The following is a 49,845-nucleotide window of genomic DNA, read 5'->3' as shown; positions in this document are numbered from 1 at the left end:
CCGTCCGGTTCTTTATTTTTTAATGTTAGGTATCAAGTTGTAGGTAGAGAAATGTCGTCGAACCAGAACACGCCGACCGTCTCAGCACCAGCATGTGCCAAGATGGAAGGACCGAATTGCGTGATACGAACGTTGATTTCAGGATGTTCCGTTACAATCAAACGTTTTAATTCTTCAGCAGCAGTATGAGCGAGCGTATGACCGATATATAGTGTTCGATCGTAGACTCCTTGTGCTGTCACTTTAGAAGTGATCTCGGTTACCATTTCCTTAAATGCTTTTTTGATCGAGCGTACCTTCTTGAAAGGAACAAGCTGTCCTTCTTCATTAAATTGAACGATCGGCTTGATGTTGAGCATATTCGCTAATAAAAATTGACTTCCTGAAACTCGACCACTACGTCGCATCGTCTCCATATTTCCAATAATCAGATAAAAATGCGATTTGTGTTTAAACGTTTCAAGTGTCGACATGACTTCCTTTGGATCGTTACCAGCAGCTACTAGTCGCTGTGCAATCCGGACAAGTTCTTGTTGATTGGCAGCACCCGTGTATGAATCAATCGCATACAGCGGGAAACCGACAGCCTCAGCTGCAGCGACCGAACTGGAGTAGGTACCACTTAAGCCACTCGTGATGTGAATCGCATATCCGTAATCATAACCGTCTTCGAGTAACTGTTCGTATAGAGTTACGAAGTCACCAAAAGACGGTTGCGAAGTCGTAGGTGAGATTTTCGAATCGTCCTGCATTTTTTGATTCAATTGTTCAATCGAGATATCGACATACTCCCGGTAAGACTCCCCGTTCAAGATGAGTAATGTCGGTATCACATGGACTCCGATTTTTTCAGCCTCTCCTGGCTCGAAAAAAGCCATGCTGTCGGTAATCCAAGCAATCTTATCCATGTATATGACGCCTCCATTAATATAACCATTTTGTTCATCATACCATAGCTATGAAAACGGAATCACTAGCTAGCGCGTTTTTGTATGACGGAAGGGGTGGAAACGTGTCCAAACCATGAACTGAGACCAAAGGCGATAAGTGTCGGAAATAACCATTCTAAACTTTGATCCACTAAAGGAAGTGATTGATAGAAGGTTTTGAGATTTCCCGGGAAAAGAGAAAGTTGGTTTAACGCACTACAAAGTGAGAAGAAAATCGTTACTCCAAGAGTGAACTGATAAACGACCGACTTACGACGGAACAGATGACGCATGAATGTTAATGCGATTAAGACGATGACGATTGGATAAAGGAACATCAACACGGGAACAGCGATTGATAACAATGTCTGTAATCCGACAATAGATACCGTGAGACCAAGAACAGTCGTGAAGATACTTGCTGTTTTTAATGTGACACGTGTTGAAAGAGTCATCATATATTCTGCAAATGCAGTGACGAGACCAACTGAAGTCGTCAAGCAGGCAAGTAGGATCGCAAGACCAAGTACAGCTAAACCAATTGAACCGAATGCTGTATTCGCATAATGCTGAAGAAGGGTCGGACCATCGACTTTTCCGATTGCGGCAAATGTATTACGTCCGATCATTCCGAGTCCGATATAGACGAGAGTCAAAGCAACTGCAGCAATCGTTCCAGCACGAGTGACGACTTTAAATTGTGCTGTTCGTTCATGAACGCCTCGGCTTTTTAATGTATGAAGTACCACGACACCGAAGACTAAGGCGCCGAGTGCATCAAGCGTTAAGTATCCTTGAAGAAAACCTTGGATGAATGCTTGACCTGTCGTCTCATAGGCTTTGCTTGGTGAAGCGACACTTGAAAGTGGTGAGACGATGCTACTGATGCTTAACGCAGCAAGTGCAATCAGCAATAAAGGTGTGATGAAACGTCCGATGATTTCAAGTAATTTACCAGGACGCAATACGAGGTAAAGCGTAGCAATGAAAAAGAGACTTGATGAGAGAACTAATGTCATTTGTGAAGGCGCACCGAGAAATGGTACAACACCGAGCTCATACGTGACAACCGATGTCCGAGGGATTCCGAAGAAAGGTCCAATGGCAACGTAGAGAGCAAACGTCAAGGCAGCACCTACAAAACGAGGGAGAGGAGCAGCAAGCGTTTTGATACCGCCTCCGATGGATGCGACAGCAAGTAAGCCGAGCAACGGAAGGCCCACACCTGTCACGATAAAGCCGAGGATGGCTGGGAGGAATTGTTTACCTGCAAGGGCGCCGAGTTCTGGTGGGAAGATTAGGTTACCCGCACCGAAAAATAATGCGAAGATCATAAATCCTAAAGCGAACGTATCTTTTGTCTTAAACATGTGTTGTCCTCCATTCCTTCTAATTTCAATAAAAAAAGCCTCATCCACTATGTGCGTGGATAGGCGTCGTGTGATCAGACGCCTTGTCGAAATGACGAAAAGGGCCTGGTCTTCATCTTCTCAATCGAGAAATGAATCTTCAGTCCCTGGTCCTAATCACAATCAGTCGTACTGGGATAAGCGATGTATATGTCATGTTTAAAACCTCCTGTTTGAATTTTTCTAAGGATAACATGAAGAATCTAAGAAAACAATATTTTCTGAAAATTTATCACCGAGACTTTTAAACAGAAAAAAACCCTTAACTCATGAATGGAAGTCTTGAGTTAAGGATTTTCATACAAATGTCAGCTTGTCGCAATCGAGCGTATTTTTTTATGGCGTTTCAATTTATGGAGGAGCCAAGCGTGAACGACCTCACAGGATTGACGTGGTAACGTCAGTTCAACAAGCGATTCCTGCTGTTGCCCTTTAATGACGAAAAGTCCATTTTCTTCATCGACAGGGGCGATGGTCATTGAACTCGCTTCATTCAGCGACAGTTTCACTTCACCGAGTGTCGCATCCTTTAATTTGAGGATGTTCCCGTTCGTCGCAAATTTCGTGAATGAGCCAATTCCGTTCACTTTTAACTGATCCATATTGAATTCCTCCTTCTGCTGATTCCAGTACCATCCCTACAAAAAAACAGGTCTAACTTCTATCTTAAAAAGGTTATCCTCATTATAGCGAAGTCCTCACAAGATGCTAGTCTTATTTTGTGTGAAAATTCGAAAAATTTTTTAACGATATTGTCACATTGTCCATAATAACCGTAAAGAAGGAATCATCATTTAAAATTCAAATAGAACAAAAGCATCCTTTTCTAAAAGAAAAAGATGCTAAAGGTCAATCTAACTCAAAACTCCATTTCTTTTTTCGACACACAAGCGTTCCACGTCTAAGAATCGATTCTTTCTCGGCTTCAAAATCTTCATGTAATACGCTCATGTCTTCATAACGGCCAGCCACGTAGACAGGAATCGTAATATTTCTTGAAAAAACAGATCGCTTTGCGCTTTCGAAATCAATCAGGACCCCTTCTCCGAGAAAATGACGGATATGGATCATGATTTCAGCTGTTAAAGCAACAGAGGCAACGGATCGTGCGTGCTGTCGGAATTTTCGTTGCACAAGATCAGCAATCAATTGTTCGACGCGTGCCCAGTCTTTTAAGTAAACGGAAGCATGAAGTCCGTCATGCTCGCTAAAATAGACCAATTCATTTTCAATCGAATCAAGGAAGGGAAGTGGCATTCCACGTTTCATATGCATTAAAAATAACAACTCTGCGATCTCGACATCCGTTAATACGTCGAGTGAATGGGAGGAACGAATATCGATAGCGATCAATGGATGACGCTGCACATCCGTGGATTGTGAAAACTGTTCGATTTCATGCGCTTCGATATAATGTAGCATTGTCCGAAACGATTGTTTCGTCTGCTTGAAATCACTTCCTGAAATAAGCAAAGGACGCTTCAAATCGACGGCTGCGGCGAAATCAGAGAAATGCACCCCTGACATCGTCAAGCGTTGATTTTCCTCGTCCTCATATAAGTAAAGTAACGCACTTGACATACCACTTCGCTTCCTTTCCGTGACTAACTCCTTCATAATTCAATAGTAGCAAAACTTCGAATTGCCTGAAAGGATATTTACTCCTGAAAACGGGCATACTACATAAAGAAGCATAAAGAGAGGTGATGGAGCATGTGGGGCTTGCGAAAGCCATTCCCGGAATTGCGAACCGAGCGCTTCGTATTACGTGAGCTCGAAAACCGTGACGCACGTGAATTGTTTAAAATCTTATCAGATGATGAAGTCATGTACTATTACGGATCAGATCCGCTTGTGACAGTCTATGAAGCAAAAAATGTCATCAGTTACTTCAAGGAACAGTTTACACAAGGTAAAGCGATTCGCTGGGCAATTGCTGATGCAGAAACGAATCAATTGATCGGTACGATTGGTTTTCATAACTGGCTCTCCCAATACCATCGAGCTGAAATTGGCTTTGAAGTCAGTCAAGAGTATTGGCAACGCGGAGTAGCTTCCGAAGCGGCTCGAGCTGTTCTGACTTACGGATTTGAGGAATTCGCTCTCCATCGCATCAGTGCTCTCGTAGCACCTGAGAATCTTGCTTCCAATGCATTGGTGCAAAAATTAGGGTTTCAAGCAGAAGGATTATTAGAAGATTATGCATATAGTCATGGTCGTTTCATGAACTTGACGATGTACCGTATGCTCGCATCTGAGTGGAAGGGATGAGGTAGTCAATGGAAAAACAAACACTTGTACTCCTACATGGATTTACAGGAGGGACAGATTATTTTAATCGGGTAGAGGCAAATTTACGACATTCTTTTGAAGTTTTACCGTTGAGTTTACCAGGACATGAAGGACTGGATGTCGGACCTGATACGATTGAGGGATTCGCAGAATGGGTCATGGATGATCTAGAGCGACGTGGCGTTGAAAAGCCAATCATCGTTGGTCACTCTTTTGGCGGGTACATCACGGCTGCAATCGTGGAAAGGTATGCCGACCGAATCAGTGGATATGGTCTCGTTTACTCAACGGCGAAAGCAGATGATGAACAAGCGAAACAAAAACGAAATCAAAATATCACGCGCGTCGAAGAAGTTGGTGTAAGAGAATTTGTCAATGGTCTTGTTCCGTCCTTATTTGCGGAAGGAGCCGATGAATTCGCTGTTGCTGAAGCACTTGAAATTGGGTATATGATGACCGTCGAAGGAGCCATCCGTGCACTCTCTGCGATGCGAGATCGTCGGGATATGACGAAAGCTTTAACGAAAGCAAACGTAAAAGGTGTCATCATTCATGGTACGAAGGATCCATTGATCTCAGAGGAAAGTGCGTTTGCACCAACAAATGATCATCTCATACATCGGTCAACAGACAGTGGACACATGGGGATGCTTGAGACACCGGATGCTTTCGTTGCAATTATCGAAGAAGCATTCAAGTAAGTTTTTGCCCTACGGTCATGTCTGTAGGGCATTTGCTTTGCATTTCAGATTAGATATCTGAAATGATAGAAGTGGAGGGGATACACATGAAAATCGTAGCGATTGAACCAACACCAAGTCCAAATAACATGAAAGTCATCGTTGATGAGGTCTTTTCGGAAAAGGGGCAGACATTCGAGCATGCCTTTGGCGCACCGGAACACATTCAGAGATTACTTGAAATACCTGGCGTTAAGTTTGTTTATCAGGTCAGTGACTTTTTATCGATCGAGCGTTATCCGAAATATGATTGGCGTTCGCTTGTCATCGATATACGACGTGCGTTCGGTGAAACGTTAAATGACGTTGAACAGCACGAGACAGATGCTGAGTATGAGCCAGTCCATTTATTTGTACAGTTCATTTTAGGCGTACCAATGCAAATCAAAGGTGTGAAAGGATTAGAAGAAAAACGAGAAGGGTTGCCAGAACGATTCCGAGAAGCAGCGCTATTCGTCCAACCATTCGTTCAGAATGTCATTAGCGATCGACGCTGGGTGGAACAAGCACCTCGATACGGTGACCTTGACGAAAGTTTGCGTGAAGTAGCGAATGAGATTGAGATCGCATATCCAGTCGAACGTATCGAACGTCTCAAGTCGCTCGCAGCAGGGGAAGATATCGCCTTTAGTGGTCAAGCTATTCGTTCGTCTGATTGGAAAGAACGATTTGCGGCGCTTGATGAACTGCCTGTTGAAATGGAATGGGTTCCGGCGTATGCACGATTATTACAGGATGAAAAAATGCAAATTCGTCGTCAAGCAATCGTAAAGCTTGGGATGTTCGAAGAACATCGGGAAGAATTATTAGAGTATCTGACAAGTGCACTCCATGATCCATCAGGTATCGTACGACGAACAGCAGGTGATACGATTTCGGATTGGGCGATGCCAGAGGCTGAACCAATGATGATGGAGGCTTTGACGGATAAAAATAAACTAGTACGTTGGCGGGCTGCTCGATTCCTGTTCGATGTTGGAACAGAACAGTCGATTCCAAGACTGCGTGAAGCGAGCCGAGACCGAGAATATGAAGTCGCTTTACAGGCGGAACTCGCCTTGACTCGAATCGAAAGTGGGGAAGAAGCACTAGGGACGGTCTGGCAACAAATGAATCGAATGATAGATGAAAGTTCATGAGAACTCAAAAAAATATTGTGTGAAAGAATCATTCGACAAAATGAGCCATCGATTGTCTAGGTATATTTTCCCTGTTATCTAAAAATGATGGTAAAATAATCAAAATTATGTTGTCATCTTTTTGAAATCGAAATGAAATGTGTTGGAAACGCTCGTAAAAACGCTTGCATGCAACAACTATATAGATTATTCCAAAATATCCCTATTTGAACTGGAATATTGTTTTGAAATGAAATGTCGAATGACTATTCTCTTCTTTTTTCATCTCTTTGATACAGTAAACCTACAATAACGAATTCGAAGCATGTAGGTCATCTTTTGGCTTGGCATATGAATGAGAAAAGGGGAGAATCGGGGATATGTTACTTTTCGCTGAAACTGATTTAGCAGTAGGATACAAGGAACGGACAACAACAGGGGTATATGTCACGATCGAAACAATTGACAGTCGTACGATTACATTGGTTGCACCAGCAAACGCGGCAGAAGATATTTGTGACGAACTGTTTGCGACAGGTTTAGAGCAATTGTTTTCGTTCAAGATGAATCCATCTACTTTACCTGTAGCATAAGAGATGAAATGTGCGAGAGAGGAAATCCTCTCTCGCTTTTTTTTGTGATAAAATTGATTAGATAAAAGGAGGGATGAAATGAAACGTCTCGTTTTCATTCTGTTGCTGCTTACTGTTTGTTTAGCAGGTTGCCAAGAAAAGAAACAACAGGCAACAAAAACCATGAACGAACCGATTCAGATTGCAGTCAAAACGACAAAGCAAGACAGTATGATGCAATTAGACATTTCCTTAACGAATCCAAATGATCACAGTGTAAACGTGACATATCCTTCCTCGCAACGATTTCAGGCTCAATTGATTGATGCGAAACAACACGTAACGTATGATTTTGAGAAAGAGCAAGTATTCACGCAAGCGATTGAGAAGGATACGTTCACAAAACGCGAAACGAAACAGTACACGGTTGAATTACCGATCTCCTCTTTAGGTGATAGCAAGGAAGTTCGCGTATCGACAATCCGCCAGTTCAAAGGAGCAAATGCAAAACAAACGACGGATCACCAAATGATTGATTCAAAATGACGATCAAAACGATGTGAAGGAGTGAATTTATTCATGCAACAAGAAATCATCCAAGTGACAGGCGTTAAACCTATCATTGATCCAGCCCAAGAAGTAAACGAGCGGGTAGCCTTCTTGAAGGCGTATCTCAAGCATACAGGGGCGAAGGGATTCGTATTAGGCATCTCCGGGGGACAAGATTCAACGCTCGCAGGTCGTCTATGCCAACTGGCAGTTGAAGAGTTGCGAAAAGAAGAGGGACAAGATGTCTCATTTTATGCGGTCCGCTTGCCTTATGGTGAACAACAAGATGAAGCAGACGCACAGGCAGCCTTGACTTTTATTCAACCGGATCATTCGCTTCGTGTGAATATCAAACCAGCGGTCGAAGCATCGATGCGGGCATTCGAAGAGGCGACAGGTGCAGAACTTTCAGACTTTAGCAAAGGAAATACGAAAGCGCGAGAACGAATGAAGAGTCAATATGATTTAGCCGCTCATTATGGCTGTTTAGTCGTTGGAACGGATCATGCAGCCGAATTCGTGACGGGATTCTACACGAAACATGGGGATGGTGCATGTGACTTAACACCATTATCGGGACTGAATAAACGGCAAGGGAAACAACTCTTACGTTACTTGAACGCCCCAGAAGTCTTGATTGAAAAAGTTCCGACAGCAGACCTTGAAGAAAATCGTCCGGCACTACCAGACGAAGTGGCACTCGGAATGACATACGAAGAAATTGATGATTATTTGGAAGGTAAGTCGATTTCAGAAGCAAGTCAAGAAAAGTTAGAGACGCAGTATAAACGTGTTGGACATAAGCATCATATGCCCGTCTCACCACTTGATGAATGGTGGAAAGCATAATCAAAAATAAGGAGATATGATTTCATGATTGAAATCATGTCTTTTTTCATGTTCTTCGATTCTTCTCCGGTCGTTATGGGAAAAGAAGAGAAACGATGGTTGAGGAGGCGAGAGTATGACGATTGGGATCATAGGTGGAGGGTTATCCGGATTGACAGCAGCGGCGTTATTTGCAAAACAAGGAACACCGGTCACGCTCTGGGATGCTGGATTACTCGGAGGACGTGCCACCTCTCAAACCGTAAAGGGCTTTACATTTAATTACGGTGCCCATGCGATTTATGGACGCGATCAATCAATTCTTCGCAAATTAACGAAACAACTCGGTATCGAAGTGACGTGGCTTGATTTTTCAGCGAGTCGTGCGAAATATGAGTTTTCAGGTCATTTGACGGCTGTTCCTGCGAATGCCTGGGGACTACTGAAAACAGAAGTCATCGAAGGAACGAACAAAGTACGTTTTACATGGGAGATTATTAAAACGATTTTACGAGTCGAACGAGGGAATCCGCAACAATCCATCGGGCAATGGTTAAAAACAGAACGCGTCGATGAACAAGTGGCACAGTTGATGCTTGATTTGGCATCAACGAATTTTTTTACGGCAGAACCAGAAAAAATTCCATCAGATGTCTATTTCGAGTATTATCAAAAGCTTTTTCGGACGCGAAAGCCTGTCTCATACATCGAAGGGGGCTGGCAAGGGTTAGTACAGGAATTGGAACGGATCATCCTAGAGAATCGCGGAGAGATCTTGAAAAAAACAAAAATAACAGCAGTCGAATTGACTACGACAGGATTCTTGGTACGTGATCGAAAAAAACAAGAATGGAATGTGGAACGGATCATCTTTGCCGTACCACCACGTGAAATCTTAAAAATGGCGACTCCAACGACGATCCAAAAATTCGTGACACCGCATGCGAGTCATGAACCCGTCGAAGTTTTCGTGTATGATCTCGGACTTCAGCCTTATATCCAAACACCGTATTCATACATCTACGACCGTTCGCATCGAGCGTTCATCACGGATTTATCGCATTATGATGCAAGCCTCGCACCAAAGGATGGTCAAGTCCTTCAAGCAATCGCTTATCTTGAACACGATCGACTTGAGGATCCTGATTATATCGGACATGTTCGAACGGGAATCGAACAGATGCTTGACGTTCATTTCACAGACTGGAGAGAACGTATCGTTGCAGAACGAACGATTAAACGAGCAGTCGTACAAGAAATCAAATGGAAAATGGGGCAAGGTCCTCTTGCGACTCAAATTCCGGGACATGCAGGTGTTGCTTTCGTCGGAGACTGGTGTGAAGGGACGGGACAACTCTCAGAGCTTGCGTTCTCAAGCGCCGTAAGTGTTTTCAATCGATGGACGTGATGTAAAACGACAAAAGAAGGAGAAGCCGAATTGACTTCTCCTTCTTTGTATTGACCAAAGATTCATATCTTACGCTTCATTGTTCGAACGTGCTGGATAGAACGCTAGAATCAAGAGTAATGTAAAGGCAATGAGACTCATCATCGGAATCGTCAAGAAACCGAAATAGTTGACCCATTTGATGAGACAGCCACTCGAACATAACGCTTCGCCATCGGGTAAACGCTCAAGGATGACATGGTACAAGGCGACACCAAAGCCGGCAAGCACATATAGGCGTACAAAGAGTGGATCGATCGTTTTCGACCGGAACAAGGATATGAGCAAATAAAAGGCTGTCGTATACATGAATAGTCGTTGCCACCAACAGAGAGGGCAGGGAATGAATCCACGAATTTCACTAAAATAGAGACTGCCAAGCGTTGCAATCGTTGAGATGATGAACATAAAATGATAGCGTGTCATATGTATCGTCCTTTCTAACGTGTTAAACTAATGCCATCTTATATCATGAGGAGTCGAATCTCACATTGCAAGTGTCGGAAATGGAAATGTTGATCACTTTATCGGAAGAATTGAATATGAGGCGAGCTGCTGAACGATTATTCGTTTCACAACCTGCGCTTAGTCAACGTCTTGTTGCGATTGAGAGACGCTGGGGAACCAAACTATTCATTCGTTCATCGCGTGGCTTAAGCATCACACCGCAAGGAGAAAAAGTGATTGGTCTCGCAAAAGAGATGAATCGGAAGGAACTCGAACTAAAAAGTGAATTGACGGCAGAAGAGGGTGCCGTTTACGGAACGCTTCGGATTGCTGTCGCCTCCATCATGGGACAATACTGGCTCCCGCGTGTCTTAAAACGATTCGTCGAGCGTTATCCGCATGTGCGTGTCCAGTTGGTCACCGGATGGTCAAGTGAGATGATGCGTCATATGTTAGAGGAACACTTTCATATCGGGATCATTCGTGGAAACCCGGACTGGAAAGGTGTTAAAGAGCGCCTTTTCTCAGATCCGCTCTATCTAGTTGATAGTGAGTTGACGTCGATTGAACAATTGCGTGTGACGGATCGCCCGTTCATCCAGTTCAAAAGTGATTCGACGTACTATCAAGAAATTTTAGAGTGGTGGCAAGATCGGTTCGCAAGTCCACCCTCTCGGACTTTGGTCGTCGATCAAATCGAGACATGCAAACAGATGGCGTTACATGGCATCGGTTTTGCTATCTTACCTGAGTCGACGATTCAGCAATCGAATGAAGTCATGCAGCTTCCGTTGAAGACATCATCCGGAAAAGTACTGAAGCGAGATACTTGGATCTTGTCCACGGAATCGATGCTTGAATTAAAACAAGTCCAAGCTTTTTGGGACATCGTAAAAGAAGAAGGAGGAAGTCAGTCAGATGGAATACGCCATTGAGATGCGGCGCGCGCTTCATAAAATACCGGAACCAGGGTTCAAGGAATTTAAGACGCAAGCTTTTATATTGGAACAAATTCGTGCATATCCGCCAGATCGTGTCACATATGACACATTTGAAACAGGTGTTTTCGTTCGAGTGAAAGGATTGACTGGAAACCGAACGATCGGGTATCGCGCAGATATTGATGGGTTACCGATTGAAGAAGCGACAGGGCTTCCGTATTGCTCAGAACACCCAGGGTTCATGCATGCGTGTGGTCATGACATGCATGCCTCGATTGCTTTAGGGTTGATGAAACGGATCGTTGAACTACCAGTCATGGATGATGTCGTCTTTTTATTCCAACCGGCAGAAGAAGGACCGGGCGGGGCGGAGCCGATGATTAAAAGTCCATTGTTTGAAAAATATCGTCCGAGTGAGATGTATGGTCTTCACGTTGCACCGGAATATCCAGTCGGTACGATTGCTAGTCGTCCAGGCGTACTGTTCGCGAGTGCTCGAGAAGTTCATATCACGATCTATGGTCAAAGTGGTCATGCGGCTTTTCCTCATTTGACGATTGATACAGTTGTTGCGCAAGCAGCCTTGATCATGCAATTGCAAACGATCGTCAGTCGATCCATTAATCCGATGAATTGTAGTGTCATCACGATTGGGAAAGTGGATGCAGGTATTCGTGAGAATGTCATTGCCGGTAGAGCGGTTCTTGACGGAACGATGCGTGCGCTAAACGGCGAAGACATGGAAAAACTCGAACGTCGTGTCCGTGACATCATTCGAGGAATCGAAGCTTCGTTTGGTGTTAAAATCGATCTGCAATTCGGTAATCGCTATTATGAAGTCGTCAACGACCGGCAAATCGTGGATAAATTCTCATCATTCGTAAAGATGAATGCCAACTATATCGAATGTGACGCGGCGATGACAGGGGAAGATTTTGGTTTCATGCTGAAAGAGATCCCAGGGATGATGTTCTGGCTCGGCGTCGATAATCCGACATCTGGTTTGCATCAACCAACATTAAACCCGGATGAATCAGCCATTTCTTTTGTCATTGATTTACTTGACCATTATTTCCGAGAGTATGTTTAAAAATTTTTATGAAATAATAAAGGATATAAAGCTTTCCCTTTCGAATTCAGGAATGGGAAAGTTTTTAATATATGTAGGAATAAGAGTTTTCGAACATTTTGTGAAAAAAATCACGTGTATATGTGAACAATTTGTTACATCAAACATTATAAACAGACACAAAGGGTTATGTTCTCTATGATACGGTTATAGACCATATAGAGAAGTATGTTTTAGGAAGAGGGGGCTAAATACATGTTCAATGATCCCGTAGTGCTCAGTCGATTGTTGACAGGGCTCACACTAGCGTTTCATATTATTTTCGCGACGATTGGTGTCGGAGTACCGCTCATGGTACTGGCAGCTGAATTCATCGGTCTGAAACGCAAAGATCCAGATTATATCTTATTAGCAAGACGGTGGACGCGTGGATACGTCGTTACCGTAGCAGTCGGTGTCGTAACAGGGACGGCAATCGGCTTGCAACTATCATTACTTTGGCCGTCACTCATGCAAGTAGCGGGTCAAACAATTGCTTTGCCACTATTTATGGAAACGTTCGCGTTCTTCTTTGAAGCGATTTTCCTTGGTATTTACTTGTATACGTGGGACCGGTTCAAAAATCCATGGTTGCACTGGTTGATTGGGATTCCAGTCGTCATTGGTGCGACAGCATCAGCGTTCTTCATCACGACAGTCAATTCCTTCATGAACTCACCAGAAGGATTTAAGATCGTCAATGGTACGTTAACGCAAATCGAACCATTAAAAGCAATGTTTAATACAGCGACACCGACGAAGGCGACACACGTCATCGTTTCAGCTTACTTGACTGTTGCCTTTATCTTGGCAGCAATCGCGGCGTTCCATTTGCTTCGCAAAAAGACACTCTCAGCAGCAGAGACGGCATATCATAAGAAAGCTCTTCGTCTCACTGTCATGGCTGGTCTGATTTTCGCGTTCTCGACAGCACTTGTCGGTGACTTCTCAGGGAAATATTTAGCGAAATACCAGCCAGAAAAACTAGCAGCTGCGGAATGGCATTTTGATACGACAAATGAAGCAGAATTGATTTTTGGTGGGATACTTGATCAGCAAGAAGACGGCAGTTATGAAATCAAAGGAGCCGTCAAAATCCCATATGCGCTCTCAATTCTTGCAGGTGGGGCTCCGAATACGGAAGTCATCGGTTTAAACGAATTCGCAAAAGAAGATCAAGCACCACTGATCGTCCACTATTTCTTTGATATCATGGTATCGATTGGGATGTACTTGACTGCTATCTCTGCTTTGTTCATCTTGGCATTCCGATTGAAAAAATTGAATCCATATAATAAGTGGATTTTACGAGGGGTGTTCATCGGTGGTCCGTTAGCGATGATTTCAATCGAAGCGGGATGGATGTACGCTGAGATTGGTCGTCAACCTTGGACGCTTTACGGTATCATGCGAACAGCGGACGCGGCGACGACTTCAACAGCGGTTGGTCCGATGCTCATTTTATTCAGTGCATTGTACTTGTTGCTTGGTACGATTTGTACGGTCGTCTTATTACGGATGTTTAAGAAAAACACGGTTGGAAAAGAACTTCAAGAACTTGCTGAAAACCACCATGCACGCGGTGAAGCAATGTTCGTGGATGATAACAAGTAAGGAGGGAACGATTTGGACGTTCAAACACTAGGAATCACAGTCCTTTGGACTTTCCTGTACGGATATCTCATCGTTGCCTCAATTGACTTCGGTGCTGGATTTTACGCCTTTTATTCAAAATATACGAAGCGGGATCATCTGACGAATCGATTGATTCTTCGTTACCTCTCTCCTGTTTGGGAGGTAACGAATGTCTTCTTCGTATTCTTCTTCGTAGGACTAGTTGGGTTCTTCCCAGACTCCGCTTATTATTTCGGTACGGCACTACTCGTACCAGCGTCAATTGTTCTTGTCTTGATTGCGATTCGTGGTAGTTTTTATGCGTTCGCCAATTATGGATCAAACGACAGCATGTTCTACACATTTTTATATGGAGCGACAGGGTTGCTGATTCCTGCTGCGATGTCGACGACATTGACAATCAGTCAAGGTGGTTTCATCCGCAAAACGAATGATACAGTTGAGTTTTTAGGAACGAAATTATTTTCGAACTTTTACTCGTGGACGGTCGTAGCGCTCGCTATCGTATCTGTCTTATACATCAGCGCGATGTTCCTCTTATTCTACGCGGATAAAGCGAAAGATGAGGGAGCTACGCCGCTTATTCGGAAATGGGCACTCTTTTGGAGTGGACCAACAATCCTCGTCTGTGCGCTCGTCTTCTTTGGACTGAAGAACCAAGCGGCATGGCATTATGAAAATATCCTAAACGGCAACTGGTGGTGGTTCGCTGCTAGTTTCTTATTTTTCCTCATTGCCGTGACACTCGTCTATATGAAGAAAAACTATGGCATCGCGTTCGTCGCGGTCATGTTACAGTATGCAGTCGCGTGGTTCGGTTACGGATATACACACTTGCCATATATCTTGTATCCCTATATCGATATCAACAAAGCAGTCGTAAACGAAACGATGGCTTCCGCACTCGTCGTCGTTTTCATCTTCGGACTTTTACTCTTAATTCCGGCGTTGTATTTGATTTTACGGCTCTTCTTGTTCGATAACGATTATGTACGTGGAAAATCATCAAAATAATGAATGGATAAACGCCTCTGCGATTCGCAGAGGCGTTTATAGTATTTTTAAATTGAATCGGGTACACTACTAATGAAGAGCGATTGTGAAGGAGAGTTGTGAAAATGAATGGAGAGTTTGCAGTAATCGGACTAGGGCGTTTTGGTGGCTCGATTGTCCGCGAATTATCGAAAAACGGCTATGATGTCTTGGCAATTGATTCCGATGAGGAACGTGTCAACGAATTCATGGGGATTGCGACACATTCTGTCATTGCCGATACGACCGATGAGAACGTTTTAAAAAGTTTGGGGATTCGAAACTTTGATCATGTCATCGTCGCTATTGGGGAAAACATTCAAGCGTCTATCTTGACGACGTTGATTTTAAAAGAGCTCGGTGTGCAATCGATTACCGTCAAAGCAACGAATGATTACCATGAAAAAGTATTGCGAAAAATTGGAGCGGATTTCATCGTTCACCCTGAGCGAGATATGGGGGTTCGGATTGCGAACGGATTGATGAGTTCGAATATCCTTGACTACTTAGACTTATCACAAGAATTCTCAATCGTTGAGATTAAAGTCAGTGATCGGATGGCAAAACAAACCTTGATTGATCTCGACTTACGAAGTAAATATGGAGCAAATGTTGTCGCCATCAAACGGGGTGAAAATGTCATGATCTCCTTGCAGGCAGATGAAGTCATCGAAAAAGGCGATTATCTCGTCGTCATTGGTGAGAACGAAGATCTTGATCGCTTAGAACGCGCGATTCATAAAGTAAAGAACTAAAAAAAGCTGAGGCATGCCTCAGCTTTACATCTATCTATTAGATGAGTTGGAATTCTTTAAGTCCATGTGCGATACCGTCTTCAAGAATAGGTTTCGTGACATAATCGGCAGCGGCTTTTGTTTCCGGAAGTCCGTTGCCCATTGCAATACCGGTTCCGACATAGCGTAGCATTTCAAGGTCATTGAGAGCATCTCCAAAAGCGAAGGTATCCTCGCGGCGAATGTTTGTCAATTTCAAGAACTGTTTGATGCCTTCTGCTTTCGAGGATCCAACGTTGATGACATCCATCGCATGGGGATGCCAGCGAATGAAATCAAAAGCATCGTAACGTTTGATGTAATCTGCTTCTTCTTCTGCCGTGCAGTAGACAAGCGTTTGAAACACATCATGAGACAAGAAGGCTTCTTCATCGTGAAGCGGTAACGGCATGTCGAGATCTCCGAGCGAATCAACGACATGAAAATCATTTGATTTCGTTGTAAAACCTTTTGTTTCGCCAAGATAGACAAGCGTATGTCCGTTTTCCTTTGCTTGTTGCGTCAAATGTGTCAGATCGACTTTAGGTTGTGGACGTTTGTAGATGATTTCGTTTTGATGAACGACAATTTGCCCGTTGTAACCGATGATCGTATCAATGTTGAGCAACTCACGAATCCCAGATAACATTGCGGGACCGCGTCCGGTCGCAAGCGCTACATATACACCGTTTTCTTGAAGTTGACGAATTGCCTGTTTTGTTGATTCCGGAACGAAATGACCATCATGCAATAAGGTTCCGTCGATATCGAAAAAGACGACTTTCTGATTTGCCATGGTTTCACCTTCTCTTTTTAATTGGTCGAAATGACCTGTTCATGTGAAAGTATAGCATAACCAAAAGCGTGTTGCCGGAAGGGAACATGCGGAATAAGGATGAAAAATAGTCCATGTATCGTGTATACTGTACTAAGGACAAAAAACAATGTACTGATAAGGAGTTGCTAGACATGATTTTTAAAGTATTTTACCAACCGCTTCGTTCGGAAGCACCTGTTCGTGAACGGACAGAAACGATGTATGTAGAAGGGGAAAGCATTCGTGACGTGCGATCAACGATTGACCACCTCAAAGAGATCAACATTGAGTTCATCCGCGAAGTTAGTGGAGAATTTTTGACATACGAACAACAACATCCTGACTTCAAGGTTGCGACGTTCGAATGAAGTTCGTCAAAAACCATCAAGCCGCCGTCTTCGCACTCGGTGGACTCGGGGAAATCGGAAAGAACACGTATGTCGTTCAATTCCAAGATGAAATCATCGTCATCGACGCGGGTGTCATGTTCCCTGAGGATGAATTACTCGGAATCGACTATGTCATTCCGGACTACACTTATTTGATCAAGAACAAAGATAAGGTCAAAGGGGTCTTCATCACGCACGGTCACGAAGACCATATTGGCGGTCTTCCTTTCTTGCTTAAACAAGTAAACTTACCGATTTACGCTGGAAAAATTGCAATGGGTCTCATTAAAGTCAAACTAGAAGAACACGGTTTGCTTCGGAATGCAGAACTTCATGAAATCGATGAAGATTCGATCATCAAGTTTCGGAAGACGAGTATCTCGTTCTTCCGTACGACACACTCGATTCCGAACTCGTTCGGTGTCGTCGTCAAGACACCACAAGGCAATATCGTGCATACAGGGGACTTTAAGTTCGATTTCACACCGGTCGGAGAACCTGCTGATTTAGCGAAAATGGCTGAACTTGGTAAGGAAGGCGTCTTGTGCCTCTTATCGGATTCTACGAACGCTGAAGTGGAAGGTTTTACGATGAGCGAACGTGTCGTTGGGGAAACGATTTCAGACATCTTCCGTAAGGCGGAAGGACGAATCATTTTCGCGACATTCGCATCGAACATCTATCGTCTCCAACAAGTCGTCAATGCTTCTGTTGAAGCAGGACGAAAAATCGTCGTTTTCGGACGTAGCATGGATAAGGTCATGATGATTGGTCAAGAACTTGACTTCATCAAGGCGCCGAAGGGTACGATCATCGAGCCGAACGAGATGAAGCGTTATAAATCAAACGAGTTGACGATCCTTTGTACCGGTTCACAAGGAGAACCGATGGCGGCCCTTAGCCGTATCGCAAACGGAACACACCGTCAAATTTCAATCATTCCAGATGATCTCGTCATCTTCTCTTCGTCACCAATCCCAGGAAACGTCGTTTCTGTCGGAAAGACGATCAATCAGCTATATAAAGCTGGCGCAGATGTCATGTACGGTAAACTGAATGATATCCATACATCAGGTCACGGTAGTCAACAAGAGCAGTTGCTCATGTTACGTCTATTGAATCCGAAATACTTCATGCCGATTCACGGGGAATACCGGATGCTGAAGAAGCATATGTCGCTTGCGATGGATGCTGGTGTACCGGAAGAGAACTGCTTCGTCATGGATAACGGTGAAGTACTGGCATTAGATGCGAATGCAGCTGCTATTACTGGGAAGATTCAAGCGAATGCCGTTTATGTCGATGGAAAAGGAATCGGTGATATCGGTAACATCGTCTTACGAGACCGCCGTATTCTCTCAGAAGAGGGACTTGTCGTCGTTGTCGTGACGCTTGACTCTAAAACGAATCGTCTCGTCTCAGGACCGGATATCATCTCGCGTGGTTTCGTCTACATGCGTGAGTCAGGTAATTTGATTAAAGATGCTGAACGTCTACTTAAGCGTTCGCTTGATCAATCGCTTGCGAACCGTAACACGAAATGGACGGACATCAAACAAGTCATCAATGATACGCTCACACCGTATTTAACTGAAAAAACACAACGTCATCCGATGGTCATGCCGATCATCATGGAAGTCTGATTCGAAAAAATCCTCGTTTCCGGAAACGGAAACGAGGATTTTTTGTATTATGTGGCAGGACCATATTCCTTGAATGGTTCTTTTTTATCGATCCGATCATAGAACATGACACCATCCAAATGATCATATTCGTGTTGACAGACGATTGCTTTCATACCTTTTAAACGTAATTTTAGAGGATTTCCGTTATGATCGATGCCAGTTAGGGTAATACGCATATAGCGCGGTACATGTCCTTCGACTTCACGGTCGACGGACAGACATCCTTCGCCGCCCGTTAAATACGTCTGCTCGACGGAATGACTGATGATTTTTGGATTATAGATACCAAATTCCAGCAAATCATCACCATCCGGTAAGCGGATTGCGAACATGCGCTTGTTGACACCGATTTGTGGTGCTGCAAGTCCAATGCCGCTTCGTAAATCGTATTTCTTCGCAATTTCATCATCTTGACTGTTGGCGAGGAACTCGCGCATGAGTCGCATCGTTTCCTTATCCTCATCGCTGAGAGGGAAGGTCACTTCTACTGACCGTTCGTGAAGAGCAGGAACGTCTTCGCGTACGATTTCATTCATGGTGATCATGAACAACACTCCTTTCGTCTACAAAAAGTATAGCATAGGAAAGTGGGGAATGATGACAACTAACACAGTAGGAAAATATCGAATGATACAGAAGATGGAATATTCTAGTTTTGTGATTGAATTCACAATGTGAAACGTGAAAAAAATAAAACATTTCCTTTGATTTTAAGGTGTTACAGATTTATACTTGTAACGTAATGAACAAGACACTATAACGTGTCGATTCATGATAATACAGTTTACTCAACTGAATAGGTACACAGACACATGTTCAAAGGATAGTCACACGGGACTTCGTTTTTTGGACACTATTGTCATGTGGGCAAATCAGTCAGAGGAATATTTCGCTGAACGCAGTGAAAGGATGAGGTGAAAAGATGAACGTAAACATGTTTAAAAACGTGGAAGAAAACTTTGAAACGTTCCGCATTCTTGACGAGAAAGGTGAAGTCGTCAATAAAGACGCTATGCCAGACCTCTCGGATGAAGAGCTTACGGAATTAATGCGCCGTCTCGTATACACACGTATCTGGGACCAACGTGCAATCTCACTTAACCGTCAAGGACGTCTTGGTTTCTACGCTCCAGTAGCTGGACAAGAAGCGTCAATGATCGGTACGCAATTCGCTTTGGATAAAGATGACTGGATTCTTCCTGGATACCGTGATATTCCACAAATGGTCTTCCATGGCTTCCCACTTTACAAAGCATTCTTGTTCTCACGCGGTCACATCACAGGTGGTCAGATTCCTGAAGGTGTTAACGTCTTAATGCCACAAATCATCATCGGTGCGCAGATCGTTCAAGCGGCTGGTGTTGCTCTCGGTCTTAAGAAAAGCGGTAAAGAACAAGTAGCGATCACTTACACAGGTGATGGTGGTTCTTCACAAGGGGACTTCTATGAAGGTATGAACTTCGCTGGAGCTTTCAAAGCACCTGCAATCTTCGTCGTTCAAAACAACCGTTTCGCAATCTCGACACCTGTCGAAAAACAATCTATGGCGAAAACAATCGCTCAAAAAGCTGTTGCTGCTGGTATCAATGGTATCCAAGTCGACGGTATGGACGTTCTTGCTGTATACGCAGCTACGAAACAAGCACGCGTAGAAGCACTTAACGGTGTTCCGACATTGATCGAAACATTGACTTACCGTTATGGACCACACACACTCGCTGGTGATGATCCAACACGTTACCGTACAAAAGACATGGATGATGAGTATCAAGCACAAGATCCACTCGTCCGTTTCCGTGCTTTCATGGAAGCAAAAGGTCTTTGGAACGAAGATAAAGAGAACGAAGTCATCGAGCAAGCTAAAGCTGACGTTAAGGAAGCACTTGCACAAGCTGACAAAGAACCAAAACAAAAAGTTACAGATTTCATCAACGTGATGGCTGAAAAGCTTCCACTAAACCTGCAAGAGCAGCTTGATGAGTATACAGCAAAGGAGTCGAAATAACCCATGGCACAAATGACGATGATCCAAGCGATCACTGACGCAATGCGCGTCGAGATGAAACGCGACGAACAAGTTCTCTTGTTCGGTGAAGACGTCGGTAAAAACGGTGGGGTATTCCGTGCGACAGAAGGTCTTCAAGATGAGCTCGGCGAAGACCGTGTCTTCGATACACCACTTGCGGAATCAGGTATTGGTGGTCTTGCTGTCGGATTCAGTCTGACAGGATTCCGTCCAATCATGGAAATCCAATTCTTCGGATTCGTATTCGAAGTATTCGATTCAGTTGCAGCACAACTCGCGCGTCTCCGTTACCGTTCAGGTGGCACATACAATGCACCTGTAACAATCCGTTCACCATTCGGTGGCGGTGTTAAAACACCGGAACTTCACGCAGATAACCTCGAAGGGCTCATGGCTCAGTCACCAGGACTTAAAGTTGTCATTCCTTCAACACCATACGATGCAAAAGGTCTCTTGATCGCGTCAATCCGTGATAACGACCCAGTCGTATTCCTCGAGCACATGAAACTCTACCGTTCATTCCGCGGTGAAGTGCCAGAGGGCGATTACACGATCGAACTCGGAAAAGCTGATGTAAAACGTGAAGGTACAGATGTAACAATCGTCACTTACGGTGCGATGGTGCACGCTTCACTTAAAGCAGCAGAAGAGCTCGAAAAAGAAAACATCAGCGTCGAAATCATCGACTTGATGACGATCAGCCCGATCGATATCGATACGATTCTTGCTTCTGTCAAGAAAACAAACCGTGTCGTCGTCGTTCAAGAAGCACAAAAACAAGCGGGTATCGCTGCAATGGTTGCAACTGAAATCCAAGAACGTGCAATCCTTGACCTCGAAGCACCGATTCTTCGTGTTGCTGCTCCAGATACGATCTTCCCATTCGCACAAGGTGAAGACGTCTGGATCCCGGATCACAAAGATATCGTCGAGAAAGTCAAGACTGTCTACAATTTCTAAGAGCATTTCGGAAAATAAGGAGAGGGGTACATTCTCTCCTTGCTTCCGTTTTTACAGATAACAATCGACTAGAAGAGTGAACTAAAAGGAGGCATATTCAAATGGGTTTATTTGAATTCAAATTGCCGGATATCGGTGAGGGTATTCATGAAGGTGAAATCGTAAAGTGGTTCGTAAAAGCGGGCGACACTGTCAAAGAAGATGATGTTCTTCTTGAAGTACAAAACGATAAAGCAGTCGTTGAAATTCCATCGCCAGTTGATGGTACTGTTAAAGAAGTAAAAGTTGACGAAGGTGTCGTAGCTGTCGTTGGCGACGTCCTCATCACTTTCGAAGTCGAAGGCGAAGGTTCTGCTCCTTCTGAAGAAGCAGAGCAACCAAAAGCTGAAGAAAATGCGAAAGACGTTCAAGATACCGATCAAAAAGTGGAAGACAAACCAAACGAGGTTCAAATCCATAAATCAGAACGCGTCATCGCGATGCCATCTGTCCGTAAATATGCACGTGAAAAAGGTGTCGACATCCGTGAAGTCCAAGGTTCTGGAGACAACGGTCGTGTCGTTAAAGAAGACATCGATGCATTCGCAAACGGTGGACAAACTTCTGATGCACCAGCAACTGAAGAAAAAGCACCAGCTGCTTCTGCACCAAAAACAGAAGTGAAGCCATACGTTGCTGCTCAACCTGAACTTGAAACACGCGAGAAAATCAAAGGAATCCGTAAAGCGATTTCGAAAGCAATGGTTAATTCGAAACATACAGCTCCACACGTAACACTCATGGACGAAGTGGATGTTACGAACCTCGTTGCACTCCGTAAAAACTTCAAAGAAGTTGCGGCTGCTCAAGGTACGAAATTGACTTACCTTCCGTTCGTCGTAAAAGCATTGACTGCTGCTGCTAAAAAATACCCGGCAATCAACGCATCAATCGACGATGTAAACGAAGAAATCGTCTACAAAAACTACTTCAACATCGGTATTGCTGCTGATACAGACAACGGTCTTGTCGTACCAGTCGTCAAAGATGCAGATCGTAAGTCGATCTTCGCACTTGCTGACAACATCAATGACCTTGCTGGTAAAGCACGTGACGGAAAACTTTCTGGCGACGAGATGAAAGGCGGATCAATCACGATCACTAACATCGGTTCTGCTGGCGGTCAATGGTTCACACCAGTCATCAACCACCCAGAAGTTGCAATCCTCGGTATCGGTCGTATCGCTGAAAAAGCGGTCGTCAAAAACGGCGAAATCGTTGCTGCACCAGTTCTTGCACTTTCATTCAGCTTCGACCACCGTCTCATCGATGGTGCAACTGCACAAAACGCGCTTAACTTAGTTAAACGCCTATTGAACGACCCACAACTTCTCATCATGGAGGGATAAGCAATGGTAGTAGGTGAATTCGCACAAGAAACAGATTTACTCGTAATCGGGGCTGGCCCTGGTGGTTACGTTGCTGCAATCCGCGGCGCGCAACTTGGTATGAAAGTAACAATCGTTGAACGTGAAAACGTCGGCGGTGTCTGCTTAAACGTAGGATGTATCCCATCAAAAGCCTTGATCACTGCAGGACATAACTTCCAGCACGCTAAAGGTTCAAGCGATATGGGGATCACTTCTGAGAATGCAACTGTCGATTTCTCGAAAGTTCAATCTTGGAAACAATCTGTCGTCAACAAATTGACTGGCGGCGTTAGTGGTCTTCTTAAAGGCAACAAAGTCGAGACTGTCGTTGGGGAAGCTTACTTCCAATCAGAAGATACAGTTCGTATCATCAACGAAGATTCTTCGACTCCTTACAAATTCAAGAAATGTATCATCGCGACTGGTTCGACTCCAATCGAACTTCCAGCTTTCAAATGGTCAAAACGCGTTCTTTCTTCAACAGGCGCATTGAACCTTCCTGAAATCCCGAAAAAACTCATCGTCATCGGTGGCGGATACATCGGGATGGAGCTTGGTACAGCGTATGCGAACTTCGATACAGAAGTCGTCATTCTTGAAGGAACAAAAGACATCCTTTCTGGTTTCGAGCCTGCTATGACACAAGTCGTCAAGAAAAAGCTCAAACAAAAAGGTAACATCACGATCCACAACGAAGCACTTGCACAAAGTGTGGAAGAGTCAGAAGATGGTGTTAAAGTAACATTCGAAGTCAACGGTGAAGCACAAACAGTTGAAGCGGACTACGTCCTCGTCACTGTTGGTCGTCGTCCTAACACAAGTGATCTTGGTCTTGAAATGGCAGAAGTCAAAGTCAGCGACCGTGGTCTTGTTGAAATCGACGATCAGTGCCGTACTTCAAACGAAAACATTTACGCAATCGGTGATATCGTTCCAGGACCACCACTTGCGCACAAAGCTTCATTCGAAGCTAAAATCGCTGCTGAAGCAGCTGCAGGACACCCTGCATACCTCGACTACAGCGCGATTCCAGCGGTCGTCTTCACAGACCCAGAACTCGCTACAGTCGGTTACACGGAAGCACAAGCGAAAGAAGAAGGACTCGACTATGTCGCGTCTAAATTCCCTTACGCTGCGAATGGTCGTGCACTTGCACTCAACGAGCCAGACGGCTTCTTGAAAATGATTACTCGTAAATCAGATGGTCTCTTGATCGGCGCGCAAATCGCTGGTACAGGCGCTTCTGATATGATCGCTGAAATGGGACTCGCAATCGAGTCTGGTATGACAGCTGAAGATATCGCACTCACAATCCACGCGCACCCATCACTTGGTGAAATCGCAATGGAAACTGCTGAAGTTGCAATCGGTAGCCCGATCCATATCATTAAATAATTCCGAAACACCTCATGCACGGGGAGCCGACCGTGTATGAGGTGTTTTTTTTGTTTTGTCTTGATTCAAAAAAGGAAAAGAATAAAAAACGGAGAGGGTGGACGCATATGGAATCCGTGACTGCCTTAGAGGAGCTGTATTACGTATCAGAGATGGATAAGGTTCGCTTTGTAGGCTGGACGACCGCATTCGCTCGCTATGATTTCGCTGTCATCTGTACAGGACAATTTTTTGGGAAAGTACTCGTCGTTAGTTTAACCGGTGGTCAGTCAGCGTTATTTGATCAACAGGATGTGTTAAATGGAGAAGTTTTAGCTCGTACTTTTGCAATTGAGCAAGAGGATGTTGCATTAATTGGTGAAGCATTAGCGGCATTCATTCCTTGTTCGCCAAACGATGAATATGCAGAATGAAACGATCCAATTAAAAAAGCAGTAATCCTCATCTAGTAAGGATTACTGCTTTGTTTTGTCTTCACCGAATTGCATTCGATTGCTGAATGACTTTGATCGTCTCGAGCGAATGATCCTCAAGACCTTGAACCGGAAGACCAGCTTCAATGTTTTCTTTAATATAGGCAAGATTGTCTGCCGTGATCATTTCGCCAGGAATAAAGATGGGAATACCAGGAGGATACACCATCATGAATTCAGCTGAAATCCGTCCGACCGCATCGACTAACGGAATTGTCTCTGTTTCTTCATAGAAAGCATCACGTGGGCTGAGAGCGAGCGCTGGAATGTCTGGAAGGACGATTGAGTGATCAGTCGTTTCAGCGCCATTATTCTGATAGCGTGCAACAAGTAAAGACATCGCATGTAGGAATGCATCGATTGTCTCTTCCGAGTCACCAGAAGTGATGATGACAAGGATATTATTTAAATCAGAAAGTTCAACTTCGATCCGATGTTCTTCACGCAAAAACTCTTCGACAAGGTGACCAGAAATACCAAGTCCCTTAACGGAAACGAGCACTTTCGTTGGATCAAAAGCGAACGTCGCACTTGAATGAAGATCGGATTCGCCGAAAACGGCGAGATAAGGAAGCTTCGCTAATCCGAAACGCATCCGTGTCGCGAGTTCGAGTGCCCGACGATTCATCGCTTCACCGTTGATTGCAAGATGGCGCCGTGCGCAGTCAAGAGAAGCAAGCAGTAGATAGGATGTTGAAGTCGTCGTCAACATCGAGAGTACCGCTTGAACCTTATCCGGAGAGACAAGACCCCGGCGAACGTTTAAAACAGAGCTTCCAGTGAGTGATCCACCGAGTTTATGGACACTCGTTGCTGCGAGATCAGCTCCTGCTTGCATTGCAGATAATGGCATATCTTCGTGGAAGGCGATATGGACGCCGTGTGCTTCGTCGACGAGTACCGGAATACCCTTACTATGGGAAAGTTTGACGATGCTCTCCAAGTCGCCAGCAACGCCGAAATAGGTCGGGTTGATGACGAGCACTGCCTTTGTATCAGGATGAAGTGCAAGGGCACGTTCTACCGCGCTTGGTGTGATACCGTGTGCGATACCAAATGTTTCATCGAATTCAGGATGAATGAAAATCGGGTGCGCACCAGAAAGAACGATAGCTGACATCACCGATTTATGAACATTTCGAGGAACGAGAATTTTATCATCAGGTCCGACGACGCTCATGATCATTGCCATGATTGCGGTTGACGTTCCTTGTACGGAAAAGAACGTTTCGTCGGCATGGAAGGCTTGAGCTGCCAATTGATGAGCTTCCTTAATGATTGCCTTTGGATGATGAAGATCATCAAGGGGAGCGATATTGATTAAATCGATATCGAGCGCATTCTGACCGATGAACGATCGAAAGGCTGAATCCATTCCTTGACCATTTTTATGACCGGGAATATGAAATTGAATTGGTTGACGTTTCGCATGCGCGAGTAGCGCATCGAATAAAGGTGTATCGAGCTGTGTTAAGCTTTTTGTTTGCACCAGATTTCCCCCCCTTAAAACCGAATAAAAATACAATCAAACAAGCTAACTATAACAAGTTTTCGGGCGGTTGCAACTGTTTTATGCTTCTTTTCCGTGTAAAATAGAAAAGTGCAGAAAGGAAGTGGGAATGATGGCATTGAATTATCCGCTCAATTCCGATTGGTCGACGGAAGAAATTGTGAAAGTCATCGACTTTTTCAATTTAGTCGAACAAGCGTATGAATCAGGTGTAGAACGACAACGTTTGCTCGAGGCATATCGGGAATTTAAGCAAATCGTCACCTCGAAATCCGAGGAAAAACAGTGGGATCAGTTTTATATGGAAGAGACAGGTTGCTCAAGTTATCGGACGATGCAACAGGCAAAACGCCAAGAAGATCCAATCGTGCGCATGAAAAAATAATGACATCATAAAAGATAAGACTCCTATGCGATCGTATAGGAGTCTTATCTTTTATACGGACTGGAAATGTGCGGAAAATGATCATCATTTGTTTAAAGTGGAAGGGAAGCGGCTATATACTACATACAAGACGTTATCCTTACAAATATGTGAAACTGTATTTTTTAAAATTAGATGCTTTACATCTAAGTTGAATCGTACTATTATTGATTCAATCCACTGATAAGTCGCGATTGTCTGACAAATTAAACTTCTGTTTATCCCGCGAAGGAGTGTGGTTACTGTGAAACAAGTGATAGAAGCATACAAGAGAAAAGATGCAGAAAAACGCATTCCTGTATTGCGTCTCGAAATCGACTATGAGCTTGCTACATTACATGATGCGATGGTGGCAAGTGACGCAGAAGCTGTTGGTGCAAGTAAAGAGCGCCTCGAAAAATATCGTCAAGAGATGGTACGTCTTGAAGCTTGATTTCAACGTCCTTTTCTCTACCTTATAATAAAATATCACTACTTCAACCAGCGAATCGTTCGCTGGTTTTCTTTTTTTGTTACTATAGAAGAAGCTGGAAACGATGATGAAGGAGTGAAGGAAGATGCAAATCGAGTTGGATGCGATAGACTTGATCAAGCGAGCAGGGAAATACATTCGCGAAAAGATTGATGTGTCGTATCACATTGAACAGAAAACCGGAAAAAGTGATTTAGTGACGGAGATTGATCAAGCCGTCGAGGATTTATTGATTAAAGGTATTCTAGATCGCTATCCGGATCATCATATTTATGGTGAAGAGGGGCGCATCGCTCGACCCGATACACTCGAAGGTACGATTTGGTTCGTTGATCCGATCGACGGAACGATGAACTTCATCCGTCAAAAGCGAATGTTCGCCATCTCAATTGCGATCATGATGGAAGGGGAATTACGGTACGGATTTGTTTATGATGTCATGGCTGACGAGCTATTTCATGTCATCAAAGGACAAGGGGCTTATCAAAACGGTATTCGGTTACCTCAACTGACAGAACGGAGCGTTAAGGAAGCGATCATCTGTATGAATGCTACCTGGGTGACGCCGAACCGTCGAATTAACACGGATCGTCTTGCTCCGCTCGTGCGACACGCAGTAGGTGTACGAGCGATTGGTGCAGCTTCCCTTGAACTCGCATGGACGGCTGCCGGACGCGTTGATGGATATATCACGATGCGTAACATGCCTTGGGATTATGCAGCCGGTCAATTATTGATTGAAGAGCTTGGTGGACGTGTCGGGACGATTACCGGAGAGCCGATGTCGTTTCTCGAGCAAACGAGTGTATTAGCAGGGAGCCAGACATTCGTTGAAGATGTATTGACGTTCGTACAAACACAAGAGGATTGAAAAAAGGTCCTTTCGTTTTAAACGAAAGGAACCTTCTCAGTCATGTTTGTTTGCGCAAACGTGCCTTTAAAACGAATCCGGCACCCATCGCAACTATCATCAAGACGACAGAGGCGATCGTCATCGGTACGTTTTGTTCCGCGATGAAAATGCCGATGCCTGCCATGGATCCTACTGCAAGCATGGCAAGTAACAAAAATAGTAGACGCATGTTTTTTCCCCCTCTACCCGTGAGTACGTTAACAGTGTAGCGTGAATGAAGAATAATGAAAAGGCTTTCGAGATGATGTCGAATCTTAGTCATTGCCAATTAGGACTCTACCTGTGCTATACTCTTAAAGTTGACCGAAAGTATGATAAGATTTATTTAAATGAATAGAAAGAGGTACACACCTATGACAACATTAGTACGAAATGATTTACGCAACGTTGCGATCATCGCTCACGTTGACCATGGTAAAACAACATTAGTCGATGAGCTTTTAAAACAGTCTGGTACGTTCCGTACGAACGAACAAGTCGAAGAACGCGCAATGGACTCAAATGACATCGAGCGGGAACGTGGAATCACGATTCTTGCGAAAAACACTGCAATCGACTACAAAAACACACGCATCAACATCGTTGATACGCCAGGACACGCCGATTTCGGTGGAGAAGTTGAGCGAATCATGCGTATGGTGGATGGCGTCATCCTCGTTGTCGATGCACGTGAAGGCTGTATGCCACAAACACGTTTCGTTTTGAAAAAAGCACTCGAGCAAGGACTTCAACCAATTGTCGTCGTCAACAAAATCGACAAACCGATGGTCCGTCCTCTTGAAGTCGTCGACGAAGTCGTGGATCTCTTGATCGACCTCGGAGCTGACGAAGATCAACTCGAATTCCCAGTCGTTTATGCATCGGCAGTCAACGGCTCAAGTTCATTCGAACCTGAATTAGATAAACAAGAAGATACAATCACGAACGTTCTTGATTTAATTCTTGAGCATACACCAGCACCTGTCGATAACACAATGGAGCCACTTCAGTTCCAAGTTACGATGCTTGACTATGATAACTACCTCGGACGGATCGGTGTTGGTCGTGTCTTCCGTGGCGAAATCAAAGTTGGCGATAGCGTTTCACTTTCAAAACTTGACGGTTCAACGAAGAACTTCCGTGTCACGAAGTTGTTCGGTTACTTCGGTCTAAAACGTGTCGAAATCGAAACTGCAAAAGCAGGAGACTTGATTGCGATCGCTGGTATGGAAGACATCAACGTCGGTGAAACAGTTTGCCCAACTTCACACGTTGATCCACTCCCATTATTACGTATCGATGAGCCAACGCTTCAAATGACATTCATCGTCAATAACTCGCCATTCGCTGGTCGTGAAGGGGATCTTGTTACTTCACGTAAAATCGAAGAGCGTCTTGAAAAAGAACTTGAGACGGACGTTTCACTCCGTATCGAAAACACGGATTCACCGGACCGCTGGATCGTTTCTGGTCGTGGGGAGCTTCACCTCGGGATCTTGATCGAGAACATGCGCCGTGAAGGATACGAAATCCAAGTATCTAAACCGCAAGTTATCATCAAAGAAGAAGAAGGTGTCAAAGTCGAGCCATTCGAACGCGTCGTCATCGATACACCAGAAGAGTACACAGGTTCTGTCATGGAATCGATTGGTCTCCGTAAAGGTGAATTAACGAACATGCAAACAATGGACAACGGTCAAACGAAAATGGAATTCATCGTTCCTTCACGTGGTTTGATCGGTTACCGTAACGAATTCCTTTCTGCTACACGCGGATACGGAATCATGAACCACACGTTCGAAGAATACCGTCCGTTCATCCAAGCGGATATCGGTGGACGTCGTAGTGGTGTTATGGTCTCAATCGAAACGGGTAAAGCAACTGCTTACGCGATCTCAGCTCTTGAAGACCGCGGAACGATCTTCATCGAGCCTGGTATTGAAGTATACGAAGGTATGATCATCGGCGAATGTAACCGTGATGTCGATCTCGCTGTCAACGTCGTTAAAGCAAAACAATTAACGAACATGCGTGCATCTGCAAAAGACTCAACGAACGTTCTTAAACGTCCACGTGTCTTCTCACTTGAAGAGTCGTTGACATTCTTGAATGAAGATGAGTACTGTGAAATCACACCACAATCGGTTCGTCTCCGGAAACAAGTCTTGAACAAAAACGAACGTGAAAAGCAAGAAAAACGTCGTCGTCTAGGTAAAGATTGAGTCTTGAACGAATAGGGGGATTGGCAATGAATGCACAAGCTGCCGTTGCTTCTGATTTTCCGAAATACGATATTCCGTTCATCGCGAAACTTCTCGGTGTCGGAAGTGATCCGAATAACATCGAAACGGGATTTTATCCTTTAATGATCACCGTCGTCATCTTGACGCTTGTCGTCTTTAAGTTAGGATTTGCTAAGGAACTAGCATGGTGGAAATCACTGATCGTCTATCTGTTGCTCGCTGTCTTCTCGGCAGCATTGACGCTTGTCTTCTGGACATGGCCGATTCCTGAAGTACTCCTTGCGATGGTCTTCGTACTTGGTATTTATCGCTTCCGGATGTGGATGGTCAAGCGTGAACGTGAACGGACAGCTTCTTGACGGAAGCATGTCATGAATCAAAAGAACGAATCTCTTCGGAGGTTCGTTCTTTTTTTGTGCTAATTCAGATGCATGATTTAAAGCGTAGCGGGAACAGGGATACTAAAAGGGGGGAGAAAACAGTGAAAATAAGGTATGTCATACCCCTGCTGTTAGCGGGTATTCTGATCGGCTGTACACAAACGTCAGAAGAATCGTCAACAAAGGAAACCAATCAGAAGACACAAAAAAACAATCAACAGGATTCAGGTAATCAAGAAGATACGCAATCATCACAAACGCAAGAAGGAGTCGTATTTAAAGAGCTAAACGCCCCATGGAATATCGTTCGCGAAGGAGAGACTTTTTATATTACAGAGCGCGAAGGAACAATCGTCAAAGGAAAACAAGGTGATTATGAGAGGATGCGCTTGCAACTGAAGAAAGATGTAATTGCTGAAGGAGAAAGTGGATTACTCGGTATGGTACTTGACCCTGATTTTAAGAACAATAAGACGGCATACGTCTATCATACGTATGCAAAACAAAATCAAGCGACCAATCGTGTCATTGCAATCAAAGAGGAAGGCCATCAGTGGGTCGAAGAGCGTGTGTTACTCGACGATATTCCGGGAGCGACGATTCACAACGGAGGACGACTTGAGTGGGGTCCAGAAGGTGCACTCTACGTCACAGCAGGAGACGCAGCAAATCCTGAACTGGCGCAAGACATCGATTCACTTGCAGGAAAAATTTTACGCATCACACCTGAAGGAAAACCGTTCAAGGGGAATCAAAAAGGCTATGTCTATAGTCTTGGTCACCGAAATCCACAAGGGCTTGTTTTCGTCGATGACCAACTGTATGCAAGTGAGCACGGACAAAGTGGACACGATGAAATTAATCGAATTGAACAAAAAAATTATGGATGGCCAACGATTGAAGGAACAGAGAAAGCAGAGGGACTCGTGACACCGTGGTACGAAGTGGGAGAGCGATCCGTTGCACCAAGTGGGATTGCAGAAGCGGATGATACGTTGTATTTTGCAACACTTGTAGGTCAACGATTACAAGCGATTGATTTAAAGACGAAACAGGTCAAAACGATTGTCGAAAATCAAGGGCGGATTCGCGATGTGTGGATTGATAAGACGTCAATTTATTATATTACGAACAATACAGATGGTAGAGGGACTCCGTCGACCGAGGATGATCGATTGGTTCGAATCAAGCGGTGAACAAAAAAAGGTCTGCCAGGGAAGTTTCCCACAGACCTTTTATTTACCAGTGTTTTCGTTTTGTTTCCCAAGTAGGGTATAAATGAAATTGTCCAGAGGCATGGCGTTCGAGTGTCCGTTCTTCTACGCGAGATCGACACTCATCACATAGATGGACACGAACTGGTTTATTGCGTAATCGCTTCGCCGTGAAGGACCAATCATCAATCGTCTCACGCTTATCGCAAATCGTACATTTCACTCGCATGTCGGGTCCTCCCTTTTTTTCTTAGTATATCATATTAGAAGATTATTCAGATGTAAAAAAGGGAATCGAGAAGTATATCTCGAAATATCATCACTAAGTCATAGAGGAGGTGATGTCATGGCAAATAAAGTAGAGCAACATCTCAGCTCACATCAACTAGATGCGTTATCACAATTACCACTTGTTTTTTTGATCACGCATGATCAATCCAAACATTGGCCGATCACACATGCAATTAGTTGGGTATATGCGAAGGATTCACAAACGGTTCGTTTTGCGATCGAAGCAGATTCTCATCTCGTCAAAACGTTACGAGAACATCCGGTTTTCACCTTGATCTTCTTTGCAGAGCAGTCGACACACAGCTTAACGTGTACGGACGTCAAGGTGTTTACGCCGCAAGAACCACTTCCACTTTCGCTCTCTTTTTATGAGGGGCGCGTCGAAGAGGTACGTGACATCTTATTTTACGGAGCAGCTGTCACACAACGACCGACCATTGAAAAAACATACGATGAACAGGCAGCTGAACGGTTGGATCAACTTGTTCATCGCATCCTAAAAGCGTAACATTCATCACAAACTCGACTCTAAAGGGGCGAACGATGGAATGAAAAAAATATACGTACTTGATACCAATGTCATGTTGCACGATCCACTTTCTCTCTTTCAGTTTCAAGAGCATGATGTCGTCATACCAGCGATCGTACTAGAAGAACTGGATGGAAAAAAACGCAACATGGATGAGGTGGGGCGCAACGCACGAGAAACAGCTCGCATTTTAGACCAATTGCGGGAAACCGGTCAGCTTCATGCGGGAGTTCCGCTTGGTAACGGTGGCATTCTTCGCGTCGATATCGGTGACTCCATTTACGAGGGCTCGCCGTTTATCCATGAATCGAACGATAATAAGATTATCGAGCTCGCATGGTCGATTCATCGTGAACAACAAACTGAAGCGACGCCACGAGATGTCATTCTCGTCTCAAAAGATATCTTAGTCCGCGTTAAAGCGGATGCGTATGGATTAGTCGCTGAGGACTATATGACGGATCATATCGCTGACTTGACTGGTCTTTATACAGGATTCATCGAAGTGACCGTCGATCAGGAATATATCGATGCTTTCTATCAGGATAAACGACTTTCAGTTGATGTATTGCCGGAAAAAGTGCAACCAAATGAATTCATCATTCTAAAAAGTAATATGTCAAAAGCCTCTGCCATTGCTGTCGTTGATCAGAATTTGCCGATCATCCGGGCACTTTCGATCGATGTCGATCAAGTCTGGGGTGTTATTCCCCGAAACGTTCAACAACGGATGGCGTTTGAGTTATTACTTCGAGACGATGTACCGCTCGTTACACTCGTTGGGAAGGCAGGTACCGGAAAGACCTTACTTGCACTCGCTGCGGGGCTCCTGCAAGTAGAAGACGAGCATAAATATAAAAAACTTGTCGTTGCTCGTCCAGTCGTGCCGATGGGAAATGATATTGGCTACTTGCCAGGTGAGATGGAGGAAAAGCTTCGTCCGTGGATGCAACCGATCTACGATAACCTCGAACATCTCTTTAATACGGGATCAGGAGACGAACTTGGTAACATTCTCGCGGGAATGAAGACGATTCAACTGGAAGCGTTGACATATATTCGAGGACGGAGCATGCCGGGGCAATTCATCATCATCGATGAAGCGCAGAATTTGACGAAACACGAAGTCAAGACGATTTTAACACGTGTCGGTGAAAACTCAAAAATCGTGTTAGTGGGTGATCCGCAACAGATCGATCACCCGTATTTAGATGAATATTCGAACGGTTTATCCTACGCCGTAGAACGCCTTAAAAATGAGAAAATGACGGGACACGTCAAACTCGTCAAAGGGGAACGCTCGAATCTGGCGCGCCTCGCAGCCGACTTATTATAAAAAACGTGGTGCGTCTATTCAGGCGCACCACGTTTTCCTTATATGACGGTAACCGTGTGAACAGATTTGACGATCCGTTGTCCGTGCAACAGGTGAACGGGTCCATCTGCTAACACTTTGCCGTCTTGTGAGAACTGCAGGTATACTTCGTCGAGTTGCTCAAGTGGAAGTTCGACCGTTTCTTCACCTTCGAAACGAATAGCGGTCGCTTCCGGTAAGAGTTCAGCATTCCGGATGAACGGTGCGAGCGCCATGGCGAATGACCCTTGAAGCGCGGCTTCTTTTTCAGCGCGTGTCATCGGACGATTATGATCCGTACGACTGCCTTCCATGATGCCTTTATCCCACGCTGCCCCCATTTTCGCGTAGTACGCCTCTTGTTCGCTCGTATCTGCTGGTTGGCCAATCTTCTCGATCGCAACCTTTCGTTCATCAAAGATCCAAACTGTCGGATCAATCGTCAACTGGTGCCGTACTTTACCGTTAATCGGAAAAATCATTTGTTATACCCCCTAAATGTGTAAGTCCAACAAATCCATTATACCGAAACGTTGAATTGTTGGCGAAAGTAAGGTAAAGTTTAGCTATAACAGGAACGCGTCATTTGATGAGGAGGGATTGGATTGTCAACTGAAATCGAGACAGTTCATCGCCAGCGCGCTCTTGAGCTACTAGAAGCGGATGCACAAAAAATCCGCCGGTTGATCGAGGTCCAGCTTGCGAATTTAACGATGCCACAATGTCCTCTTTACGAGGAAGTATTGGATACACAAATGTTCGGATTGTCCCGTCAGATTGATTTTGCGGTACGTCTTGAACTGATTGATGCGGGTGAAGGGAAACAGTTGCTCGAATCACTTGAACAGCAATTATCTGATTTACATGATGCGGAGACGTGCTGATTTTCTACTCAAACGTGAAATGCGGCGTTTGGGTATTTTTTTTTAGAAAACGAAAAAAAGGACGTGTACATATGTTAGCGAAGTTTAAAGAAAAACGAGCATTTTTTGACTACGGTCTCTTCTTTACGATGCTCATCCTCATGGCGATCAGTACAGTCATGGTCTATAGTGCCAGCGTTTGGAACGGTGGCGATTATGCGAATACGTCCTTCTTTGAGAAGCAGTTGATGTTCGATGCGATGGCCATCGTGCTGTTCCTTTTAGTTTCGCAAGTGAATCATGAAGTATTTCGTGGACCAGTCATTCGTTTACTCTTGTACGCGATTACATGGTTGATGCTGATGGCAACACTATTTTCGGCTCCCCTAAACGGAGCTCGCGCCTGGTTGAACTTCGGTATCTTCTTAATTCAACCAATCGAGCTTTGTAAATTCGTGCTCGTCGTCGGGCTTGCCAGTTATTTTGATCAAAAGCACAAAGGAAAGATGGATGGCGTGATTGGGATTGTCCATCACTTCATCCATCGTCAAATTCCAGCGACGTCCCCCGGAAAACGGATTTTACTTAGTTTCTCGGACTGGATCTTGATTCCAATGCTTGTGTTACTTGCACCTTACGCGATCATCATTCGTATGCAACCGGATGACGGCGGATTATTCATTCTGTTACTCATCACGGCGATGATTTTATTTGCAGTAGGATTACCGAGTGGTTACATCATGTTATGTGTCGTTACCGTTCCGATCATCTTCTTGTACGCATGGAACAATTTTTCGGATAATCAGATGCAACGGATTCAAGCGAGTTTGAATCCCTTTCTTGACGCAGAAGGTAAGGGATATCAGCTCATCAACTCCGTCATATCGATTGCCCATGGGGGATTGTTCGGAGTGGGTCTTGGGAATAGTTTTCAAAAGTATGGTTATCTGCCAGAGCCTGAAACCGACTACATCATGTCGATCATCTCGGAAGAACTCGGCTTCATCGGGGTCCTTGTCGTACTCGGTCTATTGTTTTACCTGATGATTCAAGGGGCGATCATCGCTAACCGGTGTGTCTCACTTTATTCGAGCATGCTCGCACTTGGGATTTCCGGTATTATTTTCATCCAGACATGTATCAATATTGCAGCCATGTCTGGTCTGTTTCCAGGTACAGGTGTCACCTTGCCATTCATCAGTTACGGTGGGTCATCGTTACTCGTCATGAGTACGATGCTTGGTGTAATGGCAAACATTTCTATGCAAAACAAATATCGGGTGGCTTATCATAAAGAAGTGCAAACTGCACGTTCGATGAGTGCCACGAGCTCATTAACTAAAGGGGGAGCATCAGTTGACTAAAATCCAGAAGATTCTCGTAGCAAACCGCGGGGAGATCGCGATTCGCGTTTTCCGTGCAGCGACAGAACTCGGTATTCGTACCGTTGCTATTTATTCACGAGAGGACATGGGTTCTCTTCATCGTTATAAAGCCGATGAAGCGTACCGGATCGGAGAAGGAAAAAAACCGATCGAAGCCTACCTCGACATTGAAGATATCATCGCAACAGCGAAAAAAGCCGAATGTGATGCGATCCATCCTGGTTATGGATTCCTCTCTGAGAATATTGAGCTAGCCAAACGTTGCCGCGAAGAAGGAATCATTTTCATCGGGCCGCAAGAAGATCACCTGTATAAGTTCGGAGATAAGGTACGGGCACGGACGACTGCAATTGAAGCAGGTCTTCCTGTCATTCCAGGAACAGATGGTCCGATCTCATCAATTGATGAAGCGTATGCGTTCGCAAAAGAAGCAGGCTATCCACTCATGGTCAAAGCATCGCTTGGTGGTGGTGGACGTGGTATGCGTGTCGTCCGGACAGAAGAAGAGCTTCCAGACATGATTGAACGAGCGAAATCTGAAGCTTTAAAAGCATTCGGTTCGGATGAAATTTACGTTGAAAAATTAATCGAACGACCAAAACATATTGAAGTCCAAATCATAGGGGATGCACATGGAAACATCATTCATTTGTTTGAACGAGACTGTTCCGTACAACGACGTCACCAAAAAGTCGTCGAAGTGGCGCCATGTGTCACGCTTTCAGAAGAAGGGCGTAAAAAGATCTGTGACGCGGCTGTCACGTTGATGAAACATGTCGGATACGAAAATGCGGGTACGGTCGAATTTCTCGTCACACAAGATGAATCGTTCTATTTCATCGAAGTCAACCCACGTGTACAAGTCGAGCATACGATTACGGAGATGATCACAGGCGTTGACATCGTTCAGACTCAAATCCGTGTTGCTGAAGGCGAATCGTTACATAGCGACCTTGTCGGCATTCCACAACAAGAAGAGATTAAGATGCTTGGTTTTGCGATCCAGAGCCGAATTACTTCAGAGGACCCAGAGAACGGCTTCTTGCCGGATACAGGTAAGATTAAAGCGTATCGTTCACCAGGCGGCTTTGGTGTACGTCTCGATGGTGGGAATGCCTATGTCGGAGCAGAAATTTCACCGTATTATGACTCGTTGCTCGTTAAAATCTCGACGCACGGTTTGACGTATGACCAAGCGGTCGCGAAAATGCGTCGAAACTTAAGTGAATTCCGGATTCGTGGTATTAAGACGAACATCCCATTCTTGAGCAATGTCTTGAAACACCACGCGTTCGTCAGCGGCGATTACAATACATCGTTTATCGATGATACACAAGAATTATTCATCTTCCCAAAACGTCAAGACCGGGGAACGAAGCTGTTGACGTACATCGGAGAGGTTTCCGTCAATGGATTCCCGGGAATCGGAAAACTGGACAAGCCACTTGCGCGTGACGTCCGAATTCCAAAAAATCTTCCGGCAGACTACACGCCAGGCGCAAAAGCGATCCTTGATGCAGAAGGACCGGAAGCTGTCGCGAAATGGTTGAAAGCACAAGACAACGTTTTGTTAACGGATACGACATTCCGTGACGCTCATCAATCGTTACTTGCGACACGAATGCGGACGAAGGATCTCGTTGCGATCGCAGAGGCGGAAGCGAAACTGCTTCCTGAATTGTTCTCAGTCGAGGCATGGGGAGGGGCAACGTTTGATGTCGCGTATCGATTCTTATCAGAGGATCCATGGGTTCGTCTGATGAAATTGCGTGAAAAGATGCCGAACGTCCTGATTCAGATGTTACTTCGCGGTGCGAACGGCGTTGGTTACAAGAACTATCCAGACAATGTCATCCATACCTTCGTCAAGGAAGCGGCGCAAGCGGGAGTCGATGTCTTCCGGATTTTCGACAGCTTGAACAACCCGGAATCAATTCAACTCGCCATCGATGCGGTCTTGCCAACAGGTAAAATCGCGGAAGCAGCTGTCTGTTACACAGGGGATCTGTTCGATGCGAATCGTCCGAAATATCATCTGCCGTATTACGTCAATCTGGCGAAACAACTGGAAGAGAGCGGTGCTCACATCATTGCCATCAAGGATATGGCGGGTCTCTTGAAACCGGAAGCAGCCTATGCGCTTGTATCGGCACTTAAAGATGCAGTATCGTTACCAATCCATCTTCACACCCATGATGCGAGTGGAAACGGGATTTATACGTATGCGCGTGCGATCGATGCCGGGGTCGACGTCGTTGACGTCGCGGCATCAAGTATGTCAGGACTGACGAGTCAGCCAGCGGGTGGTAGCTTGATTCATGCCCTAAGTGGTCATCCACGTCAACCACTCGTCTCAGCACAGAAGTTCGAACAGATTTCGGACTATTGGCAGGACGTGCGTCATTTGTATCAAGCATTCGAACTTGATATGATCGCACCAAATCCAACCGTCTACGATCATGAGATGCCGGGTGGGCAATATTCGAACTTACAGCAACAAGCAAAAGCGGTCGGGCTTGCGGATCGTTGGTCTGAAGTCAAAGAAATGTATGCGCGTGTCAACATGTTGTTTGGCGATATCGTTAAAGTCACACCGTCGTCGAAAGTCGTTGGAGACATGGCGCTCTTCATGGTCCAACATCATCTGACGGAAGAAGACGTACTGCACCGAGCAAGTGGACTTGATTTCCCGGATTCAGTCGTTGAACTGATGAAGGGCGAACTCGGAACTCCGCCGGACGGTTTCCCGCAAGAAGTACAACGTGCCATCTTGAAGGGAGCTGCTCCGTTGACGGAACGTCCTGGTAAGATGATGCAACCACTCAACTTTGATGCAATAAAAAATGAGTTGTTTGAGAAACTTGAACGACCAGTCACTGAATTTGATGCTCTCGCTTACGCGCTCTATCCAAAAGTCTTCATGGACTACAGTTCGTATGTCGCGCGATATGGCGATATCTCGGTTCTTGATACGAATACATTCTTCCACGGTATGCGCCTAGGCGAAACGATCGAGGTCGAAATTGAACGAGGGAAGACACTATATCTCAAGTTGATTCAAATCGGTCAGCCAGACGATCACGGGATGCGGACAATCTATTATGAGATGAATGGTGTTCCTCGTGAAGTCGAAGTCAAGGACATCAGTATTAAGGAAAGTTCATCAAGCCGTCCAAAAGCAGATCGAAGTAACGCAAAACAGATCGGTGCGTCGATGCCGGGTAGTGTGCTGAAGGTACTCGTTGAGACAGGCACTCGTGTCCGTAAAGGAGAACAACTTCTCGTTACGGAAGCGATGAAGATGGAAACGACGATCCAAGCACCAGAAGACGGTGAGATCAAAGCCGTCCATGTTAAAGAAGGCGAAGCTATTGCGAGTCAAGACTTATTGATTGAATTCGTATAAGGTCACAATGAAAAACAGGCGCACGCTCGGCGGGCTGCCTGTTTTTCATTCAATATGTAATGGGAGAGGATACGGTTGAACATTATTTGTTGGATTCGAAGCGATTTTCGATTACAAGACAACCACATGTTGGCACGTGCGATTGAATTACTGAAGGAAAATCCAAAAGCGACAGTCGAGTTCGTCTTTTGGCTCAATCCAGATTACATTGGAGAATATGAAGCGCGGCAACAATATTTCTTTCAAGCGCTCGAATTGTTTTCAGATGATTGTAAAGAAAAAGAGATGCCGATTCGCTTCATCGAAGGCGATGAACAAGCTTTCTTAGATGCAACCAATGATGCGGACGTTCTGTTATTCAACGCGGAATATGTCGAACCATTCAAGGCGCGGGATGAGGGAATCATCAAAAAACGTAAGGAACGACAAACGGAGCGCTTGTTAGACCGGCATCTGCTCCATCCACATGACATTAAAAAGCAGGATGGAAAGTTCTATAAAGTATTCACGCCGTATAAGAATGCGTTCCTGAAAAAAGAAATTCCAACACCCTATGATGTGAAGTGGCAAACGCTACGGGATCATTATCATAAGCGCCAGCACACTAATAGTTTCATTGATGCCTATTTTAAAAAGGCACAGTCTGATGCGGCATTTCATCCGGGTGAGAAGCAAGCGAAACAACGCTTAAAGAAATTCATCGAGCAATCGCTTGAAAACTACGAAGAGAATCGTGATCTTCCAGCGATGGACGGTACGAGTTTACTCTCACGTTATCTACGGACCGGTGAGATCGGGATTCGAACGGTCTATGCAGCTATTCAAGATGCAAAAGAGTCGAAAGGGAAGCAGACGTTCATCACCGAACTCATCTGGCGTGAGTTCTATTACATGATTTTAATGCACTTCCCGGAATCGAAACGACAAGCGGTCAACACCCAGTACCGAGAAATCGATTGGGAAGAAAACGAGGACGGATTCAAGGCTTGGTGTGAAGGGAAAACCGGCTATCCGATCGTCGATGCAGCGATGCGTCAATTGAACCAAACCGGTTGGATGCATAATCGTCTGCGGATGATCGTCGCGTCGTTCCTGACAAAAGATCTATTGATCGATTGGCAAAAAGGGGAACGTTATTTCCAACAGAAACTCGTCGATTATGAAGCGGCTTCGAACATCGGTGGTTGGCAATGGGCGGCATCGGTCGGGACGGATGCCGTACCGTACTTCCGAGTCTTCAATCCGACGACACAATCAAAGAAGTTCGATAAGGACGGAGAGTTCATTCGGCAGTATGTCACGGAAATCAAAGATCTGTCGAAGCAATATATTCATGAACCGACGCAGCAACAACGAGAAGACTCTGGATACCCAGAACCAATCGTTGCACATGATGAAGCGCGAAAGCGTGCAATCGCTCGATTCAAATAATGAAAAAAGGATATTCCTCAGCGGAGGAACATCCTTTTTTTTACGACCTTATTGAAGACGGCTATTTGCTTTACGTGTTCGGAATGCATGATACGTCAAGTAGGATAAGACACCGAAATAACACGTAATCAAGAAGGCGTGCAGTAACGGTACATATGTTGCATGCCCTCCGAGAACGATCCAAGCACCTGTAGCAACTTGACACGAGATGAAGAACGTCGCGAATGCCATGCCGATTGTCGTCGTCCGGTGTTTTAAGCGAATGGCTGTAATATGAACGAACAACGTATAGAGGAATAATAGCCCAGCCATGATTCGGTGAATCATTTGGACCCAGGCTTCGAACGTCATCGACGGTTGGGAACAAACGGGCCAACCCACACACGCATATGTAGCGCCAACATGGCGAACGTAAGCACCAGTATAGACGACGATCAGCGTGTAGACGAGCAGACCGTACAAGAGCTTCCGCAAGAATGCTGGGACAGATTCCCTGAATTCCTGACCAGGACGCTCCATGATCAATATCGTTAAAATCAATAAGGCAGCAAAGGAAATCAAGGAGATACCAAAATGTAACGCCATGACGAGATCTGATTGTTGCCAAACGACAGCTCCTGCTCCGACGATGGATTGAATCAACATGAAGATGAAGGCAAGAAATGCAAAAATCTTCGTATCTAATCGATCCTTAAAGGCAACGAGCGTCCAGAGACATAAGGCGATGATTAGGAGTCCAACGACTCCGGTCACAGCGCGGTGACTATATTCAATCATCGTTTCAACACTTGGGTTTGTCGGGATGAGTTCCCCATGACAGAGTGGCCAATCTGTTCCGCAGCCATCTCCCGAGTCCGTTTTTGTGACTGTCCCACCCATCAGCAAGACGATCATCATCGTAAACGTGACGAAGGCTGAAAACATCGAAAGCTTTCGATTCAAGATTTGGACACCACCTTTCTAAAAAATACGAAATACATGGATTTCCATAGGACTAGTATCGCATAAAAAGTCTCGAAACGCTTGCAATCTTTTAGAACAACGCTATTCTAGTATTAGGTAAATATGGTGAACTGTGATGAAAATCACATAGATTTCACATTTTGTTCATTATGTCGAAAGTATTTTCATACGTCACGGTCCTAAATATGTGGTATCTTTTATAGAGAAAAGGACGTTTCGTGGCATGTCTGTGTTATTTCTGTGAAGAAATTACGTGAAGCCTAGGTGCTACACGGAAGCAGATGGTGAAAAGGAGGGAACAGCATGGCGAAAGTTACTGGAGAGGCACTGGATATGGCAATCGAGCAGGCGGATCAGCCCACATTCAAGGACTATATCACCCTAGCAAAAATGGGGATCGTCCGTGCCAATCTGATTACGGTCTTCGCAGGGTATGTCGTAGCGGCATCGTACATAACGGATGATGTCCTATTGTATCTATGGCAAACCAAGTGGATGTTACTGTGGACGCTTCTCGGGAGTGGATTAGTCATTGCCGGAAGTTGCTACCTCAATAACTACATTGACCGGGACATCGATTATAAGATGGAACGGACGATGGGAAGACCAAGCGTTACTGGGAAGATGGATGGACAGCGAATACTCGCGCTAGGACTCGGGATTCTTGCGACCGGTACGGTATTGTTGTTGATCGTCAACCATGTGGCGGCAGTGTTCGGATTGATCGGATCATTCGTTTACGTCGTGATTTATACGATGTGGTTAAAGCGAACACACACGATCAATACAGTCGTAGGTGGTATATCAGGAGCTGTGCCACCAATCATTGGATTTGCGGCAGTCACTCCGACGCTTCACATTGATGCGTGGATTTTATTCCTCATCATGTTCGTGTGGCAACCACCACATTTCCTCGCACTCGCGATGCGACGGACAGAGGAGTATCGGGCAGCAGGTATCCCGATGTTACCTGTCGTAAACGGATTCGCGATCACGAAACGACAAATTGTATGGTGGATTGCAGTACTTATTCCATCATCACTCCTCTTAGCACACTATGGCATCATCTACATGATCGTCATGGCATTGCTCGGTGGATATTGGCTCTATATGGGACTGAAAGGTCTGAAGATCCAAGATGAACAAGCCGAAATCAAATGGGCGTCGAAGATGTTCTTCTTCTCACTGTTTTATTTCACGGCTTGGATCGTGACGGTCGTACTCGTTTCTTTCTAAAACGATTTGACATAATTCACGTACACCATTACGAAAGACAAAATTGGGGACAAAGAAAGTGGGGATGGTTGTGAAAAAATCAGTAAAAATGCTCTTCCGGCTTCTTCCAATCGGCTTGATGGCACTCATGTTATCAGGTTGTGGAATTCCGGAATTGTCTGCGCTACAGCCTCGCGGAGAAGGCGCTGAAATGCAACTTGAGATCATCAAGCTTAGCTTGTGGGTCATGTTGTTCGTCCTTGCGATCGTAGCCGTCATTTATATTTACGTACTTATGAAATTCCGTCGTAAATCAGGTGATAACACGGTTCCGAAGCAAGTCGAAGGGAACCACACGCTTGAAATCATCTGGACAGTTATTCCGATCCTTCTCTTGATCGTTCTTGCAATTCCGACGATCAAAACAACGGTTGAACTTGCGGATGCAAAAGAAGCGAAGAAAAACGAACAAATCAACGTTACAGCGAACCTTTACTGGTGGGAATTCGAATATCCAGACAAAGGTGTTTCGACAGGACAAGAACTTGTCATCCCAGTCGGTAAACGTGTTGCGGTTAACTTGACGTCTAAAGACGTCATTCACTCATTCTGGGTACCGGCTCTTTCTGGTAAGACAGATACAAACCCAGGTCTTGATAACGAAATGTGGTTACAAGCAAAAGAAGCAGGCACGTACTACGGTAAATGTGCCGAGTTGTGTGGTCCTTCTCACGCATTGATGGACTTTAAAGTCGTTGCGATGGAGCAGGATGACTACGACAAATGGTTGAAAGACATGAAATCTGCAAAAGAAGCAGAAACAAAACAGCTTGATAAAAAGAATGAAAAGAACTGGACGACTGGTGAGCAAGTCTACGCCCAGAACTGTCTCAGCTGTCATGGCGGCGGGAAAGTCGCACCTAGCTTGACGAACTTCGGTGATCGTCAGCGTATCGCGGGTTACCTCAAGCATGATAAAGAAAACCTCGAAAAATGGATTCGCGATCCACAAAAAGAGAAACAAGGTACAAAAATGCCTGGATTCTCTGAAGATAAGATCAGCGATGAAGAATTGAGCGAATTGGCAGATTATCTATTGGACAAAAAGCTCCAATAATTTTTTAAGGGGGAATCATAGTGGGGACACATACTATGGGTATGCCGCAGAAAAAAAGCGGCATCATGGACTGGCTAACGACAGTCGACCATAAGAAAATCGGGATTCTCTACATCATCTCTGGATTGTTCTTCCTTCTAGTTGGTGGCGTAGAAGCCCTAATGATTCGTTTTCAATTGATTAAACCGATGAACGATTTCGTCAGCGGTGAACTTTTTAACCAATTGATCACGATGCACGGTACGACGATGATCTTCTTGGCAGCGATGCCGATGTTGATCGGTTACATGAACGCAGCAGTACCGCTTCAAATCGGAGCACGCGATGTTGCGTTCCCATTCTTAAATGCACTTGGTTTTTGGTTGTTCTTCTTTGGTGGAGTCTTACTGAACCTTTCGTGGTTCTTCGGCGCTGCGCCAAACGCAGGGTGGACAGCTTACGCACCACTCTCGACAGTACCAGAGTCGCTTGGTGTTGACTTCTACTCACTCGGGTTACAGATTTCTGGTTTCGGTACACTTATGGGGGGGATCAACTTCCTCGTTACGATTTTGAACATGCGTGCACCAGGTATGAAACTGATGCGGATGCCGCTCTTCACATGGACAGCATTCGTTGCTTCTGCCTTGATCGTTTTCGCATTCCCACCACTTACGGTTGGATTGTTCCTCTTGACGTTCGAGCGACTCTTCGGAGCGCATTTCTTTGACCCGGCAGCGGGCGGGAACATCGTCATCTGGGAACACCTCTTCTGGATCTTCGGTCACCCGGAAGTTTACATCTTGATTTTACCGGCATTCGGTATCTTCTCTGAAATCATCCCTACGTTTGCTCGTAAACGTCTCTTCGGATACACGACGATGGTCTTTGCGACGATGTTGATCGGTTTCCTCGGATTCATGGTATGGGTTCACCACATGTTCACAGTCGGTCTCGGTCCGGTTGCGAACGCGATCTTCGCAGTAGCGACGATGGCGATCGCTGTACCGACAGGGGTCAAGATCTTCAACTGGCTCTTTACGCTATGGGGCGGGAAGTTGACGTTCCCAGTCGCGATGCTTTATTCGGTCGCCTTCATTCCATCATTCCTTGTTGGTGGTATGACAGGGGTCATGCTTTCAGTAGCACCTGCCGATTATCAGTACCACGACAGTTATTTCGTCGTTGCCCACTTCCACTACGTTATCGTTGGTGGGGTCGTCTTTGGTCTCTTCGCAGGTCTTTACTACTGGTTCCCACTCATGTTCGGGAAACAACTCAACGAGTTCTGGGGTAAAATTCAATTCTGGTTGTTCTTCATCGGCTTCCATTTGACATTCTTCCCACAACATATTCTTGGTCTTACAGGTATGCCACGTCGTGTCTTCACGTACTTGCCAAACCAAGGCTGGGAAACAATGAACTTACTTTCTTCAATCGGTGCAGCCTTCATGGGTGTGTCGACGATCATTCTCGTCATCTCGATCGTTGCCGCATTGATGTCAAAAGAATATGTAAAACGCGACGTATGGGGCGATGGACGTACGCTTGAGTGGACACTTCCTGTTCCAACTCCAGAATACAACTTCGCACAAATTCCACTCGTCAAAGGTTTAGATACGTACTGGCTCGAAAAAATGGCAGGTAACAAAACAGTCTCTGTTTCGGAAGAAGTCGGTGATATCCACATGCCGAACAACTCGATCTTGCCGTTCGTTATGTCAGTCGGTCTGTTCCTTGCAGGTCTTGGATTCATTCTTCGCCTAGATTACGGTACTGTCGGTCTGGTCATTGCCTTGATCGGTCTTGCGATGACATTCATCGCGATGTTCTTCCGTTCTTGGATCGACGATGAAGGATACTACATCCCGAAATCAGTCGTCGAAGAAGATCTACGCCTTGAAGCAGAAAAGGAGGCGAAGTAAGATGGGTCATCATTCAGTACCAAACAACCCGATCACGGGTATTCCGGATCATGTTGAAAAAGCAACACTTGAGGGTAAGAATAAATATGTAGCCTTCTGGTTCTTCCTTGGAGGAGAGACGACTTTGTTCGCCTCTCTCTTCGGAACATACATCGGACTTCATAACTCCGGTGCTAAAGAAGGTCTACGCAGTTATGACATCTTCGAAATGGGTCTCGTCTTCATCATGACGATGCTCCTCTTGACAAGTTCGTTGACAAGCGTTCTTGCAATGATGGCAATGAAACGTAACGATGTGAAAAAGATGAAGCTTTGGCTCATCATCACATTGCTTCTCGGTCTTGGATTCTTAAGTGGTGAGATCTATGAGTTCAATCACTACTACCACATCGGTCATACGTTTACGTCGAGTGCATTTGGTTCTGCCTTCTATACACTCGTTGGGTTCCACGGTGGACACGTCTTATTTGGTCTTCTTTGGATCTCGACATTGTTGATCCGGAACTGGAATCGTGGCATTACAGTCGTGAACGCGCCGAAGTATTATGTTTCAAGTCTTTACTGGCACTTCATTGACGTCGTCTGGGTCTTTATCTTCTCAGTCGTCTACCTCATGGGGATGGTGAAATAAGATGGAAAAACACGAACCGCAATTAACACGCAATCAAGTCGAACTCGAAATGAAAGCAGAACGTGGTCGTGAGACTCAACTGCAACTCATCAGTTTCGCACTCATGATTTTCTTGACGCTCATCGCTTTCGGTGCAGTCATGGCAGATCTCATGCCTCACTGGGCAGCTGGTGGATTCTTGATCATCATGGCAATCGTTCAAGTTTATCTCCAGCTTTATATGTTCATGCACATGAACAATAAAGGCAACACATGGATCAAAGTTATGATGGGTCTTGGTATATTCGTCGCCTTGACAATCGTCGCAACGCTCCGTCTGTTAATCTGGTAAGAAATGTGACCATTCTGCTAACGTTTAGCAGGATGGTCTTTTATTTTGGAATCGTTTTATGAGAAACCTTTACAATGAAATAGGGGAACGGTAATCTTAGTTTGTAAGAGAAAGGAACGGGGTGAAGAAATATGTTAGGCAATTTAAGGGGAGCACTTTCGCAATTCGAATGGACTGTCTTATGGAGTCCGTATTATGCGTTGATACTCGTTGGATTGTATATCCTATATGCTGTCGTGACAGAAAAGCTGCGTCGTCCGGACGAGCCGGAAACAACGCTCGGACAAAAATTTTCGATGCTCGCGGCATTGGTCGTTTTTTACATCGGTTTTGGAAGTCCGTTAGACCTGCTAGCGCATATCACCTTCTCTGCACATATGTTGCAGATGGTATTCGTCTATATGGTCGCACCGCCGCTCTTGTTGATTGCACTACCAGAGTGGCTTTATAAGCGCTTGTTCAATATACCGTATCTTGGGAAGATTCTTCGTTTCTTCGTCAAGCCGTTGATTGCACTCGTCGTCTTTAATGCCTTGTTTACGTTTTATCATATGCCATTTATTTTTGATTATGTCCTGACGAACTATACCGTTCACCGTCTGTTCCATGGAACACTTATTTTCTTGAGCATGACGATGTGGTATCCGATCATTGCACCCGTCAACGAAAACGATAGTTTGTCTGACCTGAAGAAGATGGTCTATATCGTCGCGAACGGTGTCTTATTGACACCTGCTTGTGCGTTCATGATCTTCAGTCAAAGTTTCCAGTATCAAGCGTATCAGGATCCAGCGACGTTCGCGAAAGTACTCGCTTACTGTATGCCGAACAATGATTTGAGCGGGTTGAATCTGGAACGATTGCTTGGAACGACTGATGACTTACTAGAGGATCAACGCTTCGGTGGTGTCCTGATGAAGCTCGGTCAAGAACTCGTATACGGTCTATTCTTCGGATTGACCTTCTTTACATGGGTACGCCGTTCGAAAAGTACTGCCGTGGATGAAGGCATGTCCTTCACACCAAAAGCGGATTAAATTGGAGGAAGTTGGAACATGAGTTATTTGCCGTTGATTTGTGTATCGCTGATTGTCATCAGTGCGATTTTCGTAGCGATTGGCTGGTTCTTGATTGCTCAGACACGTCGCAACATGAAAGCTCACCAAACCGTGATGACAATCGCTGCTGCACTCGCTTTACTGTTTTTCATTATGTACGCCTTACGGACGATTCTACTTGGTAATACCGCTTTTGGTGGTCCTGCATCCGTCAAGCCATATTACACAGGATTCTTGATTTTCCACATCCTACTTGCGACATCCGGTGGGGTGCTTGGATTGATGGCGCTCTATCATGCCTATAAGAAGAACTTTGCGCGTCATCGTAAAATCGGACCAGTTGCTTCGATCATTTGGTTTTTGACGGCAATCACCGGCGTCATCGTCTATTGTCTATTATATGTCGTCTACGATCCTGGTGAGACGACGAACGTATTCCGGGCGATCTGGAGTCATTAAGGGGGAGCCAACTTGAAAAAAAATAGTTACTTGACGGTTGCTGCCGTTGTCCTCATCTTAGTTGCGGCAGCCGGGGGATATTATTATTTCTTCATGAAAGAAAAATTGCCTGTTATCGCTGAACCGACACCATTTGAATTAACGAACGCCGTGAACGGTAAGTCGTTTAACTCGGAAGATGGAAAGGTCAAGGTATTGACATTCTTCTATTCGAACTGTCCTGATATTTGTCCGTTGACGCTAAATGATTATCGGAAACTAGAGAAAAAGCTTCGTAGCGAAGAGCTATATGGAAGTGACGTCGAGCTCGTTGCAGTGACAGTCGATCCGAAAGTCGATACACCGAAAGTCTTAAAAACATATGCTTCCAACTTCGAAGCAGATGCTGAAGGATGGAGAGTACTGACAGGAGACCCAGTCGTCATCGATCGTCTGACACGTCAGTTGAACTTCTATTATTCAAAAGCAGAAAGCGGCTTAGTGACACACGGGACGCAAATGTTTATTTTAGACCGTGAGAACAAAGTTCGGGCGATCTCTTCGATGGCGAAGACACCGGACGAACCAGTCGACTTGGAAGAAGTCATGTCTTCAGTCACACAACTAGCAAAGGAGTGAAGGAAGATGACTTATGAAGATTACATGCAAGGAGATGTGATCGTCTCTGTTCAAGCAATCGAGGAGTTACTCGCTTGTACGATCGAAGATTACGGGGTTCGACACTATAGGATTAAACGGATGGACTGGGAAGAGATTGCTTTTAGTGTAAAAGTGGATGTCTCAGCGACGTCACTGCATG

Annotated in this window: 52 protein-coding genes (1 of these 52 running past the window's edge); 40 read left to right on the top strand and 12 right to left on the bottom strand. The window is 44.9% G+C overall.

Translation table 11 applies throughout. The features are described 5' to 3' along the window. Positions 1 to 32 precede the first annotated feature (32 nt). From B3S86_RS09000 to B3S86_RS08985, 4 genes are all read right to left on the bottom strand, one after another. Positions 33 to 908, bottom strand: coding sequence for a DegV family protein (locus tag B3S86_RS09000; protein ID WP_035406645.1), 876 nt, complete (start codon positions 906 to 908; stop codon positions 33 to 35). Between the two features lie 65 nt (positions 909 to 973). Continuing rightward, entirely contained in the window at positions 974 to 2,299 is a 1,326-nt protein-coding gene (gene brnQ, locus B3S86_RS08995) for a branched-chain amino acid transport system II carrier protein (RefSeq protein ID WP_035406647.1), read from the bottom strand. Positions 2,300 to 2,646: 347 nt separating this feature from the next. Continuing rightward, the gene (locus tag B3S86_RS08990) at positions 2,647 to 2,940 is read right to left on the bottom strand and encodes a hypothetical protein (RefSeq protein ID WP_035406649.1); all 294 of its coding nucleotides are present in this window, start codon (positions 2,938 to 2,940) and stop codon (positions 2,647 to 2,649) included. Between the two features lie 247 nt (positions 2,941 to 3,187). After that, entirely contained in the window at positions 3,188 to 3,919 is a 732-nt protein-coding gene (locus B3S86_RS08985) for a hypothetical protein (RefSeq protein ID WP_035406651.1), read from the bottom strand. A gap of 132 nt (positions 3,920 to 4,051) precedes the next feature. On the opposite strand from B3S86_RS08985, the gene B3S86_RS08980 reads away from it, so the two are divergent. The 7 genes from B3S86_RS08980 to B3S86_RS08950 all read left to right on the top strand — a co-directional run bounded on the left by B3S86_RS08980 (position 4,052) and on the right by B3S86_RS08950 (position 9,845). After that, a complete protein-coding gene (locus tag B3S86_RS08980) occupies positions 4,052 to 4,609 on the top strand; it encodes a GNAT family N-acetyltransferase (protein ID WP_035406655.1) in 558 nt (185 codons plus the stop codon). Between the two features lie 8 nt (positions 4,610 to 4,617). After that, positions 4,618 to 5,331: an alpha/beta fold hydrolase gene (locus B3S86_RS08975; protein WP_290751665.1), complete on the top strand. Its 714-nt coding sequence runs from the start codon at positions 4,618 to 4,620 to the stop codon at positions 5,329 to 5,331. 86 nt (positions 5,332 to 5,417) lie between these two features. After that, positions 5,418 to 6,509 (top strand): conserved virulence factor C family protein, encoded by a 1,092-nt coding sequence (locus B3S86_RS08970; protein WP_056062400.1) that lies wholly within the window; start codon positions 5,418 to 5,420, stop codon positions 6,507 to 6,509. 359 nt (positions 6,510 to 6,868) lie between these two features. After that, the gene (locus B3S86_RS08965) at positions 6,869 to 7,081 is read left to right on the top strand and encodes a hypothetical protein (protein WP_035406663.1); all 213 of its coding nucleotides are present in this window, start codon (positions 6,869 to 6,871) and stop codon (positions 7,079 to 7,081) included. 78 nt (positions 7,082 to 7,159) lie between these two features. Next, positions 7,160 to 7,606 carry a BsuPI-related putative proteinase inhibitor gene (locus B3S86_RS08960; protein ID WP_035406667.1) on the top strand — a complete coding sequence of 149 codons (447 nt, stop codon included), beginning with the start codon at positions 7,160 to 7,162 and terminating at the stop codon, positions 7,604 to 7,606. A gap of 33 nt (positions 7,607 to 7,639) precedes the next feature. Continuing rightward, a complete protein-coding gene (gene nadE / locus B3S86_RS08955; RefSeq protein WP_056062397.1) occupies positions 7,640 to 8,458 on the top strand; it encodes an ammonia-dependent NAD(+) synthetase in 819 nt (272 codons plus the stop codon). A 115-nt stretch (positions 8,459 to 8,573) separates the two neighbouring features. Further along, positions 8,574 to 9,845: an FAD-dependent oxidoreductase gene (locus tag B3S86_RS08950; RefSeq protein WP_056062395.1), complete on the top strand. Its 1,272-nt coding sequence runs from the start codon at positions 8,574 to 8,576 to the stop codon at positions 9,843 to 9,845. Positions 9,846 to 9,914: 69 nt separating this feature from the next. Here the strand turns inward: B3S86_RS08950 and B3S86_RS08945 are convergent, their stop codons facing one another. Beyond that, entirely contained in the window at positions 9,915 to 10,310 is a 396-nt protein-coding gene (locus B3S86_RS08945) for a disulfide bond formation protein B (protein ID WP_035406674.1), read from the bottom strand. A gap of 65 nt (positions 10,311 to 10,375) precedes the next feature. Between B3S86_RS08945 and B3S86_RS08940 the strand changes: the two genes are divergently transcribed. The 5 genes from B3S86_RS08940 to B3S86_RS08920 all read left to right on the top strand — a co-directional run bounded on the left by B3S86_RS08940 (position 10,376) and on the right by B3S86_RS08920 (position 15,802). Continuing rightward, positions 10,376 to 11,266, top strand: coding sequence for a LysR family transcriptional regulator (locus B3S86_RS08940; protein ID WP_023468861.1), 891 nt, complete (start codon positions 10,376 to 10,378; stop codon positions 11,264 to 11,266). Then, on the top strand, positions 11,250 to 12,362 hold the full coding sequence (locus B3S86_RS08935) for an N-acetyldiaminopimelate deacetylase (RefSeq protein ID WP_214854656.1): 1,113 nt from the start codon (positions 11,250 to 11,252) through the stop codon (positions 12,360 to 12,362). Before B3S86_RS08940 ends, B3S86_RS08935 begins: the two co-directional genes overlap by 17 nt. A 234-nt stretch (positions 12,363 to 12,596) precedes the next feature. Continuing rightward, positions 12,597 to 13,994 (top strand): cytochrome ubiquinol oxidase subunit I, encoded by a 1,398-nt coding sequence (locus B3S86_RS08930; protein ID WP_035406678.1) that lies wholly within the window; start codon positions 12,597 to 12,599, stop codon positions 13,992 to 13,994. A gap of 12 nt (positions 13,995 to 14,006) precedes the next feature. Next, the gene (locus tag B3S86_RS08925) at positions 14,007 to 15,029 is read left to right on the top strand and encodes a cytochrome d ubiquinol oxidase subunit II (protein ID WP_035406681.1); all 1,023 of its coding nucleotides are present in this window, start codon (positions 14,007 to 14,009) and stop codon (positions 15,027 to 15,029) included. Positions 15,030 to 15,133: 104 nt separating this feature from the next. Then, complete coding sequence (locus B3S86_RS08920) at positions 15,134 to 15,802, top strand: potassium channel family protein (protein ID WP_035406684.1); 669 nt, start codon at positions 15,134 to 15,136, stop codon at positions 15,800 to 15,802. Positions 15,803 to 15,839: 37 nt separating this feature from the next. On the opposite strand, the gene B3S86_RS08915 is transcribed toward B3S86_RS08920, so the two are convergent. Continuing rightward, complete coding sequence (locus tag B3S86_RS08915) at positions 15,840 to 16,616, bottom strand: Cof-type HAD-IIB family hydrolase (RefSeq protein ID WP_035406686.1); 777 nt, start codon at positions 16,614 to 16,616, stop codon at positions 15,840 to 15,842. Between the two features lie 173 nt (positions 16,617 to 16,789). On the opposite strand from B3S86_RS08915, the gene B3S86_RS08910 reads away from it, so the two are divergent. Both B3S86_RS08910 and rnjA read left to right on the top strand, forming a co-directional pair. Next, positions 16,790 to 17,005, top strand: a complete 216-nt coding sequence (locus B3S86_RS08910; protein WP_029342182.1) for a DNA-dependent RNA polymerase subunit epsilon — start codon at positions 16,790 to 16,792, stop codon at positions 17,003 to 17,005. Continuing rightward, positions 17,002 to 18,669 (top strand): ribonuclease J1, encoded by a 1,668-nt coding sequence (gene rnjA, locus B3S86_RS08905; RefSeq protein ID WP_035406688.1) that lies wholly within the window; start codon positions 17,002 to 17,004, stop codon positions 18,667 to 18,669. Before B3S86_RS08910 ends, rnjA begins: the two co-directional genes overlap by 4 nt. Before the next feature lie 47 nt (positions 18,670 to 18,716). On the opposite strand, the gene def is transcribed toward rnjA, so the two are convergent. Next, entirely contained in the window at positions 18,717 to 19,256 is a 540-nt protein-coding gene (gene def / locus B3S86_RS08900) for a peptide deformylase (RefSeq protein WP_290751637.1), read from the bottom strand. A gap of 377 nt (positions 19,257 to 19,633) precedes the next feature. On the opposite strand from def, the gene pdhA reads away from it, so the two are divergent. The 5 genes from pdhA to B3S86_RS08875 all read left to right on the top strand — a co-directional run bounded on the left by pdhA (position 19,634) and on the right by B3S86_RS08875 (position 24,914). Beyond that, the gene (pdhA, locus tag B3S86_RS08895; protein ID WP_035406689.1) at positions 19,634 to 20,716 is read left to right on the top strand and encodes a pyruvate dehydrogenase (acetyl-transferring) E1 component subunit alpha; all 1,083 of its coding nucleotides are present in this window, start codon (positions 19,634 to 19,636) and stop codon (positions 20,714 to 20,716) included. 3 nt (positions 20,717 to 20,719) lie between these two features. Next, a complete protein-coding gene (locus B3S86_RS08890) occupies positions 20,720 to 21,697 on the top strand; it encodes an alpha-ketoacid dehydrogenase subunit beta (RefSeq protein WP_035406692.1) in 978 nt (325 codons plus the stop codon). A 101-nt stretch (positions 21,698 to 21,798) separates the two neighbouring features. Continuing rightward, complete coding sequence (locus tag B3S86_RS08885; RefSeq protein WP_035406694.1) at positions 21,799 to 23,085, top strand: dihydrolipoamide acetyltransferase family protein; 1,287 nt, start codon at positions 21,799 to 21,801, stop codon at positions 23,083 to 23,085. Positions 23,086 to 23,088: 3 nt separating this feature from the next. Next, positions 23,089 to 24,501, top strand: a complete 1,413-nt coding sequence (lpdA, locus tag B3S86_RS08880) for a dihydrolipoyl dehydrogenase (protein ID WP_056062389.1) — start codon at positions 23,089 to 23,091, stop codon at positions 24,499 to 24,501. Between the two features lie 107 nt (positions 24,502 to 24,608). Beyond that, complete coding sequence (locus B3S86_RS08875) at positions 24,609 to 24,914, top strand: SAV0927 family protein (protein ID WP_035406699.1); 306 nt, start codon at positions 24,609 to 24,611, stop codon at positions 24,912 to 24,914. A 61-nt stretch (positions 24,915 to 24,975) separates the two neighbouring features. Here the strand turns inward: B3S86_RS08875 and B3S86_RS08870 are convergent, their stop codons facing one another. Continuing rightward, positions 24,976 to 26,463: an aminotransferase class I/II-fold pyridoxal phosphate-dependent enzyme gene (locus tag B3S86_RS08870; RefSeq protein WP_290751626.1), complete on the bottom strand. Its 1,488-nt coding sequence runs from the start codon at positions 26,461 to 26,463 to the stop codon at positions 24,976 to 24,978. Between the two features lie 133 nt (positions 26,464 to 26,596). Between B3S86_RS08870 and B3S86_RS08865 the strand changes: the two genes are divergently transcribed. The 3 genes from B3S86_RS08865 to B3S86_RS08855 all read left to right on the top strand — a co-directional run bounded on the left by B3S86_RS08865 (position 26,597) and on the right by B3S86_RS08855 (position 28,251). Continuing rightward, on the top strand, positions 26,597 to 26,869 hold the full coding sequence (locus B3S86_RS08865; RefSeq protein ID WP_035406705.1) for a UPF0223 family protein: 273 nt from the start codon (positions 26,597 to 26,599) through the stop codon (positions 26,867 to 26,869). Between the two features lie 283 nt (positions 26,870 to 27,152). Beyond that, positions 27,153 to 27,341, top strand: a complete 189-nt coding sequence (locus B3S86_RS08860) for a hypothetical protein (RefSeq protein ID WP_023468845.1) — start codon at positions 27,153 to 27,155, stop codon at positions 27,339 to 27,341. 124 nt (positions 27,342 to 27,465) lie between these two features. Beyond that, positions 27,466 to 28,251 carry an inositol monophosphatase family protein gene (locus B3S86_RS08855; protein WP_035406708.1) on the top strand — a complete coding sequence of 262 codons (786 nt, stop codon included), beginning with the start codon at positions 27,466 to 27,468 and terminating at the stop codon, positions 28,249 to 28,251. A 40-nt stretch (positions 28,252 to 28,291) separates the two neighbouring features. Here B3S86_RS08855 and B3S86_RS08850 read toward each other — a convergent pair whose 3' ends face one another. Next, entirely contained in the window at positions 28,292 to 28,462 is a 171-nt protein-coding gene (locus B3S86_RS08850; protein WP_162236131.1) for a DUF5325 family protein, read from the bottom strand. 184 nt (positions 28,463 to 28,646) lie between these two features. Here B3S86_RS08850 and typA point away from each other — a divergent pair, with 184 nt between their 5' ends. The 3 genes from typA (at position 28,647) to B3S86_RS08835 (ending at position 32,091) form a co-directional block, all read left to right on the top strand. Continuing rightward, positions 28,647 to 30,494, top strand: a complete 1,848-nt coding sequence (typA, locus tag B3S86_RS08845) for a translational GTPase TypA (RefSeq protein ID WP_035406711.1) — start codon at positions 28,647 to 28,649, stop codon at positions 30,492 to 30,494. Positions 30,495 to 30,520: 26 nt separating this feature from the next. Further along, on the top strand, positions 30,521 to 30,874 hold the full coding sequence (locus B3S86_RS08840) for a YlaH-like family protein (RefSeq protein WP_058264776.1): 354 nt from the start codon (positions 30,521 to 30,523) through the stop codon (positions 30,872 to 30,874). 122 nt (positions 30,875 to 30,996) lie between these two features. Continuing rightward, positions 30,997 to 32,091: a PQQ-dependent sugar dehydrogenase gene (locus tag B3S86_RS08835; RefSeq protein ID WP_290751613.1), complete on the top strand. Its 1,095-nt coding sequence runs from the start codon at positions 30,997 to 30,999 to the stop codon at positions 32,089 to 32,091. 43 nt (positions 32,092 to 32,134) lie between these two features. Here the strand turns inward: B3S86_RS08835 and B3S86_RS08830 are convergent, their stop codons facing one another. Continuing rightward, complete coding sequence (locus B3S86_RS08830; RefSeq protein ID WP_035406716.1) at positions 32,135 to 32,338, bottom strand: YlaI family protein; 204 nt, start codon at positions 32,336 to 32,338, stop codon at positions 32,135 to 32,137. Positions 32,339 to 32,455: 117 nt separating this feature from the next. On the opposite strand from B3S86_RS08830, the gene B3S86_RS08825 reads away from it, so the two are divergent. Continuing rightward, positions 32,456 to 32,908, top strand: coding sequence for a hypothetical protein (locus tag B3S86_RS08825; protein WP_290751608.1), 453 nt, complete (start codon positions 32,456 to 32,458; stop codon positions 32,906 to 32,908). 40 nt (positions 32,909 to 32,948) lie between these two features. Next, positions 32,949 to 34,265 (top strand): PhoH family protein, encoded by a 1,317-nt coding sequence (locus tag B3S86_RS08820; RefSeq protein WP_035406722.1) that lies wholly within the window; start codon positions 32,949 to 32,951, stop codon positions 34,263 to 34,265. Between the two features lie 38 nt (positions 34,266 to 34,303). Here B3S86_RS08820 and B3S86_RS08815 read toward each other — a convergent pair whose 3' ends face one another. Then, complete coding sequence (locus B3S86_RS08815) at positions 34,304 to 34,765, bottom strand: hypothetical protein (RefSeq protein WP_056062372.1); 462 nt, start codon at positions 34,763 to 34,765, stop codon at positions 34,304 to 34,306. 123 nt (positions 34,766 to 34,888) lie between these two features. Between B3S86_RS08815 and B3S86_RS08810 the strand changes: the two genes are divergently transcribed. From B3S86_RS08810 to B3S86_RS08795, 4 genes are all read left to right on the top strand, one after another. Further along, on the top strand, positions 34,889 to 35,167 hold the full coding sequence (locus B3S86_RS08810) for a YlaN family protein (RefSeq protein WP_023468835.1): 279 nt from the start codon (positions 34,889 to 34,891) through the stop codon (positions 35,165 to 35,167). A gap of 71 nt (positions 35,168 to 35,238) precedes the next feature. Further along, positions 35,239 to 36,510 carry an FtsW/RodA/SpoVE family cell cycle protein gene (locus B3S86_RS08805; protein ID WP_035406728.1) on the top strand — a complete coding sequence of 424 codons (1,272 nt, stop codon included), beginning with the start codon at positions 35,239 to 35,241 and terminating at the stop codon, positions 36,508 to 36,510. Continuing rightward, positions 36,503 to 39,937, top strand: a complete 3,435-nt coding sequence (locus tag B3S86_RS08800; RefSeq protein WP_056062369.1) for a pyruvate carboxylase — start codon at positions 36,503 to 36,505, stop codon at positions 39,935 to 39,937. The genes B3S86_RS08805 and B3S86_RS08800 overlap by 8 nt, the downstream gene beginning before the upstream one ends. Positions 39,938 to 40,012: 75 nt before the next feature. Next, positions 40,013 to 41,368: a cryptochrome/photolyase family protein gene (locus tag B3S86_RS08795; protein WP_290751599.1), complete on the top strand. Its 1,356-nt coding sequence runs from the start codon at positions 40,013 to 40,015 to the stop codon at positions 41,366 to 41,368. Between the two features lie 48 nt (positions 41,369 to 41,416). Here B3S86_RS08795 and B3S86_RS08790 read toward each other — a convergent pair whose 3' ends face one another. Beyond that, positions 41,417 to 42,310 (bottom strand): COX15/CtaA family protein, encoded by an 894-nt coding sequence (locus tag B3S86_RS08790; protein WP_052018990.1) that lies wholly within the window; start codon positions 42,308 to 42,310, stop codon positions 41,417 to 41,419. A gap of 324 nt (positions 42,311 to 42,634) precedes the next feature. Here B3S86_RS08790 and cyoE point away from each other — a divergent pair, with 324 nt between their 5' ends. The 9 genes from cyoE to B3S86_RS08745 form a co-directional block, all read left to right on the top strand. Beyond that, positions 42,635 to 43,567, top strand: a complete 933-nt coding sequence (gene cyoE / locus B3S86_RS08785) for a heme o synthase (protein WP_035406737.1) — start codon at positions 42,635 to 42,637, stop codon at positions 43,565 to 43,567. Between the two features lie 64 nt (positions 43,568 to 43,631). Beyond that, positions 43,632 to 44,663: a cytochrome c oxidase subunit II gene (coxB, locus tag B3S86_RS08780; protein WP_081780348.1), complete on the top strand. Its 1,032-nt coding sequence runs from the start codon at positions 43,632 to 43,634 to the stop codon at positions 44,661 to 44,663. Between the two features lie 35 nt (positions 44,664 to 44,698). Further along, positions 44,699 to 46,567 carry a cytochrome c oxidase subunit I gene (gene ctaD, locus B3S86_RS08775; protein ID WP_052018991.1) on the top strand — a complete coding sequence of 623 codons (1,869 nt, stop codon included), beginning with the start codon at positions 44,699 to 44,701 and terminating at the stop codon, positions 46,565 to 46,567. A gap of 1 nt (position 46,568) precedes the next feature. Continuing rightward, positions 46,569 to 47,198, top strand: coding sequence for a cytochrome c oxidase subunit 3 (locus tag B3S86_RS08770; protein WP_035406743.1), 630 nt, complete (start codon positions 46,569 to 46,571; stop codon positions 47,196 to 47,198). 1 nt (position 47,199) lies between these two features. Next, complete coding sequence (locus B3S86_RS08765) at positions 47,200 to 47,529, top strand: cytochrome C oxidase subunit IV family protein (protein ID WP_035406746.1); 330 nt, start codon at positions 47,200 to 47,202, stop codon at positions 47,527 to 47,529. Between the two features lie 131 nt (positions 47,530 to 47,660). Then, on the top strand, positions 47,661 to 48,566 hold the full coding sequence (gene ctaG, locus B3S86_RS08760) for a cytochrome c oxidase assembly factor CtaG (protein WP_035406749.1): 906 nt from the start codon (positions 47,661 to 47,663) through the stop codon (positions 48,564 to 48,566). An 18-nt stretch (positions 48,567 to 48,584) separates the two neighbouring features. Then, positions 48,585 to 49,046, top strand: a complete 462-nt coding sequence (locus tag B3S86_RS08755) for a DUF420 domain-containing protein (protein WP_290751586.1) — start codon at positions 48,585 to 48,587, stop codon at positions 49,044 to 49,046. A gap of 12 nt (positions 49,047 to 49,058) precedes the next feature. Continuing rightward, complete coding sequence (locus B3S86_RS08750; RefSeq protein ID WP_035406755.1) at positions 49,059 to 49,664, top strand: SCO family protein; 606 nt, start codon at positions 49,059 to 49,061, stop codon at positions 49,662 to 49,664. A 6-nt stretch (positions 49,665 to 49,670) separates the two neighbouring features. Next, positions 49,671 to 49,845 carry the 5' portion of a hypothetical protein gene (locus B3S86_RS08745; protein ID WP_035406757.1) on the top strand. It continues 83 nt past the right edge of the window, so 175 of the gene's 258 nt are visible here — the first part of the coding sequence; its start codon is at positions 49,671 to 49,673; the stop codon falls past the right edge of the window.

It is taken from the genome of Exiguobacterium sp. UBA3968, from assembly GCF_002385115.1.
Classification (GTDB): Bacteria; Bacillota; Bacilli; order Exiguobacteriales; family Exiguobacteriaceae; genus Exiguobacterium_A.
This window is presented reverse-complemented; position numbering and strand designations above follow the sequence as displayed.

What these genes read in the sequence shown, in the direction of transcription:
- B3S86_RS08850 (WP_162236131.1), bottom strand. Translation starts at nt 28,462, where the DNA reads ATGCGTCTACTATTTTTGTTACTTGCCATGCTTGCAGTAGGATCCATG.
- pdhA (WP_035406689.1), top strand. Translation starts at nt 19,634, where the DNA reads ATGAACGTAAACATGTTTAAAAACGTGGAAGAAAACTTTGAAACGTTC.
- lpdA (WP_056062389.1), top strand. Translation starts at nt 23,089, where the DNA reads ATGGTAGTAGGTGAATTCGCACAAGAAACAGATTTACTCGTAATCGGG.
- B3S86_RS08765 (WP_035406746.1), top strand. Translation starts at nt 47,200, where the DNA reads ATGGAAAAACACGAACCGCAATTAACACGCAATCAAGTCGAACTCGAA.
- B3S86_RS08855 (WP_035406708.1), top strand. Translation starts at nt 27,466, where the DNA reads ATGCAAATCGAGTTGGATGCGATAGACTTGATCAAGCGAGCAGGGAAA.
- B3S86_RS08875 (WP_035406699.1), top strand. Translation starts at nt 24,609, where the DNA reads ATGGAATCCGTGACTGCCTTAGAGGAGCTGTATTACGTATCAGAGATG.
- B3S86_RS08950 (WP_056062395.1), top strand. Translation starts at nt 8,574, where the DNA reads ATGACGATTGGGATCATAGGTGGAGGGTTATCCGGATTGACAGCAGCG.
- B3S86_RS08915 (WP_035406686.1), bottom strand. Translation starts at nt 16,616, where the DNA reads ATGGCAAATCAGAAAGTCGTCTTTTTCGATATCGACGGAACCTTATTG.
- B3S86_RS08770 (WP_035406743.1), top strand. Translation starts at nt 46,569, where the DNA reads ATGGGTCATCATTCAGTACCAAACAACCCGATCACGGGTATTCCGGAT.
- B3S86_RS08945 (WP_035406674.1), bottom strand. Translation starts at nt 10,310, where the DNA reads ATGACACGCTATCATTTTATGTTCATCATCTCAACGATTGCAACGCTT.
- B3S86_RS08890 (WP_035406692.1), top strand. Translation starts at nt 20,720, where the DNA reads ATGGCACAAATGACGATGATCCAAGCGATCACTGACGCAATGCGCGTC.
- B3S86_RS08935 (WP_214854656.1), top strand. Translation starts at nt 11,250, where the DNA reads ATGGAATACGCCATTGAGATGCGGCGCGCGCTTCATAAAATACCGGAA.
- B3S86_RS08920 (WP_035406684.1), top strand. Translation starts at nt 15,134, where the DNA reads ATGAATGGAGAGTTTGCAGTAATCGGACTAGGGCGTTTTGGTGGCTCG.
- B3S86_RS08820 (WP_035406722.1), top strand. Translation starts at nt 32,949, where the DNA reads ATGAAAAAAATATACGTACTTGATACCAATGTCATGTTGCACGATCCA.
- B3S86_RS09000 (WP_035406645.1), bottom strand. Translation starts at nt 908, where the DNA reads ATGGATAAGATTGCTTGGATTACCGACAGCATGGCTTTTTTCGAGCCA.
- B3S86_RS08990 (WP_035406649.1), bottom strand. Translation starts at nt 2,940, where the DNA reads ATGGATCAGTTAAAAGTGAACGGAATTGGCTCATTCACGAAATTTGCG.
- B3S86_RS08985 (WP_035406651.1), bottom strand. Translation starts at nt 3,919, where the DNA reads ATGTCAAGTGCGTTACTTTACTTATATGAGGACGAGGAAAATCAACGC.
- B3S86_RS08970 (WP_056062400.1), top strand. Translation starts at nt 5,418, where the DNA reads ATGAAAATCGTAGCGATTGAACCAACACCAAGTCCAAATAACATGAAA.
- typA (WP_035406711.1), top strand. Translation starts at nt 28,647, where the DNA reads ATGACAACATTAGTACGAAATGATTTACGCAACGTTGCGATCATCGCT.
- B3S86_RS08840 (WP_058264776.1), top strand. Translation starts at nt 30,521, where the DNA reads ATGAATGCACAAGCTGCCGTTGCTTCTGATTTTCCGAAATACGATATT.
- B3S86_RS08980 (WP_035406655.1), top strand. Translation starts at nt 4,052, where the DNA reads ATGTGGGGCTTGCGAAAGCCATTCCCGGAATTGCGAACCGAGCGCTTC.
- B3S86_RS08825 (WP_290751608.1), top strand. Translation starts at nt 32,456, where the DNA reads ATGGCAAATAAAGTAGAGCAACATCTCAGCTCACATCAACTAGATGCG.
- B3S86_RS08805 (WP_035406728.1), top strand. Translation starts at nt 35,239, where the DNA reads ATGTTAGCGAAGTTTAAAGAAAAACGAGCATTTTTTGACTACGGTCTC.
- B3S86_RS08755 (WP_290751586.1), top strand. Translation starts at nt 48,585, where the DNA reads ATGAGTTATTTGCCGTTGATTTGTGTATCGCTGATTGTCATCAGTGCG.
- nadE (WP_056062397.1), top strand. Translation starts at nt 7,640, where the DNA reads ATGCAACAAGAAATCATCCAAGTGACAGGCGTTAAACCTATCATTGAT.
- def (WP_290751637.1), bottom strand. Translation starts at nt 19,256, where the DNA reads ATGATCACCATGAATGAAATCGTACGCGAAGACGTTCCTGCTCTTCAC.
- B3S86_RS08830 (WP_035406716.1), bottom strand. Translation starts at nt 32,338, where the DNA reads ATGCGAGTGAAATGTACGATTTGCGATAAGCGTGAGACGATTGATGAT.
- B3S86_RS08975 (WP_290751665.1), top strand. Translation starts at nt 4,618, where the DNA reads ATGGAAAAACAAACACTTGTACTCCTACATGGATTTACAGGAGGGACA.
- B3S86_RS08815 (WP_056062372.1), bottom strand. Translation starts at nt 34,765, where the DNA reads ATGATTTTTCCGATTAACGGTAAAGTACGGCACCAGTTGACGATTGAT.
- ctaD (WP_052018991.1), top strand. Translation starts at nt 44,699, where the DNA reads ATGGGTATGCCGCAGAAAAAAAGCGGCATCATGGACTGGCTAACGACA.
- brnQ (WP_035406647.1), bottom strand. Translation starts at nt 2,299, where the DNA reads ATGTTTAAGACAAAAGATACGTTCGCTTTAGGATTTATGATCTTCGCA.
- B3S86_RS08930 (WP_035406678.1), top strand. Translation starts at nt 12,597, where the DNA reads ATGTTCAATGATCCCGTAGTGCTCAGTCGATTGTTGACAGGGCTCACA.
- B3S86_RS08865 (WP_035406705.1), top strand. Translation starts at nt 26,597, where the DNA reads ATGGCATTGAATTATCCGCTCAATTCCGATTGGTCGACGGAAGAAATT.
- ctaG (WP_035406749.1), top strand. Translation starts at nt 47,661, where the DNA reads ATGTTAGGCAATTTAAGGGGAGCACTTTCGCAATTCGAATGGACTGTC.
- cyoE (WP_035406737.1), top strand. Translation starts at nt 42,635, where the DNA reads ATGGCGAAAGTTACTGGAGAGGCACTGGATATGGCAATCGAGCAGGCG.
- B3S86_RS08885 (WP_035406694.1), top strand. Translation starts at nt 21,799, where the DNA reads ATGGGTTTATTTGAATTCAAATTGCCGGATATCGGTGAGGGTATTCAT.
- B3S86_RS08910 (WP_029342182.1), top strand. Translation starts at nt 16,790, where the DNA reads ATGATTTTTAAAGTATTTTACCAACCGCTTCGTTCGGAAGCACCTGTT.
- coxB (WP_081780348.1), top strand. Translation starts at nt 43,632, where the DNA reads ATGGTTGTGAAAAAATCAGTAAAAATGCTCTTCCGGCTTCTTCCAATC.
- B3S86_RS08960 (WP_035406667.1), top strand. Translation starts at nt 7,160, where the DNA reads ATGAAACGTCTCGTTTTCATTCTGTTGCTGCTTACTGTTTGTTTAGCA.
- B3S86_RS08965 (WP_035406663.1), top strand. Translation starts at nt 6,869, where the DNA reads ATGTTACTTTTCGCTGAAACTGATTTAGCAGTAGGATACAAGGAACGG.
- rnjA (WP_035406688.1), top strand. Translation starts at nt 17,002, where the DNA reads ATGAAGTTCGTCAAAAACCATCAAGCCGCCGTCTTCGCACTCGGTGGA.